Genomic DNA, 57,671 nt, shown 5'->3' on the forward strand with positions numbered 1-57,671 from the left:
GACGATCTGAGTTTATTATCGTGAAGAAATAGTATTTCGTCATAATTATAAAACAAAACAGCCTGTACCTTTTGGTACAGGCTGTTCGTTTTTTATATAAGTATGTTGGTTTGTAATAGGTTATCTTTTTTTGACTAAATTTAAGGTAACTGATTAAACCAACTGATTATGACTAAGAAAACATCTTTATTAGGCTATGTATTACTACTGTTTTTTACAGGGAGTATTTATAACTTATTTGCTTGTACACGGGTTGTATATAAAGGGAAAAATGATTTATACCTCACGGCAAGATCTATGGACTGGAGTGAGGATATAATGACAAACCTGTGGATTTTTCCGAAAGGGATGCAAAGAACAGGGGAGACGGGTAAAAACACGGTAAGCTGGAAATCAAAATACGGTAGTGTTGTTGCCAGTGCTTACGAAATTTGCAGTACCGATGGTATGAACGAGAAAGGGCTGGTAGCTAACCTGCTTTGGTTGGTGGAGTCGGAATATCCTGAATGGGATCATACAAAGCCGGGGCTTGCCATATCGGTATGGGTACAGTATGTACTGGATAATTATGCTACGGTAAGTGAAGCGGTAGAAGGTTTGTCTAAAGAAGAGTTTGTTGTGGTAACCGATAATGTACCCGGACAGGGGCGTAAGGCTACCCTGCATCTTTCAATATCGGATGCTCAGGGTGACAGTGCTATTTTCGAATACATAAACGGAAAACTGGTTGTTCATCATGACGCTTCCTACACGGTAATGACTAATTCGCCTGTGTTCGATAAACAACTGGCTTTAAACGAATACTGGAGTGAGATAGGAGGTACAGTTATGTTACCGGGAACCAACAGGGCTGCCGACCGTTTTGTGAGGGCTTCTTTTTATGCTGATGCTGTTCCTAAAACAGATAATACCCGTGTAGCTGTAGCGAGTATTTTCAGCGTTATAAGGAACTGTTCTGTGCCTTATGGTATATCTACCCCAAATCAGCCGAATATCTCTTCTACGCGCTGGAGAACAGTCTCAGATCATAAGAATCTGGTGTACTACTACGAGTCGGTACTCACCCCAAATGTTTTCTGGGTTGATTTTAAGGATATCGATTTTTCTGAAAAGGGAAAAGTAAAAAAACTTACCGTTGCCAGAGGGGAAACCTATGCCGGTAATGCTGTAAAGGACTTTAAGGACAGTAAACCGTTTAAATTTTTAGGAATAGAATAATTAATTGAGGCGGCATTTAGCAGCCTTTTTTATTTAAAACCGTTCTTCGGTAAGTTGTATGTCTTCCGGTGTGCGTATCATAAACTGGTAAGTATCGCCATATTTGGTTAGGATACCTCTTATTTTTCCGCTTTCCTGAGGAATAGTATTTCCTGCAAAGGAAGCAAAACTACTGGTTCTAAAAATAAAGGTATTTCCGTTTTCATCGGTTAGCAGATAGTTGGTACCTCCGCCAATATCGTTGTTTGCGTCATAAAAGGGAAGGCCTACAGCTTCATTGGTAAACTGTACATTGTCTATTTCTACAAGGCGATGCAGGTAGCTGTCATTTTGCAGTTGTGTTAATGAAGTATGCTGAACCATATTTTCTTCGCTTATTACAGTGCAGGAGCGATTAAGGATATTGGTATATTCAGTAGGCGAAAATCCGGTTAGTGAGGCAAAACCATTATAAACTGAGAGGTCGCCTATTTGCAGTGAACTATTGTAAATCCGGTTATACGTACCTTTAAGTTTGATAAGTACTTTTCGCCCCGGTTCATAGTTAATAAATGTAGAAGTAGCATTAACCAAAACACTAAACCCGAAATCACCGTTTTCGGTTTGCAGTGAAAGAGTTTTATAGAAATTTCCTGCGGCATCACTCGATGTCACATATGCTTCAATCACATCATCATTGGTGTATTCCTGTATGTTTTCTGTTGCATTAATATCCTGTACTTCGATTGTTTTGACCAAAGTGGTTTCGGTACATTCCAGGTTGGGTACACTGTAATCATCATCGTTTATACAGGCTGTTATTGTAATGCAGAGCAATAGTGCGATATATTTTTTCATCCTTAGAAATTGTAATAAATGTTAAGGTAAAAAGTGCGTCCGTAACTGTAAAAGTATTTTGGACCGAAGGAAGGCGTTCCGCTGGAAACATCCTGATTAAGCTGTCTGTAATTGGCATTTCTGGCCTGTTCGTAACCACCGGTTTTGTATATACTGTTGAATATATTATTGATACTGGCAAAAAAGCCTAAGTAGGTTTTCTTTTTAACCCGCCACGATTTTCCGCCCACGGCATTAAGCAGAAATATATTGTCAAACTGTTCCTGCTTCAAAAGCTCGCGGGTTCGATTTTGTGTAGCTTCGGGGAAAGGGAAGCTGTTTACATCCTGCGGATTCTTTAAAAAGTTATCAGTACGCAATAGTGCCGAGATGTCCAGATAACTTCCCGTAAGGTAATTGGCATTTATCCCCGCCCACCAGTATTTTGGGTCACGGTATTCAAAACCAAGGGATAGCGCCTGCTGTGGCATCCCCGGTAGTTTATAATCTTTAAGTCTTGAAGTTCCAAAACTTGTTGTTGGTCCGGTAATACCACTCGGTGTATTAACTTCCTGTTGTAAGGAAGCAAAGGCATCGTTATTAATATAAACCGTAGGGTTGCTGTTGTAGGTGTATTGACCGTATGCCATGCTAAACAGTACTTTGAACATAGTGTTGAAGTTGTATTCGGTACTTAGCTCTGTACCTATAAGCTTTTTGTTAATCCCTGTAACGGTCTCGGCAATAAAAGCATTGGTTTCGGTATTCTCTCCCTGATATACCCCTTCAGCAAAAAAGAAAGAGGTTTCGGTAGCGTTATTAATCAGCGTATAAAAAGCACTAAGGCGTACTTTAAACTTCGGTACACGGATAATATAACTGGCATCAATCGAGGCTATGTTTTCGCTTTCTATACCCTGAACAATACTGTTGTTTAGGCGGGCATTAGGGAAGGTATTGCGCAGAGCAGGTGCTTTTGTCATGTACATTCCGTTTAGTGCAAAGAGTACACGCCCGGTTATTTTGTAAAGCACTCCACCTTTAAAACCGAAATTATCAAAGCTTACCCTGTTGCTTTTACCAAGTGAAGAGTTGGCATAAATTCCGTTTCGGTATAATCCTTCTCTTTGATAATCAGAACGGGAATAGCTTTGTGACAGGTACAAATCGGTTTTACGATAGGTAAACCTAAACTGCGTAAAGGCATCCAGCTGACTGGCAAATAAATTGTAATTATAGCCATAGGTATCATTAAGTCCTACAGTTCTGTTAGGGTTGTTTAGGTCTGACTGAGCCTGACTCCCGCTAAAAAACGGACTGATATCATTATAGTAACTTCCGCCCAGTAAGTCCAGTAGTTTTTTATAGTTATGAGATTTTAAATGCTTAAAGGAAATACCTCCGTTAAAAACAATGTGCGGAGACAGTTGCGACTGTAATGTTGAGTTTATGGAAAGTGTATTATCATCATTGCGGTCTTCATACAAAACATACCTGCTTACCGATGGTTCTCTGCCTCTTTCAATATTATCAGCATTTGTCCCTGCGCGGGTGTTAGCCAAATACATATTGCTCCAGTTTATTTGCGGATTTGCTGTAAAACTCCCTAAAGCCTGTTGTGCAAATACTGTGTTTTCGGGACTGTTACCGGTGTAAATGCCTCCTAGTCCGCCTGGCTGATAGGCATTGTTTGGTACTAAAGCAGGGTTGTTCTCATATTGTGAAGTATAGTAGCTGGGCAGGTTTCGGTAATAAGAAGGGTCGGGGTTTGGTACATTTTGAAAATCAATCCTGCTGTTACCTATTTTACCAAACTGATAAGCAACGTTAGATTGCAGGGTATTACGGGGATTGATTTTATAATAATGGCTCAAAATAAAAACAGGTTCGGCAATATCAATATCACGGCTGTTCCTTTTTTTACCGTTCTGATACCCCCAGTAAGAATTGTATTTTTTACCCATAAGATTAGTCACCTCCTGAGTGTTTGCCGAGTTCTTACCACGGCTGCTTTGTGCGTAGATACCGGTAAAGTTGATACTGTGATTGTCGTTAAACTTTTTTTCCATACTAACGAAAAGCGAGTTGCCCCCGTAGTCGGTACCGTCAAAATTGGCTTCTTCCGCCCAGCGGTGTGATGCCGATATTACATAGCCAAAACCTTTTTTGTTCATGCCCGACGCATAGGTAGCCATGCTTCTCCATTTGTAGGAGGTATTGGTCGCCGTAAATGATATTCTTGTTCCTTTTCTGAACTGCGATGCGCGTGTGTTTATTTCCTGTGTTCCCAGCAGCCCGCCAAAACTATAGTCAGAAGGGGTAGTGCCCAGATTAAATTCCTGATTGCGGGTTGCATCGTTAAGTCCGCTCCAGTTGTTCCATTGTGGCCTGCCATCGCTTATTTTGTTCATCGTTACACCATTTATCATGGTAGTGGCATACCGGCTGTCCAGTCCGCGGGTTTTGTATCGTGCCTGAGACCAGCTATAGGCGGCTGCCTGTTGCAAAGCATCCTTAGAAGCCTGAAGCAGTCCTGATGTATTATCGGTTACAATACTTTCATTCAGGTCGTTTTCGGTAAGGGTTATAAGGTTGAGTTGCTGTTCGGCAGTGAGATCCAGTTCCAGTAGTACTATTCCCAAATCAAGGTTCCTCTCTGGGATAACCGTAAGGTTAAAAGTTTGGGGAACATAGCCGTTACTGCTTATTATCAGGGTTTGTTTTCCTGTGGGAACTTCTATAACCAGTATACCTTCAGAATTGGTAATGGCTGTCTGGTTAGTGCTTTGCAGTATGGCAACGGCATTCTCTACAGGATAGCTGCTTTGCATGTCCATTACTTTACATTGTACCATCGCACTTTGTTGTGCAACACTAATGCAGGTATATAAAAGCAGTAAAAAACTAAAGAATAGTTTTTTCATGAAAGGTAAGGTGATTAGTAAATAATTTATTAAAACGGTAAATATATATTTTTTGGCAATAAAATTTTAACTTTGAAAGTAAGCTTATTATAAAATTTACATGTGAGGAAAAAAACTACGATAACTATACTGGCTTTATTACTGTTTTCCTGTCTTTTAGCACAGGACCGGACTTTTATGGTACATACCATAGCCTTTTACAATACTGAAAACCTTTTTGATACCATAAACAATCCCAAAACCAATGATGAGGAGTTTTTGCCTGCCGGCGAATACTTTTGGAATTCCGGGAAATACCAACACAAGCTGGATAATATAGCAGAGGTTCTTGCTGATATAGGTTCTGATACTAACCCCGATCCGCCAAGTATAATAGGGCTTGCCGAAGTGGAGAACAGACAGGTGCTTGAAGATTTGGTACAAAACCCTAAACTTGCCAAAATAAGTTATGGTATTATTCATTTTGATTCGCCAGACAGAAGGGGGATAGATGTTGCTTTGCTGTATGACAAGAAAAAGTTCAGACCCGAAAGTTATAAAAGTATACCACTGGTATTTACTGTCGACGAGAAAGGCAGGATAGTTAAAAACGTTCCCGATACTATTCCTGATAAAAAATACAGGAAGTATTTTACCCGCAGTCAGTTATTGGTTACAGGCCTTTTGGAAGGGGAAGAGTTCAGTTTTATAGTGAGTCATTGGCCATCAAGAGGGGGAGGTGAAAAGAAAACCCGTCCCTACAGGGATGCTGCAGGTGAACTGAATCGAAAAATAGTAGATTCCTTGTACAAAATAAATCCTAAGGCTAAAATTGTTACTATGGGCGATTTTAACGATGGTCCTTATAACAACAGTGTTCGTAAGGAGCTTGCCGCAAAGGACAGGAAAGAGCAGGTTAAGCCTTTGGAGCTGTATAATCCTATGGGAGAACTGGCCCGTAGCGGGATGGGATCTGTAGCTTATAGGGACAATTGGGATATTTTTGATCAGATAGTACTTTCAGAACCCATAATTCATGATGATTTCAATACGCTTGAATTCTGGAAAGCCGGTGTTTATAATAAAACATATATTACCCAAACATCCGGTAAGTATAAGGGATATCCGCTTAGAACATGGGATGGCGAAGTAGGTTACAGCGATCATTTTCCGGTATATGTTTATCTTATTAAAGAGATAAAAAAATAAGAGCCTTAGCCTGTATTTTCCGTACCTTAGTGTAAAATTTTAAATAGCTTATCATGGCAACCATGAAACCTTTTAACCTTAACAAGTGGATTGAAGACAACCGTCATCTTTTAAAACCGCCGGTTGGTAATAAAAATATTTATCCGTTGTCAGACGACTATATTGTAATGATAGTCGCAGGACCTAATGCCCGAAAGGATTATCACTATAATGAAACCGAAGAACTGTTTTATCAGCTTGAAGGAAGCATTAAAGTTATAGTTCAGGAAGATGGGCAGCGTAAGGAAATGGAACTTAACGCAGGGGATATGTACCTGCATCCGGCAAAAATGCCACATTCGCCGGTTAGGAGTGAAGGCTCTATAGGACTTGTGATTGAAAGGGTGCGTGCGGGAAGAGGTTTTACCGACGGACTTTTATGGTTTTGTGAAAACTGCAACCACAAACTGCATGAAGTGTATTTTGAACTGCATGATATAGAAAAAGATTTTTTACCGCATTTTGAGCATTTTTATAACAGTAAGGAAATGCGTACCTGTGATAAGTGCGGAACGGTAATGGAAGCCGACCCAAGATTTGTCGCTAATAAATAGTGTTACAGGCTACCGATTTGTTATAGTTATATTTCGTTTGCCGAATTAATTTTTATGAGAGTACTTGCTTTCAGGAAGAAAAATTTGTTTTAATCTTATTTTGTGGGCTCAGTATTATTATTTTATAAACAAAATGGCTCTTTTAATGATTAAAATTAAAAAAGGCATATATTTGTAAAATATAACAATTAAAAGCATAAAAGTTAAAAAATGGCAACACTTACTGATCAGTTTGGTATTCAGGAAGCCCTTTCTAAGCTGGGCATACAGGAAATAAACGAAGGTACTTCTACAGGAAGCAACAGCTTTGCTAACGGAGAAATTATAGAATCATACTCTCCGGTAGACGGTACCCTTATTGCTAAGGTAAAAGCATCTACTCAAGAGGATTATGAAGCAGCTGTGGCTAAAGCTCAGGAAGCTTTTAAATCATGGAGGCTTGTACCGGCACCAAAAAGAGGTGAGATTGTACGCCAAATGGGTGAAGAACTACGCAAGTACAAAGAACCACTGGGACAACTTGTTTCTTACGAAATGGGTAAGAGCCTTCAGGAAGGTTTAGGTGAGGTACAGGAGATGATTGATATTTGTGACTTTGCAGTAGGTTTATCACGTCAGCTTTACGGACTTACAATGCACAGTGAAAGGCCAATGCACCGCATGTACGAGCAGTACCATCCGGTAGGGATTGTAGGTATTATATCTGCATTTAACTTCCCTGTAGCAGTATGGAGCTGGAACGCTATGCTTGCTTGGGTTTGTGGAGATGTTTGCATTTGGAAACCAAGTGAAAAGACTCCTCTATGTGGTATAGCTTGCCAAAACATCATAAAAACAGTTTTAGAAAGAAACAACATACCGGAAGGTGTTAGCTGCCTTATAAACGGTAGGGATAACGGTGACCGTATGAATACCGATAAACGTTTACCATTGGTATCGTTTACAGGTTCTACACGTGTAGGACGTCACGTATCTAAAACCGTTGCCGAGCGTTTTGGTAACACTATCCTTGAGTTAGGGGGTAATAATGCTATTATAGTATCTGAACATGCCGATATAAACATGGTACTTGTAGGTGCTGTATTTGGTGCTGTGGGTACTGCAGGTCAGCGTTGTACTACAACAAGAAGATTAATAGTTCACGAAAGTGTTTATGACAAGACCATAGAGGTACTTAAAAGTGCCTACGGTCAGTTAAAAATAGGAAACCCGTTAGACAGTAATAACCACGTAGGGCCGCTTATCGATAAAGATTCGGTTCAAAACTATCTTGATGCTATTGAAAAAGCAAAACAGGAAGGTGGTAATGTTATTGTAGAAGGCGGTGTTATGCAAGGCGAAGGTTATGAAAGCGGATGCTATGTTAAGCCTTGTATCATTGAAGCTAAAAACAGCTTTGAAATTGTACAGCATGAAACCTTTGCTCCAATATTGTATGTAATGAAATACAATGATTTAGAGGAGGCCATTGCTATGCAAAACGATGTTCCTCAGGGATTATCGTCTTCTATCTTTACAAGTAATATGAGAGAGATGGAATTATTCCTTTCACATGCAGGATCTGACTGTGGTATTGCCAATGTAAACATTGGTACATCGGGTGCAGAGATTGGTGGTGCTTTTGGTGGTGAAAAAGAAACCGGAGGTGGTCGCGAGAGTGGATCTGATGCATGGAAAGCTTATATGAGAAGACAGACCAACACCATAAATTACGGATCTGAATTGCCATTGGCACAAGGTATCCGATTTGATTTATAGTTAATAAACTGTTTAAGTGTTATGTGTTAAGAAGGCTGCCTATTGGCAGCCTTTTTTTATTGTTTTATCCAAAGAGAATCGGTAAAATAATGCCTGCAGTCCATAAAGTTTTTCACTACCTGAAATCCGGTTGATTTTGCCAGTTTGTTTATTTCGTCTAAGCTGAATTTTTTGGAGAGTTCAGTCCATATCAGTTCGTCTTTCTCAAAGCTGAAATCAGTATCCAGTACATTACTGTGAATTTGCTGTTTTTTTAAACTGATAAGGTAAGTATGTACCTCACCGTTTTCGGGATTGTAAAAGCTGTAAAAATCAAACTGATCTAAATTAGCATCAGCATCCAGTTCGGTATTTATCCTTTTAAGGAGATTCATATTAAAGGCCTTTGTGATACCATGAGGATCGTCATAAGCTTTTTGTATTATTTTCGGATTTTTGCGCAAATCCATCCCTAAAAGCAGCATATCGCCTTTTTTCATTCCGCTGTTAAATTTCTTTAGCAGGTCTTTAGCTTCATCTATAAGATAATTGCCTATGTTACCGCCCATAAACAGGAACAGGTTTGGCACTTTAGTATCTGCCATGCTTTTAAGTACGTCAAAATAATCTCCTGTTTTTGGTTGCATCTTAACATCAGGCAGTGCCGTTTTAATATTCTTTTCAAGGGCATTAAGAGCTTCCTGAGAGATATCGATAGGGATATAGGTAAAATTGGCTTTACGGTCTAGAAAGGTTTTTAGCATTTGTCGGGTTTTCATTCCGTCACCCGACCCAAATTCTACTATGTTAAACGGGCCTTCAAAATTAAGGCTGTCCAGTATATTGCCCGACTGCCCTGTGAGGATCTCAAACTCACAGCCTGTGGGATAATATTCGGGCATTTTCATTATCTGCATAAAAATGCGGCTGCCGTTATCATCATAAAAATATTTCGAAGGGATATGTTTTTCATCCGATTTTAGTCCGTGCAGTATATCTTCTGCAAAGGGAGTAAGTGCAGTTGTGTTCATTTTATTATTTTTTTGCCAAACGTATTCCGGTAAACTGCCAGCGTTCGTTAGGGTGAAAGAAATTCCTGTAGGTAGATCGGCTGTGATGTTTTGCAGTAGCGCACGATGCTCCGCGCAAAACCATTTGGTTAATCATGAATTTGCCGTTGTATTCGCCTATTGCGCCTTTTGCCTTTTTAAAGTTAGGATAGGGCAGGTAAGCACTGTTAGTCCATTCCCAGCGTTTACCCCAGTCCAGTTTAAATGATGCAGCTTCCCATTCAAATTCGGTAGGGAGCCTCATACCTTTCCATTCGGCAAAAGCGGCAGCCTCATAAAAACTGATGTGGGTGACTATAGCCTCGGGTTCTACTTTTTGAATTCCGGCCAGGGTGAACATGTGCCACTTGTTGTCTATTTTGTGCCAGTAAAGCGGAGCCTTAACCTTATTTTCATTTATCCATGCCCAACCTTCATCCAGCCAGTAATTAAAATTACTGTAACCGCCGTCTTCAATAAATTCAAGGTATTCGGCATTGGTTATAAGGCTTTTCGATATTTCAAACTCTTCCAGATATACCTTATGCCTACCATGTTCGTTGTCGAAACTGAACCCGTCTCCGTTATGGCCTACTTCATAAATACCTTCCGGAAAAGCAAAAAATCCGGAATCAGAATTTTGCTGGTTTTCCCAATTAATATTTTCGTCATACACGGGGAAAATAGGATTACAGCCCAAAATATATTTTATATCGGTTAATAACAGTTCCTGATGCTGCTGTTCATGGTTTATGCCCAGTTCTACCAGTTCATGTATCTGCGGGTCTTTAAGCTGTAGTAGCAGCTGCATGTGTATATCTACATAATTTCGGTAGTCGTACACCTGTGTAACCGTAGGGCGTGTTATATTGCCTCTTTCGGCCCTAAAGGTGCGCTTGCCTACTGTGTTATAATAGCTGTTAAACAGAAAACTAAAGTCGTCGTCATAAATTTTATAGTCCGGCAGATATTTTTTAAGCAGGAATTCCTCAAAAAACCAACTGCTGTGCGCGAGATGCCATTTGGGCGGACTCACAAAATTTACGGGTTGCGGGACATAGTCTTCGGTGTTCAGCACACTGCATATTTCCTCAGTGCGCTTACGTACATGGTTATATATATCTGTTATATTCATTGCTGGATAACAAGAGTTTACTACTAATTTACGAAGAATGTTTTCGGACTAGGGTTTTTAGGGGTGCTTTTAACCAAATTATAACAAACGTTTTTTTATAAAAACGGCAATAAGGATGGTGTTTTGAGTTGGTTTTACTGTATGTTTCTGTAAATAAGTTATTTATTCTAAATTTAAATAACGGCAACCGTTTTGATTATTAAGAAAATACTCTAAATTTGCACCACAAAATAAAAATAACAGTTAAAACAGAAGTAAAAATGCGTTTAATAAAATCTACATATCAGCTTGAGCTTGGAGGAAGTTTCCTTCATGCAGTGCCGGGTTTTATTGCGCACAATATTTTTAGATAGTCACAAACATTTCTAAATATAGCAACCCGGAACTGAAAAGCTCCGGGTTTTTTTATGCAATGAAAAAAAGTAATGTAAACATATCACTTTACAGTGCCCAAAACCTATGGGAGGATACTGTATTTTATGAACCGGATAATTCCTGAAAGGAGGAATAGTGCCTTTATTGTAGGTATAAGCCCGGTTCTTGTTAAGGACCGGGCTTTTTATTTAAGCATAAAATTAAAAATCGATAAATGATCAGAATCACAAAAACAGGCATCACCTAGAGCAGTGCTGCCGCAAAGCAGTAAACTATGGAAACACAAACTACAATGGCTATGGCAGCAGCCGAATTAAGGGGTACAGGTTTTGTAGCCCTTGTAAACAGGGCTTATAAACAGCCGCAGCAAATTTTAGAGATAGAAAACACTATAGAAAGTGTTATTTGCTACCATTTCTCAACAATGAGTGCTGTTAATCATATCTGGAAAAGGGAAACTTTTAGGAGTGTATTACTTCATTTATACGGTGAAGGTTGCTACACGTTGTTAAAGAGCCCTGATTTTATAGAGGTTTTAGCTAATATGAGTGCCTTTGGTAAAATGATGGTTAGGAGTGTTGATTCATGGAAAAAAGAAAGCTTTGTGGCCGAAGATCAGTTGAGGTCTTTCATAAAACACTGTTTTACCAATTATGATGTACCCCAGTTTATGGAAAACGCCTTTGGTGGTGAAAATAAAGTACACATGTTGTGGTATATACAGTTAGGCAGGGGTGATAGTGTTCAAAAACTTAGCGGCTTCCCGGTAGAGTTTACCAAAAGGATGGCCCATGAGTTCAGGAATATTAAAAGGGCATTAACCATACCACGGGCTATAAGGATGGCTCAGGCTTTGGGTTTTGGTGCGACTAATCAACGTGCCGAACTTATTGCATGGTCTGCTTTATCTGAAGGCTTTGATAACGAGGCATTCCGTACAGAGTTGGTAAAGTTTTTTGCCGCTGCCGAAGGCGATATAAGGTTGGACTTGTTTCAGATAACCATTGATTATTTGTTTTACATGAAGGCTGAAAATAATGCCTTTACCATGAAAGGCAGAATCTGGGATGTTTTGTATGTGCAGGCTTTGGGCTGGCATAGGGACATGCTTAAAAAGAAAGCAGCCGAAAGCAACAATCAATGGAAGCCTGCAGATGTAGGTAACTTTTGTATGGAAGAAGATGAAGCCCGTTTTATTATCACTCAGCTTACAAGCTCTGAAGCGTTGTATGATGAAGGTGAGGAAATGGAACACTGTGTGGCCGATTATGTGTATCAGTGTTCTGTAGGTGAAAGTGCAATTTTCTCATTAAGGAAGTTTACGGTAAGCAATGAGTTTTATGAAACACTTGCTACTATAGAGGTGCTTCCTAGCGATAAAGAGATAGTTCAGGCTCAGGCAAAATATAATGATATGATAAGTCAGGAAGCTCATGATGTTATTGTAAAATGGGCTCAACAGGAGGGTATTGTATTTAATTTAGAATCTTACGACGCCGAACCTGAACCTATACCTCAACCGTTACCACAGGTTCAGCAACAGGTGTTAGTCGTGCAGCCCAGAGAGCAACAAAGGCCTGTTGAAAACTATGAGCCATACAAACCGTTTAACCCTTATAGGGGAGTTAATTTTAGTATTGAAGGTGTTGAAACACGTTATATCATCTTCTTTATTATAAAGATGGTTTTGCTTATGGCAAAATGCAGCCAGATATATTAATACTGGCAAAATGTAAAATTTAAAATTATGGCAAAATTAAAATTAAGAGGCAAAGACCTCATAGCTATAGGATATCCGCAAAACAAATCGATAAGTATTGCCATGGAGGCGATGCTTAAACATTACAAACGGGAACCTAAAGGAAAAGTACTTAAGATGCTTAAAGAAGTGCTCCTTGCTCCCAAAAATTATAAACAGGATGGTGTTTTCGGTAAAATAGCCGAAGCACTTACCGATGTAAAGAAAACCGAGTTTAGGCACCTTAATGCAACACGTGCACCGTTTACCATTTTTGGTGAAGGGGAAATACAAAAGAGTGCTAAAGACCAGTTGTATACTGCTCTTAAACTACCTGTGGCAAAAGCGGGGGCACTTATGCCTGATGGTCACCACGGTTACGGACTGCCGATAGGCGGGGTGCTTGCAACAGAAAATGCCGTAATACCTTATGGTGTTGGGGTAGATATAGGCTGTCGTATGTGCCTTAGCATATATGATATTAACCCTTCGTTTATTGAAGGGCATAAGGATAAGTATGTAAATATTCTTGAAAAGCAAACACGCTTCGGGATGAATGAGGTGCATTATAAACCTAATGACCACGAGATTTTTGAACGTACCGAATTCAGGGATATACCTTTTGTGAAAAAGCTTAAGGATAAGGCGTATAAACAATTGGGCTCATCGGGTGGTGGAAACCACTTTGTAGAGTTTGGTATCATTGAAGTTACCGCTCAGGATGATGTGCTTAAAGTTCCGCCCGGTCAGTATGTAGGAGTGCTTTCGCATAGTGGGTCAAGAGGGCTTGGTGCTAATATTGCCAAGAACTATACTTATTTAGCAACTAAGCAAACCCCGCTTCCTAAGGAGGCGCAGCACCTGGCATGGCTGGATTTAAATACTCACGATGGTCAGGAGTATTGGCTTGCCATGAACCTTGCGGGAGATTATGCTTCGGCTTGTCATCATGATATCCATAAAAGGATAGCAAAAGAGCTTGGTGCACGACCGCTTACCATGGTAGAAAACCATCACAATTTTGCATGGAAGGAAGTTATTAACGGGCAGGAGCTTATTGTGCACAGAAAGGGAGCAACCCCTGCACAAAAAAATGTGCTGGGTATTATACCAGGTTCCATGACAGCACCGGGCTATATTGTGAAAGGCAAAGGTAATGAGCAGTCATTAAGCTCTGCTTCTCATGGTGCCGGAAGGGTTTTATCGAGAGCCGAAGCAAAAAGGACACTTACCAGAAGTGATCTTAAAAAAGTACTTAAAAATCATGGTGTTACACTTATAGGAGCCGGTATGGATGAAGCGCCTATGGCTTACAAGGACATCAATAGAGTAATGGCACATCAAACCGACCTGATAGATGTGGTTGGGATGTTTACGCCAAAAATCGTCCGTATGGACAAAGGATAATTAAATAACGGCTGCAATAGCAGCTATAAAACAATAACAATGGGAATTAGTACCTATGAGGTGATGTATATCCAGGCATTGGACAATTACCCTTATAATGTGGAAGAATGTATAGAAAAGCTGCAATATGTAATAGCCGGAGATGATGAGCACGCGGGTGCGCATTGCCTTATGGGGCGTATTTATGAAGAGCAGCTGAAAGATTTTAAACAGGCCGAATATTATTACAGGATGACATTATATCTCGATAGAGACTATACTCCTGTTTACAGCCAGTTTGCAGGTCTTTTAATAAACCTTAAACGATTTAAAGAGGCAGAAGCTATTATTGATATCGGGATGAAAGTGCCGGGTATAGATGAGGCCTCATTAATTTACCTTAAAGGTTTACTCTATGAAAAATATGAGATGTATGCTACGGCGATACAGTATTATACTGATGCTAAGAAAATATGTCTCAATAACTATTTCATGGATGATATGGACGGACATATTAAAAGGGTTAAAGACAAAAAAGACCTTGAAAAGAAGTCTGAAAAAAATAAATCAGACAAAAAGAAGGAGAAGAAAAATAAATCAGAAAAAAGCTCCTGATGCAAAAAAGACGGCCATGTGCCGTCTTTTGTTATTTATAAGTCATTGTGACTAGTTGCGTCCGTTTTCATCAGGGTACAGTAAATGCACGGGCTCACTTTGCCAGTATTCTTTGGTGTTAGCATCCATAATGGTTAAAGGGCCTTTAAATGCTGCACCTGTATCTACATTCCAAACATTGGCTTTGTTTATGGGTATGGTTTCACCTATTCGGGTAACAGGGGTGTGTCCAATAAATATTTCCCTGTACAGCGTAAAACGTTTTGGGTAATAAGGGTCGTCTTTGGGCATGGTTTCATCCAGTGCTAAAGCCGTTTCCCAAAGGGTTCTTTCCCAATAGAACATCTTACTGAAGTATTCGTTTTGCACCCCGTTAAGGTTAGTAAAACCGGCATGTACAAACAATCGGTTATCGTCATCCAGATGATAGTTTTGCAGGCTTTCCATAAAGTCAATATGTTGTTCCTTTTGGCTATCAGTAACCTTGAGGTAAGACTGGGTTGTCACCATGCCACCATGCATAAACCACTGTTCAGTATGGCTGCCTGTTTTAAGCCAGTCTGTAAGCAGGTCGTCATGATTACCACGCATAAATATGCATTGGTACTCCTGTTTAAGCTGTATTAAAAAATCGATAACCTCGGGAGACTGTCCCCATCCGTCTACATAATCCCCTAAAAAAATAAGGAGGTCGTTTCGGGTTACAGCTGCTCTTTCCAGTATTTGCTGCAGTGCTTTAAAAGCACCGTGTATGTCGCCAATTACAAGTGTTCTGCTCATTTTACAAGTTTACAAAAAAATACAGGACAGAAAAGATTAAAAAAAATGTAATATAAAAGAGATATTTTTAATTGTTTAAAAATGTATTTTTATGCCTCAAACCAATTAAAAATCACAGTAATGAAAAAAATCCTTACCTTATTCCTGGCGGGAACGCTGGGATGTTTTGCGCAAACTCCTGTTGAAGGCTTTGAAGACGTAGTTTTTCCACCAGATGGCTGGAGCACATATGATAATGGAGTAGGTTATATACATTTTTGGCAACAAACTATAGAAGCAAATCCTTTCACTCCTCCTTATGAAGGAAATTATGCGGCATTTATTGACCGTGAGAATGTACCTAATGTATATGGTACTGCTCAAGACTGGCTGGTAACTCCTTACACGACTGTTACAGGCAATAGCCCGGCAATTCATTTTTATTCAAGGTTAACCTTAAATGGTGATCAGGGGAGTATTTACAGAATTATGATGAGTACTAACCCTGACTCTTCAAATCTTGGAGATTATACGGTTGTTAAAGAGTGGACTGAGCTTGAAATTAACCCTGTGCAAATGGAATACCGTGAGGTATATGTGCCTATACCACAGCAAGCTATAGGACAGCAGGTTTATTTCGCTTTTGTTATGGAGAATGATTATGGCGACAGATGGTTAATTGATAATGTGTCTTTTATAGAAGATTACTGTGAGCAACCTACAAATCTTGATGCTTCTGTTACTGTACCTAATTCGGCTACCCTTAGCTGGACAGGTGTAAACCAGTCGCTTTGGGAGGTTGAGTTTTTGGCTTCAAACGAAAATCCTACAGGCACTGGTGTATTGGTAAGTGAAAACAGTTATACTGTAACCGGGCTTGCTGCAGGAAATTACAAATATTATGTAAGGGCTGTATGCTCTGAAATTAATCAAAGTGAATGGTCAGGTCCTTATAGTTTTATACTTTATAACGGTATAGATGGTGTTGTTAGTTATGACAGTGATAAAGACAAAGAGTGTGATTCTCCGCTTGAGGGCGCAGAGGTAGTACTCACAGTAAATGAAGGAGAGTATGTATATACAACTTATACAGACAGCCTTGGGTATTATAGTTTTTATCCTTTAAACCTTAGTACTGCTACTGTGAACGTAGAGGTAACTGCTCCCGAAGGATTTAAAGAGATTGACCCTGTAGCCTTGTCTGTTGATTTTAATACACAACCTGATGTAAGTATTGATATGTGCTTTGATAAGGTGAAAAAACATTTACCTGATGATGTTGAGGTGGAAGTAAAGAGTACTTACAGGCTTAATGATACTCAGTTTTCAATATACCCTAATCCGGTTACAGAGAGGCTTTATTTCACATCACAAAATATCGGGCAGCCGGAAACTGTACAGGTGTTTGATGTAAATGGTAAACTGTGCATTGAACAAAATAAGCCACAAGGCAGTGTGGATGTACAAAAACTCCAGCCGGGTTTATACTTTATTAAGCTCAGTACCGGTGCAGAAACAAAAAATATGAAGTTTATTAAACAATAAAAAAAGGCAGGTTTTAAACCTGCCTTTTTTGTAATTTATTATTTTTAAGTGTTTTAGCTGGTTGTGTAAGCGCGAAAATGTAAGCAAATACTGATTTTTATTAAAAATAAAACTGTATTTTTGGATAAAAACCAATTTAACCGCTTATGAAAAAGAAATTACTTACATTGTTCTTAGCCATGTCAATGGGCTGTTTTGCCCAACAGGCTATTGAAGGATTTGAAGGGGATGTTTTCCCTCCTCAGGGATGGACTATTTACGAGAATGGGGTTGGAGTATTACAATCCTGGACTCGGATAAATCCAGGAGATGCTTTTTTACCTCCTTATGAGGGAGATTATGCCGCTTTTATTAACAGGGAAGATGTTCCCGATACTGGCTCTGCTGCTCAGGATTGGCTAGTAACACCTTTGGTGAATATTACAGAACAGAATTCAACGCTGCAATTTTATTCAAGATTAACATTAAACGATGATCAGGGTACTAATTATAGGGTTATGATTAGTACTGACTCAGATCCTTCAGATCTTGCTCCTTATGTTTCTCTACAGGAATGGACTGAACTTGAAATTAACCCTTTACAAACAGAGTATAATGAAATCACAGTCCCTATACCTGAAGCTTATATAGGGCAGCAGGCGTATATTGCTTTTGTTATGGAAGGGGATAATGGAGACCGATGGCTTATAGATAATGTCTCACTTTTTGGGTATTGTGCACCTCCGGAAAACGTAACGGTTGTTGAGGTTACAGATACAACGGCAACAGTAACATGGACCGGCAACGAAGAAGCAGAGTGGGAAATAGAAATCATGCCTGCAGATGCCATGCCAACAGGGTCTGGGGTAGTAGCAAGTGAAAATACATTTGTTATTGACAACATCTCTACCGGAGCATATAAGTTTTATTTAAGATCAATGTGTTCAGAAGGTATAGTGAGTTCATGGGTAGGACCTTACTATTTTGATAATCTAAACAGTTTTGGAGGAGTTATAACTTATGACACTGATGGTGATGAGGTATGTGATTCTCCGGTTATGGGGGCAGAAGTAGTTGTAACCATTGGAGACGAACAAATATCTGTTTACACAGACAGTAACGGATATTATAGCTTAGGGCAACTGGAATATGATGTTACAGATGTTTCCATACAGGTAAATGCTCCTGAAGGATTTGAAGTAATGCCGTTGTATGAGGGAAATCTTGATTTTAGTGATGATGATCTTTCTGTCGATTTTTGTTATAGTATGCCTGATGCTGTTACCGACTTGGCTGTAACCCTTATCCCTGTAGGACAGGCTCAACCGGGGTTTAACAGTAATTATATTTTATCTGTAAAAAACAATGGTACAGTGGCTATGACTTCGGCAACAGTGTATGTAACATTTGATGATGAAAGGTTGGATTTTGAAAGTTCACCTAATACTTACACGCTTACAGATAATGTTTTAAGTTTTGATCTTACCGATTTATCGGCACTTTCAATTCAAGATATTCCTGTTTCTTTTTATGTATTGCCTCCACCTGATAACGAGGCTGATGATGAACTTGTTTTTACATCGGAAGTCACAATAGCAGAAACAGAAAACACTCCGGAAGATAATACAACGGTATTAAACCAGATAATAGTAAACTCTTTTGATCCTAACGATATTACGGTACATGAAGGAGATGAAATTACAATTGAGCAAGCAGGAGGTTATCTGCATTATACTATCCGTTTTCAAAATACAGGAACAGCCCCTGCTGTAAACGTAAGGCTGGAAAATATACTTGATGACACCTTTGACTGGGAAACTTTTGAGCCGTTAACATCGAGTCATGATTATGCGGTTACCAGAGAGGGTAATGCACTGGAATTTCGTTTTGATGGTATTTATCTTGCCGACAGTACGTCAGACGAGCCGGGCAGTCATGGTTATGTAACCTACAGGGTTAAACCAAACAGTTCGGTTGCTTTAGGAGATATGTTTGACAGTACAGCCGATATTTATTTTGATTTTAATCCGGCTATTGTAACTAATACTGCTAATACCGAAATAATTGAACTGTTAGGCGTTAACCAGTATACTGCTAATGATTTTGTTTTATACCCTAACCCGGTTAGTGACAGGCTTTATTTTGGCTCTCAAAACGGTGAGGAACTAACATCAGTACAGGTATATAATGTGAACGGAAAACTTTGTGTGGAACAAGCCAATCCGCAGGGAGGTATAAATGTACAAACCCTGCAACCTGGCTTATACTTTATAAAGCTCAGTACTCAGGCTACAGTACAAAACATGAAATTTATTAAGAAGTAATATAAAAAAGGCAGGTTTAAAACCTGCCTTTTTTATTTATGAGTATTTCATTTTTCGTAATACGCGCATGGCCTCTTTAAAGGAAACATATACCGATGGGTCTTCATAAGCCTTTAGTAGCGGTTTAGCGTCTACCAGTCTGTCTTTAGCATCCTCAAACCCATTTAAGTAGCAAATCATAAAGGTGGAAGAGAGGTTGTTTATATCTCTTTTTTCCCTTTCTGATAGCGATATGCCTTTTTCCAGTTTTGCCAAAAGGGAGAGGTTGGAATTGTAAATATGATACATCATTTTACGATTGTATTGTGGCGGATCGAATATCAGGTTAGAATCTATCTTGTAGTATCCATTGTCATGAAAACGAATGGTTACTTCTTCCAGCGGATAATAACTGGTTTTGTCATTAAGTCCGAGTGATACATATTCGGTAATGGAAAAAGTATCATCGGTATGGTCAATACTTACCTCGTCTAGAGCTGAATAGAAAAGCTTTACCTGTTCGTTTATCAGTTCTATATCCACTCTGGAATAATAGGTTTTGCCTCTAACCACTTTTTTATTTCCTGCCCAGCACACTATAAACAGTTCCTTGAACACTTTATAGCCCGATGTCATATCTTTATGACGGGTGTTGAGAAAATCTAGCACACCTTCTAACGTATGGGCAATACTGTTGCGGGAATTGTTCTCTATATCAATAACCGTAGATGTATTTTGATAGTTTAATGAAGGAACTTCCTCTACCGGAATGGAATTACTGCCCAGTCGCATAAAAACCGTACCCATAGGTATGGTGTAAATATTTTTTTTAAAGTAAGAAATCTTGTTGTTGGGGCGTATGGTTACCAGTCCCACCACTTTTTCTTTTGAGAGTTGTGGGAATGGTACATTTTCATACTGAATGCGGGGCGGGTTTTCCAAAAAGGCATTCACTAAATTTTGAATGCGGCTGTCATCATAAAAATCGGTCCCTGTTATTTCATTATCATGGTCTTCCACCCCCACAACGATATAAGAGTTGTTAGAAGGGTTGGAGTTAGACAATGCGCATATATGTTTAACAAACTTGGCTTTTCCTTCTTTAGTATGAAGATTAAGCTGACGCTTCTTGTCATAAAAACTGCTCTCATCGTTGTGAGCCAGCAGGTTTTTTATAAGAAGTCGTTTGTTAATCATTGTTTTTAAGGTTACTTGTTCCTGGTTTAGGGTTACTTGCTGACGGATTAAACTTACTGCCTTTGTATTCGGTAGAATTAAGATAAACTATAAATGCGCCTAATTTACTGTTCTCCAAATTGATTTTTACAGTTAAATTCTCAAATTGTTCTTCATTTATATGCTTTCGGTCTAATGCTCGGTATAGTTGTGACTTTAATTCTCCACAGGATCCTTTGGCAATGCTTAAAAAATGGATAAACTCCCTGTTTCCACTTCTCTCAAAAACTTCAGCAATATTATCCATTACTGAGCCAGAAGACCTAGACATTTGATTACGCAAGTCAAAATCTTTTCCTAAAGGTGTTCTTTCAAATAATAGCCATATATCATTACAGATATCTCTGGCGGATTGCCATACCTGTAAATCTTCAAATGTCTTTATTTTAGCCATAAACTATCTGTAGTGTATTAACCCGCAACCAATAACATGGAACGAGGAACTGTTTTACACTTTTTTGTTTAAGATTGTAGCACTTGCCTGTGCAGTTGGCAGTACCAACAGATCGGCTATATTTACATGGTATGGTCTTGTTACCACAAAGGTGATAATATCGGCAATATCTTCTGCTTTTAAGGGGGAATACCCTTTGTATACATTTTCGGCACGCTCTGTATCTCCTTTAAAACGTACTTCAGAGAATTCTGTTGCAACAAGCCCCGGGTTTATTGCGCCCACACGAATACCATATTGGTTTAAATCCATTCGCATACCCTGATTAATGGCATCAACGGCATGTTTTGAGGCGCAGTATACATTCCCGTTAGGGTAAACCTCTTTCCCGGCTATGGATCCTATGTTTATAATATGTCCGCTGCGACGTTCCACCATACCCGGTATAACCTCGTTAGATACATACAGTAGCCCTTTTACGTTAATATCCAGCATGGCATCCCAATCGTCTACATCTCCGTTTTCAATAGGGTCGAGGCCATGGGCATTACCGGCATTGTTCACTAGTATATCTATGTTCTTCATATCGTCGGGTATTGACTGTATTGCCTCGGCAACAGCCTCTTTATCCCTAACGTCAAAATTAAGTGTGTGTACTTGTGTTAGTCCGGAAAACTCATCCTGTAGCTCTGCCAGGCGTTCTTCACGCCTTCCGCATAAAATAAGCCTGAAATGATTTTTTGCGAAGTAGGTTGCCGTGGCTCTGCCTATACCGCTGGTAGCTCCCGTTATTAATGCTGTTTTCATAGTGGTAAGTAGTTAATGTTATGCTATCCTTATTTAGTTTCTGTATTGTTTATTACGGCACTTTATTTCCTATGCTTTCTGTCCAAATGGCAAACCAGTCTTCCAGTTCCAGTTGTACATCTACAGCTTTCATCTGGTTTTTAAGCCTGTCAGGATTAGTAGAACCTGACACGGGAATGATACCTGCCGGATGCCTTAATATCCATGATAATAAAATCACATCGGCAGTTACTTCATATTTGGCAACCAGTTCCAAAAGTAGTTTTTTAAGGCGTTGGGTTTGTTCGGTATCTTCTTTAAAAATGCAGCCTATAGGACTCCATGCCATTGGTTTTATATTGTTTAGGGTCATGTAGTCCAAAGTGCCGTCCAGCATAGGTTCAATATGCGTAGCTGAGAATTCTATCTGGTTACAAAACACTTCTGTCCTGGATTTGATGAGGTCGGTTTGGGAATTGGTAAAGTTGGAAACCCCGAAGAAACGTATTTTTCCCTCGGCTTTCAGCTTTTCGGCTGCCTCTGCAATTTCATCGGGATTCATAAGCGGACTTGGCCTGTGCAGCAACAGTATATCAAGATAATCGGTTTCCAGGTTTTTAAGTGAACCTTCGGCCGATTTGATAATGTAGTCTTTGGAATAATCGTAATGTTTTACCTTATTGTTGCGTATACCTATAGTGTGCTGGATACCACACTTGGAAATAATCTGTACATCTTCCCGTTTTACCTCGCTGTGGGTAAAAGCTTTTCCAAATTCACCTTCGGTAGTATAACCGCCATAAATATCGGCATGGTCAAAAGTGGTGATGCCGTACTCAATGCATTTGTGAATCATTTCTGACATTTCGGCAGTGCTGAACTTCCTGCTCCATTCACCCCAGTTCATAGCACCGGCTATAATGGGAGATAACTTAATATCCATATATTTTTAATAAGATTTTTATTGTGATAAATTTACGTTTTTATATACTTAAACAGCGCTGTGTTCGTTTTAATTGCTGCAATTTTTATCGATTTTACAGTTCTTTTGGCTTAAAATTATAAAAACAATGAACCGATTTGTTATAACTTGGATGTTTTGATGTAGCATTAACACTACGTTAACAATAAAAATGCAATTTCGGCAATGAATTTGTAATGTAAAAAAAGCTTATTAACTTCACACTTCTAAACTCTATATACTATGGAAGAAAATACTGCCGCTTTAGACATAAGGGCAATTAATGAGAAAATAGAAAGAGAAAGTGCTTTTGTAGACCTGCTTGTTATGGAAATGAACAAGGTAATTGTTGGGCAAAAGTATATGATTGAACGTCTTTTAATAGGACTTCTGGGTCAGGGGCACATCTTGCTTGAAGGTGTACCGGGACTGGCAAAAACCCTAGCTATTAATACCCTTTCGCAGGCGGTACACGGAAGCTTTAGCCGTATACAGTTTACGCCCGATTTACTTCCTGCCGATGTAGTGGGTACCATGATTTATAACATAAAAGAAAACGAATTCAGTATTAAGAAGGGACCCATTTTTGCCAACTTCGTTCTTGCCGATGAGATTAACAGGGCTCCTGCAAAAGTGCAGTCGGCATTACTTGAGGCGATGCAGGAAAAGCAGGTAACCATTGGGGAAACCACCTTTAAGCTGGAAAAACCGTTCCTGGTAATGGCAACGCAAAATCCGGTAGAGCAGGAAGGTACCTACCCGTTACCGGAAGCACAGGTTGACCGTTTTATGCTGAAAGCCGTTATTGACTATCCTAAAATTGAGGATGAGCGTATGGTAGTACGCCAAAACCTTGCGGGCTCGTTTGATAAGGTAAACCAGGTAGTATCGCTGGAGCAGATATTAAGGGCACAACAGGCCGTTCGTGAAGTATATATGGACGAGAAAATAGAGAAGTACATACTTGACCTGATTTTTGCCACGCGTTACCCTGAACAGTACAACTTAAGCGAACTGAAACCACTTATAAGCTTCGGTTCATCGCCAAGGGGAAGTATCAACCTTGCACTGGCATCAAAGTGTTATGCTTTTATCAAGAGAAGAGGTTATGTAGTGCCTGAAGACGTAAGAGCTGTAGTACACGATGTGCTTCGTCACAGAATTGGTGTTACCTATGAGGCTGAAGCCGAAAACATAACTTCTATGGATATTATCAATAAGATAGTAAACCAGGTAGAGGTGCCATAAACCGTCATAAAGTCAAATGTCATAAAGGGATAAGCAGTATCGCTGTGCTTTATGACTTTAAAAACGTTAGACTTTTAGACTGTAAAGATTATGGATACAAAAGAGATATTAAAAAAGGTACGTAAAATAGAGATAAAAACCCGAAGGTTGAGTGATCATATCTTCTCGGGTGAATATCATACATCCTTTAAGGGGCGTGGTATGACGTTCAGTGAGGTACGCCAGTATCAGTTTGGAGACGATGTAAGGGCTATAGACTGGAATGTTACCGCACGTTACAACGAACCTTACATCAAGGTTTTTGAGGAAGAGCGTGAGCTTACCATGATGCTAATGGCCGATGTGAGTGGCTCTGAAAGCTTTGGTACCAAAAACCAGTTCAAAAGGGAAATTGTAACCGAAATTGCTGCAACCATGGCATTTTCGGCAACTCAAAACAATGATAAGATAGGACTTATCCTTTTTTCAGATGAAATTGAGCTTTTTATTCCGCCTAAAAAAGGAAAATCACACGTGCTACGAATCATTCGTGAGCTTATAGAATTTCAGCCTAAGAGCAAAAAAACCGATGTTTCGCAGGCGCTTAAATTTCTGTCGGGCGTACTTAAGAAAAAAGCTATTGTTTTCCTTATATCCGATTTTATGTCGGACGACTATGAACACAATCTGAAAATAGCAGCCAAAAGACACGATATTACAGGTGTTAGAGTATACGACCAACGCGAGGAAAAAATACCTAACCTGGGTCTTGTAAACATGACTGATGCCGAAACCGGACAGACCATGCTGGTTAATACCGGTTCTAAACAGGTAAGGCTTGAGTATGAAAAATACTATCAGGGTAAGGTAAAGTACTTTAACGAAACCTTTAGCCGATGTGGTGCCGGGTCACTAAGTACCCGTGTAGACGAGTCGTATGTTACTAAGCTGCTGGGCTATTTTAAATCACGATAGTTTGGGTTAATAATCATGATAAAGATGACCAAAACAAAATTATTTTCGTTTTTGCTGATGCTGCTTGCGGTTAGCGGATTTGCACAGCAAAAGCAGGTGGAAACAAGTATCGACTCCACTAAAATTAAAATAGGGTCGCAGTTTCACCTTACTTTAAAAACCACTGTAGATACGGCAGCTAACGTAGGCTTTCCTGAAGGTAAAAACTTCGGACAGCTGGAGGTGCTGGAATCCTATCCTACAGATACGATAAAGAAGGGAGCACTGTATGAACTTATTAAAAAATACGGACTTACACAGTTTGATTCCGGGCGCTACGTAATACCAAGTCTTCCGGTTATTATTGATAATGAGCCATATCAAACCGATTCGCTTAGTATAGAAGTAGCCAATGTAAAGGTAGATACGCTAAAACAAAAAATGTATGATATTAAGGATATAGCCACAGCCGAATCTAAAATGAGCTGGTGGTGGCTGTATGTATTATTAGGACTGGCAGCACTTGGTGCAGCCGGTTATTTTGTTTACAGGTATCTTAGAAACAGGAAGGCTGCTCCAAAAGAAGCCCCTGTTGTATTTACAAGCCCTATAGAAAAAGCTACGGTTAAGCTTAGGGATTTGGAGAAAAAAGATCTTTTACAACGAGGTGCGATAAAAGATTACTACAGTGAACTTACTGATATTGCCCGTACTTACATTGAAGAAGCGATACACGTGCCGGCAATGGAAAGTACGACCAGCGAACTTATAGAGGCAATGCGTGCCGCAGTATCGCGTAAGCGTATGGCGCTTACAAGGGAAACTTTTGAAGAACTTGAAAAAGTACTCCGCACGGCAGATATGGTAAAATTTGCCAAGTCCAAGCCGCTTGACTTTGAGGTGGCGGAAGACCGAATGAAAATAGAAAAAACCATTGTGGTTATAGATAAATCCATTCCGGAAGAGAAGGAAGAGGATGAAGAACATACACTGGCCTGGCTTGAAAAACAACGTCAAAAAGAGGCAAAAAGAAAAAAGAATATCATTATTGGAAGTTCAATAGGAGTAGTGGTACTGCTTGTTGCAGGCTTTTTAGTGTTTAAAGGAGTCGACTTTATTAAGGATAATTTCTCGCCTACAAACCAGTTGTTAAAAGCCGAATGGGTAAAAAGCCAGTACGGTAATCCCGGAGTTATTATAGAAACTCCTAAAGTGCTTAAAAGGGTGGATGCCGAGAAAACTTTGCCAAAAGAAGCTATTGCTGTTGTGAAAGAGATGCAAATGTTTAGCTATGGTATGCAGTTCAGTAATTTTTATGTGGCGGTTTCTACGCTTAGCTATAAAAAACCTACAGATGTAAAACTGGATATGCTTTTTGATGATATGTCTAAACAATGGGAAGCCTTAAAGGCAAAAGATATATTAGTAAAACAGGATAGCTTTACTACACCTGATGGTGCCGAAGGCTTAAGGGCTTATGGTAGTATGAGCATGCCAAATCCATTAGGTGATGGTGGTGTGAAATACGATTATGAGATACTGTATTTCAAACAGGCAAACGGTATACAACAGGTAGTAATGATGTATCCTGCAACAGATGAGGATGCTCCTAAAATTGTGGACAGAATTAAAAACTCAGTCGAATTCAGAAAACAAAACTAAGATGAAAGATGTCACTTTTTTACATCCCGGTTTCTTTTGGCTGCTTACGTTACTGCCACTGGCTATAGGATGGTATATATGGAAAAGAAAACAGCAAACGGCTACGCTTAAAATAAGTTTGGTAAACGGATTTAAAGTAAAGCCATCATTGCTGGCAAGATTAAAACCAATGCTGTTTGTATTTAGGGTACTGGCTTTAAGTGCTATGATTATAGCAATGGCAAGACCACGAAGTGTTGATGTGGACAGTAAAACAAAAACTACCCGCGGTATTGATATCGTTATGGCGATAGATGTTTCGGGCAGTATGCTGGCGAAAGATTTGAAACCCAACAGGCTTGAGGCACTTAAAACCGTTGCCGAGAAGTTTGTGGACGAACGACCAAACGACCGTATCGGACTTGTGGTTTACGCCGGAGAGAGTTACACTAAAACCCCTGTTACCAGCGATAAGGAAATGGTAAAGGCAGCTATAGAGTCGGTTAAATATGACGACAGGGTACTGGAAGACGGTACCGGTATAGGCGTGGGGCTTGCCACGGCAATTAACAGGCTAAAGGAAAGTAAGGCGAAAAGCCGTATCATAATATTGCTTACCGATGGTGTAAACAATGCCGGGTTTATTGACCCAAGAATGGCTGCCGATATTGCTAAGGAGTATGGCATAAAGGTATATACCATTGGCCTGGGTACTAACGGTAATGCTGAAATGCCTTATGCAAGAAAGCCAAACGGAGAATGGGTATACAGAACCATGAAAGTAGAGCTTGATGAGGCACTTATGAAAGAGATTGCCGAGAAGACAGACGGTCAGTATTTCAGGGCAAATTCAAACAGCAAGCTGGAGGCAATTTATGATGAGATCAACAAGCTTGAAAAAACCGAAATAAAAGAGCTTAAGTATTATAATTATACCGAAAAGTACAGACCATACCTGTGGTTTGCTTTCGGGTTGCTGCTTATTGAGATCATTGTAAGAAAAACGGTTTACAGAAGTTTTATTTAATTATGTACGAATTAGACGAGTCAAAATATTTGTATTTGTTTGGAGTGCTGCCGGTTTTGGTACTGCTGTTCCTTTTTAACTTATACTGGAAAAGAAAAAAACAACGTGAGTTTGGCGACGCCGATTTGGTGAAGCGATTAACTCCCGAAAAATCGGTGTTTAAGCCCGTGCTTAAATTTATAGTACTTATGCTGGCACTTTCGGGTATTATACTGGCTTTGGTAAATCCTAAAATAGGGACGAAAACCGAAACTGTAAAACGTGAGGGTATAGATATTGTTTTTGCCATTGACGTATCCAAGAGTATGCTTGCCGAAGATATTGCGCCAAACAGGCTTGAAAAAGCCAAACAGATAGTATCGCAAATCATCAATCAGTTGGGGACCGACAGGATTGGTATAATAGGGTATGCGGGAGGTGCTTATCCGGTACTGCCTATCACATCTGATTATAGTGTGGCAAAAATGTACCTGCAAAACATGAATACCGATATGGTTTCATCTCAGGGAACAGCCCTTAGCCAGGCTATAGAGTTGGCTACCACTTATTATGATGATCCGCAAACCAGTAAACTGCTTGTACTTATAAGTGACGGTGAGGATCATGGAGAAGGATCGATGGAAGCTGCCGAAGCTGCTAAGGAAAAAGGAATAAAAATTATCACTATTGGTGTAGGTACCGAAAAAGGAGGAACCATTCCGCTGAAGCGTAACGGTGTAACAGAAAGCTACAAACGTGATAAGGATGGAGAGGTAGTAATTACTAAATTATACCCTGATGCGCTTAAAACTATTGCCGAACGTTCTAACGGTGGTTATATTTATGGCGGAAATACCAGGGACGTAACCGAATATGTAAAGAAAGCACTGGATAATATTGAGAAAACCGAATTTGAGTCGAAAGAAATTGCTACTTACGATTCGCAGTACCAGTGGTTTTTAGGGGCAGCGTTTTTACTGCTGTTTATAGATGTTTTCCTTTTAGACAGGAAAACGGCATGGATAAGGAAGTTAAACCTTTTTAATGAAAAAGAATAAATGAAAGGATTAGTAACATATAGTTTGCTTTTATGCTCGCTTGTGGCTTTCTCTCAGGAAAAGGAGAAGGACAAAAAAGACGAATACCTTTCAAAAGGGAATAAGGAATTCTCTAAAAAGGAATATGTAGAGGCTGAGGCAGATTACAGGATTTCGCAGTCTAAAAATCCTACCAATCCGCAGTCAATGTATAATCTTGGTAATGCTATTTACAGGCAGGGTAAGCCCAGTGAAGCCATGTATGCTTATTTTGATGCCATAGAGAAGGCTGAAACCAAGAAAGACAAGCACAGGGCTTATCATAATCTGGGTAATATGCTCATGGAGCAAAAGGATTACCAAACGGCTGTAGAGGCCTATCGTAATGCTTTGCGAAATGATCCTTATGATGAGGAAACGCGTTATAATTTTGCTTTAGCGAAGGAAATGCTGAAAAACAATCCGCCGCAAAATCAAAACCAGAACGAGGATAAGAACGACGAAAATAAGGATCAGAATAAAGACCACAACGACAAGAATCAGGATAAAAATCAGTCGGGAGATAATAAAGACGACAAGAACAAAAAACCTGAGGATAAGGGTAACGACCCTAAAAAGGATAAGGGAGACGATCAGAAGGACAAAGGCGGTAAAGAAGATAAGGATAAGCAGGACGATAAAGGTGAAAACAAACCGGGCGACGGTCAGCAGGGAGATCAGGATCAGAAACCGCAACAGGCCAGTCCTTCAAAACAACGAATGGAAAATCTTCTTGACGCTATGAACAACGAGGAGAAAAAAGTCCAGGATAAGATAAACGCCGAAAAAATAAAAGGCGTACCAAGAAACAGGGAAGAAAAAGACTGGTAACAGTTTAAAAAGATTGGATACTTATTTGAAAAATATATATTGTTCAGATTAAGGAATTGAAAACGATGAAAAGATACATCTTACTAATACTATTGTTATTTGCGCAGGGTGTTTTTGCCCAGGACGTTGAGTTTAAAGCCGAACCCAGCCGAACCAAACTGGGGGTAAACGAACGCCTTAGGATAAGTTTTACCATGAACAAGGACGGAGATAACCTTGTACCTCCTTCTTTTAACGGATTTAGGGCACAGGGGCCTATGCAAAGTATAAGGAATTCGTGGGTAAACGGTAAGCATACTTACAGCAAGAGCTATGATTATACCCTTATACCTACTTCAAAGGGTACTTTTACCATTGGTTCGGCAAGTATTGAAATAGAAGGTAAAATATATAAAACAGATCCTGTTACTATTACTGTAGGAGATGCAGTTAAGATTTTGGATCCGTTTGAAGCGGCTAAGCAAAGTGCTGCCGAGGGTATTCACCTTGTGGCTGAGGTAAGTAACAGTAACCCATACATTAACGAACCTGTTAGTGTGGTGTATAAGCTTTATGTTAGCCAGAACAGTAGTGTAACCAATTTCTATGAAACCGAAAATCCTAAATTCAACGATTTTTGGAGTCAGACAGATCGTACCGATCCGCAAAACCTTAAGATAGAAAAGGGGATGTATAATGGTGAAATGTACCGTTATGTGGTATTACAAAAAACAGTGCTATATCCGCAAAAAAGCGGTAAGCTTGAAATAGAACCTTTATTGCTTAATGTGACCTTGCAGGTACCTACAGAGCGTAACCGTTTTGGTTTTGTTAGTTATTCCAATGAGGATAAGGTAGTGTCTTCAGGAAGTAAATATATTAACGTAAAAGCATTGCCTGACGAAGGCAGACCTGATGATTTTACCGGTGCTGTAGGTAGCTTTGATTTTAAGGTAACACCTTCCAAAACCAATCTGGAAACCGGAGAATCGCTTCAGTTGGATGTAACCGTTAGCGGAAAAGGTAACCTAAAACTGTTCACACTGCCTAAGCCTGTAGTGCCATCGGCTCTTGATATGTTTGATCCTGAGCATAAGGAAAACGTATCGGTGCCATTATCAGGTATGACAGGTAAAATATCCGATGTTTATACTATAGTGCCGCAAAACAGAGGTAAGTACCCTATCAAACCACTATCATTCTCGTATTTTGATCCAAAGGCAGGTAAGTATAAAACCATAACTTCTCAGGATATTATGATTGAAGCTACCGGAGATGCCGTGGCTTCAAATACACCGTCAGACAGTACAGGGGTTCAAAAGCAATCGGTACAGTCGTCACAGCAGTTTAGGTTTGTGGATCTGGATACCAAACTGGTGGCTATGGACAGGGAAGATTTCTTTGGTTCGGGATTATTTTACTCATTGCTGTTTGTTCCGTTCCTGTTAATACCCGTAATAGTACTGGCAAGGAAGAAAAAAGAAGCTTACGACAGTGATGTGGTAGGTAATAAAATAAGACAGAATAACAAACTGGCTAAAAAATACCTTTCGGCAGCCAAGAAAGAGCTGGGTAATAAGGAAGCATTTTATGTAGCGCTTGAAAAAGCCCTTCATAATTTCCTTAAGGCCAAGCTGCGTATTGAGACTTCCGAAATGAGTAAACAAAACATAGAGGAACTGTTACTTAATCGAAAGGCAGATGCACAAACGGTAACCGATTTCATCAAGATAATGGACAGTTGTGAGTTTGCCCGTTATGCACCGTCATCGGGTACAGCAATGCAGCAGGACTATCAAAGTGCGGTAACAGTAATAACCGCTTTAGAGAAACAGGTTTAACATGTTTTTTGAATCAGGCAAAGTAGAGATACAATGAAAAATTTAGCATATATACTATTGTTTTTTACGCAGCTAATAGCTGCACAATCGGCATTTGATAAGGGTAATGAACAATACAGAGAAGGCAATTATCAGGCAGCCGTACAAAGTTATGAGAGCATCCTTAAGGAAGGAAAGGAGTCGGCCGAAGTATACTTTAACCTGGGGAATGCCTACTATAAGCTTAATGAGGTAGCTCCGGCTATTTACAATTATGAGAAAGCCCTGCTGTTAAAACCTAACAATAAGGATGTAAAAATAAACCTTGGGTACGCTCATAAAATGGTTATTGACGATATTAAGGAAGTGCCAAAGGTGGGCTTTACTAAACTGTTTTACGGTATGGTAGGCACTTATCATTATGATACCTGGGCATGGATAGCTGTAGCCTTTGCTTTTGGCGTATTGCTGTTTTTTGTGGGCTACTACTTTGTGGGATCTACAGCACTAAAAAGAATATTTTTTGCAGGGATATTTCTTTCGTTACTAGTTATAGCTGTCAGTATAATATCAGCTGTGTTTGTAAAAACACAGGAGTCTAAAATGCGTCCTGCTATAGTGTTTAGTGAAGTAGCATCGGTTAAAAGTGAACCACTAACAAATGCACCGGATGCCTTTATACTGCATGAAGGCTCTAAAGTCAATGTTGTTGAGGTACTGGGTAAATGGAAGAAAATCGAACTTGCAGACGAAACAACAGGTTGGATAAGCGATACCGATATTAAAGAACTGAAAAACTAAATAGTCTGTTCATCGCTAAATACTTCCGGTTTTTCTTCCGGTAACTGCTGTTCTTTAAAGTCGGTAAACCATTCTTCCAGAATAGGGAAAATGGTGTTTGATATTTCCAGCATCGGGTAAAAAAAGATGGATTCCTCTAAGGTCTCTTCCTTAGCCAGTACGTTATTGCTGTTTAGTTTTAGAAAAAAATTAAGGGATACACTCAGTATCAAAACCATTTTAAGGAAGCCAAACACCCCGCCCAGAATTCGGTTAAGCAGTCCCATGCTGGCAAAATCGGCCAGTTTGGTAAAAAACTTGGCAAGAAGTATTATTCCCAGCACTACGCCAATAAAAGTGATTAAAAATGCAGTTATGGATATATAGCGTGGTTCCCATTCCACATACTTGATAAGCACACCTGCCAGGAAACCCGAAAATTTCAGGGCGATAAAAATTCCGGCAATTAGAGAAACGAGGGAGGCCAGTTCTACAAATAAGCCCCTCCACAGTCCTTTTATAAGTCCGTAAAGCAGTAATCCGCCCAGTATAATATCAATAACACTCATTGAAAACAAAGTTAGCAGACTTTGGTAATAATCCAAATACAACGATTACTTATAATTACAAAGCAAGTAACTATCTTTGCGCTTTAAAAAAAGATATAATGTCAAGGGACGAACAATTAAAGATACGCTGGGATCAGCTTGTAGATATATTATCCAAACGTTTTGCCGATGGTGAAATGCTGGATCTCGATGCCATAATTTACCTTATAGGGGTACAGGAACTGGGCAAATTTAAACGCAAGTTTAAAAAAGACGATAAAATCAACCTTATGCATATTGCCATTTGCAGGCTGTTAGAGCCTTATGGTTATTATGAATTTGATTATTTTGACGAAGACGGATGGCCGCATTATACGGTTAAGGAAGAGCTTCCGCCGTTAAAGGCAGGGGAGCAGTCTGTTTTAATGAAAGGTGCTATTGTAGACTACTTTTTGGAAAAGGGACTTATTTCATAATTGGGTTTATAATCCATAAATATTAAATATACCCTAAAAATAGGTGGCACATCATTTTTAAAATGCATAAATTTGCACACTTTTACTGAACAACGATGATAGAAAAGATTAAAAGTTATATTGCTGAAGCCGAAGCTTTTCAAACCCAAAACAAGGAAGAGCTGGAAGCATTCAGGATTAAGTTTCTGAGTAAGAAAGGTATTGTAAATGACTTTATGGCCGAATTTAAAAATGTTCCAAACGAGCAGAAAAAAGAATTCGGACAGGTTATTAACGCCTTCAAATCAGCAGTACAAAACAAAGTTACCGAACTTCAGGATGCTATGGAAAGCAAAGAGGAGGCTAAAGGCGTTTATGGCGACCTTTCGCGTCCGGGAGAGCCTTTCCAGGTAGGGTCACGTCACCCTATATCTATTGTGAAAAACCAAATGATAGATATATTTGCTAACATTGGGTTCAACGTATCTGAAGGTCCTGAAATTGAAGATGACTGGCATAACTTTACGGCACTTAACCTTCCGGAATACCATCCGGCAAGAGACATGCAGGATACGTTTTTTATCCAAACCAATCCTGATGTGCTTTTAAGAACACATACATCATCAGTACAGGTCCGTTATATGGAGGAAAACAAACCGCCTATCCGTACCATTTCTCCGGGAAGAGTATTCAGAAATGAGGCTGTTTCAGCACGTTCTCACTGTATATTCCACCAGGTTGAAGGTTTGTATATTGATAAAGATGTTTCTTTTGCCGATTTGAAGCAAACCCTGCTTTATTTTACAAAAGAGATGTTTGGTAAATCTAAAATACGTTTACGCCCTTCATATTTCCCGTTTACTGAGCCAAGTGCCGAGCTGGATATTTACTGGGGACTTAAAACAGAAACCGATTACAGGATCACTAAAGGTACCGGATGGCTTGAAATAGGCGGTTGTGGTATGGTAGATCCAAACGTGCTTAAAAACTGTGGTATTGATGCCGAGAAGTACAATGGTTTTGCCTTTGGTATGGGTATAGAAAGAATAGCGATGCTGTTATACCAAATTGGCGATATCAGGATGTTCTATGAGAACGATGTACGTTTCCTTGAGCAATTCAAATCAAGCATATAATTAAAAGGCCCGCAACTGCGGGCCTTTTTGTTTATCCTACTTTTTTAAGAGTATATTTTTCTTTTTGTTCGCCTTCTATAGCAGTGCCATCCGGGGCGAGTACCTTAATGCTGTTTTCCTGAACCTTAAACTTTCTTCCCATCCCGTTTTCATCCAGGGTAATAATACTTCCGGTATCATCCCAGGTAAAACTTCCCGTATTCATGTTAGCTGTTTCCTGTTTTTCAAGATAATGTTCCGACAACGAATAGGTGTTGTTGTCGTTTATCTGTAGTTCAATTTCAATTCCGGGGCAATCTGCACAGGGAACAGTGCCACTATATACCCCTGTCCAATCTAAAGAATTTTCACTGTTATCCCCTGTAGGTACTGATGTTGAGGGGTTTTCTGTGCCTGTTGTGTCGGTAACAGTTTCGGTTTGGGTTTGTTCATCCGACGATTTTTCCCCATTTTTGCATGATGTAAAAGCCAATAGGGCCAAAATAGCTAGTGCTGAAATTTTTTTCATGGTGTTTTGGTTTAATAATGTTTAATAAAAATTTAGAGGAATTTAAAGGTACTAAAATGAGGAAAGATATTACAATACCTGTGGTAGAAAATGTTTATGTCGCAGTTATGCAGGAGTGGAATGAAGATTTTAATGAAAACACATGGTATGCTTATCTGATTAATGATAACAAAGACAAAATTGAAACAGCCATAGTGGTGTCAAACGCTAATGGTGTAATTGATGGTGAACAACGCAAAACTTCCATGATGCGCCATGCTTACCAGGAAGTACCGGGAAATTCGGCCGTAAAGATCGAAATGATGGACAAAACTGTTTTACAGTTACACAATAAGTTTATGGTAACTTATTTTAAAGACAATGTAATGTATGAGAAAGACTATATTTTCATTGCAGGATCTATTAACGAAGATGATGTGGAGGAACTGCCTGTTATTGAGAAAAAAGGTATTCTTAGCAAATAAGCATGCAAAACATAATAAAAAAGCTCCGGAAATCCCGGAGCTTTTTTATTATACGCAGTAAGCGTTGGTTTTATGAGGTAATTTTTTCATCTTTATCAAAATTTTTAGCTAAAAAATGAATAAATCATTATTACTGCTTTTACTGCTGTTTACTACGGCTGTTTTTTCCCAGTCGAGCAATTATTCTCAATATGTAAATCCGTTTATAGGGACAGGTGGTCATGGCCACACTTTTCCGGGGGCTACAGTGCCTTTCGGTATGGTGCAGTTAAGCCCTGATACCCGTATTGACGGTAGTTGGGACGGTTGCGGAGGCTACCATTACTCTGATTCGGTTATCTACGGTTTTTCACATACCCATCTTAATGGTACAGGGGTTTCAGACTTTGGTGATATTATGCTGATGCCCACTATGGGTGAACCAAAACTGGATGCCAGGGAGTATTCCTCTTCATTTTCACATGATAATGAAACTGCTTCTGCCGGATATTATTCGGTACTTCTTGATGACGATGGCATAAAAGCTGAACTTACTACAACAACAAGGGTAGGTTTGCATCAGTATACCTTTCCTAAAAAAGGTCAGGCTAATATTATACTGGACCTTAACCATCGTGATAAGCTCTTAATGGGAGAGGTAAGAATTATAGATGAGAAAACCATTGAGGTGCTTAGGGAGAGTTCGGCATGGGCACGTGACCAATATGTATATGCCCGAATTGAGTTTAGTTCTCCTGTAAAGGTAACGGCGGTAAACAACAATGCTTTTGCTCCGGCGAAAGTGACCGATAAATTTTTTGCGGGTTCGTTATTAGCCATCAGCTTTAGTAAAGAAGTGAAAAAAGGGGAGAAGTTATTGGTTAAAGTAGCGCTATCGCCAACAGGTTATGAAGGCGCTGCTAAAAATATGAAGGAGGAAATGCCACGTTTCAACTTTAAAAAGACCCTAAAGGCAGCTAAAAGACTTTGGGATAAGGAACTTTCTAAAATTGAAGTGACTACAGATGACAGTGAAAAACTGGCTATTTTTTATACAGCTTTATATCATACTATGATGCAGCCTAACATCGCTATGGATGTAGATGGTATGTACCGTGGGCGTGATAATGCTATCCACAAAGCGGAAGGATTTGATTATTACACTGTATTCTCGCTGTGGGACACTTTTAGGGCGGCACACCCATTGTATACCCTTATCGATGAAAAACGCACGTCAGACTTCATAAATACGTTTATAAAGCAATATGAGCAGGGCGGCAGGCTTCCGGTTTGGGAACTGGCCAGTAATGAGACCGATTGTATGATTGGTTACCATTCTGTTTCGGTTATTGCCGATGCTATGGCTAAGGGAATTGAAGGATTTGATTACGAAATGGCTTTTGAGGCTGCCAAACACAGCGCCATGCTGGATCATTTAGGACTTGAAGCCTACAAGGAAAACGGATTTATAAGTATTGATGATGAACACGAAAGTGTATCTAAAACCGTAGAGTATGCTTATGACGACTGGTGTATTGCCCAAATGGCAATGATACTGGGTAAGACAGATGAGTACAACTACTTTATGAAGCGTTCTCAATACTGGAAAAATATTTTTGATCCTGTAACGGGTCACATGCGTCCTAAAAAGAACGGTGGCTGGGAAAAGCCCTTCGATGCCCGTGAAATCAATAATAACTTTACCGAAGGCAACAGCTGGCAGTACAGCTTTTTTGTGCCTCAGGATATAGAAGGACTTATTGCTGCTTATGGCGGAAATAAAAAATTTGAAACCAAACTTGATGAAATGTTCAGCTTACCAAGTAAAACAACTGGTCGTCATCAGGCAGATGTTACGGGTCTTATAGGTCAGTATGCACATGGCAACGAGCCAAGCCACCACATGGCTTACCTGTATAACTATATTGATAAACCCGAAAAGACTACTGAAAAGGTACATTATATACTGAATGAGTTTTATAAAAACACACCCGACGGACTTATAGGAAATGAGGACTGCGGGCAAATGAGTGCCTGGTATGTGTTAAGCAGTTTAGGACTGTATGATGTGACTCCGGGAGATAATTACTGGCAAAAAACTGAACCGTATTTTACAGAGGCAAAAGTACATTTGGAAAACCGAAAAACGGCTGTTATAAGAAAGTCTGATTATAAGGAAGACCTTAAGTTTGTTGATCCTGTTGTTGGTACTCAGGCTCAGCCTTATACTAAAATAGTTCCGGTGCTTGCTATAGAAGCAGAAGGGAAATCGTTTAAAGGAGAAACAACAGTAACCTTAAAAGCTCCTTTTGGTGCAGAGAAAATGTACTACATTATCAATACTCCGCTAAACGAAAATGAAAACAGGGTGTTTGAAGAATATACTGCGCCTTTTGAGGTTACGGAAAGCTGTGAAATACGTGCCTATATTGAAACAAACCGTAAAATAAGCCATGTGGTTACAGCCAATTTTGTAAATAAGCCAAATGATTATACTATTGATACCAAATCTAAATTCAACAGTATGTACCATGCCGGAGGCCCTGAAGGACTTATAGACGGGATAGAAGGTACTACCAACTGGCGTAAAGGTGACTGGCAGGGATATCAAAATCAGGATTTTGAAGCGGTAATCGATTTGCAGAAAGAAATGCCTGTTAATACTATCGAAGCTGGCTTTTTGCAGGATAGCCGTTCGTGGATATTAATGCCTGTAAAAGTGGAGTATTATGTTTCGGATAACAACAGTGACTTTACCTTAGTAAAAACCATTGAAACCAAAACAGATGCAAGGCAGGATAATGTGATAGAACATTTCACGGCAGAACTTAATAATATAACTGCACGATACGTAAAAGTAAAAGCCTATAACTTCGGTACACTGCCGCAATGGCATCAGGGTGCCGGCGGGCAGGCATTTATATTTATAGACGAAATAACAGTTAAGTAATAACAATAAATGAAGAAGATGGCCTAGTTGCCGTCTTCTTCATTTATAGCCACTTCGGTTTTTTCCTCATGCTCTCCAGGGAACATAAACGAGATTATTACCGATATAAGCAGTACACCGCCTACTACCATTAATGATACCGGAGAGGAAATATGGTAAAACGGACTGATAAGCATTTTCACGCCAATAAAGGAAAGGATAACAGCTAAGCCATAGTGTAATTTACTAAACATGTACATAAAGTTGGCCAGTAAAAAGTAAAGAGCTCTTAATCCAAGTATGGCAAAAATGTTTGATGTGTAAAGAATAAAAGGATCATCCGGTGCGATGGCAAAAATTGCAGGGATAGAATCTACTGCAAAAAGCAGGTCGGTAAACTCAATAACGGTTACTACAACCAAAAGGGGAGTAGCTATTCTTACCCCTTCCTTTATTACAAAAAAGCGGTCGCCTTCAAAGTCTTTGGTAACTTTAAAGAAGCGGTATATCAGTTTGGCACCCGGACTCTTGGAGAAATCTTTGTTTTCGTCATCATCCTCATGCGCCCCCCACGATTTGATTCCGGCAAAAAGCAAAAAGAAGCCAAATAAGGTTAAAACTACATTGACGCTTACCATTTGTCCGAAAATTTCCATTTCGGGCAAATAGGTCATGTTTATAAGCTCTACGCCCGTAAATATGAATATAGCACGGAATACAAGCGCACCAATAATACCCCAAAACAGCACTTTATGATGCAGGTACTTTGGAACATTAAAGAACCCGAAAACCATAATGAATACAAAGAGATTATCTACCGATAGGGCTTTTTCTATCCAGTAAGCACTTTGAAACTGTGCAAACTGCTGGAAGCCCATTAAATAATAAATTACCCCGCTAAAGGCCATAGCCAGCGATATCCATACAATAGACCATGTTAATGCTTCCCTGTTGCTTATTTCGTGGCTTTTTTTGTTAAAAACACCAAGGTCAAGCAGTAGCATCACGACAACAAGAATGGTAAACCCGGTTAATATCCCCGGATGATTTATAAGATGGTCATGGTTCATGGGTAGTTGTTTTAATCCAGTTTATCTGTAAGCTTTTTAAATACGGGTTTAGCATCTTTTCCTTCATATAAAATACTGTAAACAGCATCTATAATAGGGGTTTTTGCTTTGTATTCCTCATTTAGGTTAAAAGCACTTTTTGTAGCATAATATCCTTCGGCAACCATGCTCATTTCCATCATGGCCGATTTTACCGTGTAGCCCTTTCCTATCATGTTACCAAACATCCTGTTTCTTGAAAAAACTGAATATCCAGTAACCAGAAGGTCACCCAGGTAAGCCGAATTGTTTATATTACGTTTCATTTTATGCACTTTGCGTATAAACTTTTTCATTTCCCTTATGGCATTACTCATTAACAGCGCCTGGAAGTTATCACCATAACCCAGTCCGTGTGCAATACCGGCAGCAATAGCATAAATATTTTTAAGCATGGCTGCATATTCGGTACCTACAATATCGTCAGATATTTTGGTTTTAATGTAATAGCTGTTAAGGTTTTTAGCCATTACCTTAGCCTTTTTCTGGTCGCCGCAGGCAATGGTAAGATACGAAAGTCTTTCCAATGCAACCTCTTCAGCGTGGCATGGGCCTGTTATAACCCCTATGTTGTCATAAGGGATATTGTATTTTTCATGGAAGTGTTCACCCACAATAAGGCTGGTTTCCGGTACAATACCTTTAATGGCAGAGAAAATAACTTTTCCGTCAAGGCTTTCTGTAAGTTTTTCCAGTTCGGTACTTAAAAAAGCCGACGGTATGGCAAAAATTATATAATCGGCATAAGCTACCGCCTCATTAATATCGTTTGTAAGCTTAAGTTTTTCGGTGTCAAATTCAACCGAGCTAAGGTAGTTCGGGTTGTGCTTTTGCAGCCTTATATGTTCAATGGCATAGGTGCTCCTCATATACCAGGCAACATCACTAACATTTTCACAAAGCATCTTTGTGATTGCTGTTGCCCAGCTTCCACCACCTATTACAGCGAACTTAGGAGTATCATTCATTTTGTTTGTTTTTTGCAAAGCCCAAATGTACTTAAAAATAAGGCATGTGCCAATGGCTTTTTAGGTTAGCATTATTGGTAAAATGGCATATTCGTAAATATTAACATATAATTAAGTGCTTTCAATACAATTTAAGTTGAGACGGGTGCGTTATTTAATAGAATTTTGTTTTAGACGAAGTTTACAACAAGGTTAGTTAAATTTTTTGTTTTTGGTGTTTTAAAAGGCATTCACGGTGTAGCCGGAATGCCTTTTATTTTTTTAGTAACTCATTTCAACAATGGCCTTCACTTTTTCGGGAGTAACGTTTTGGCGTTCCCCAAGTCCTTTCCAGCCGCGTTCCTCAAAACGTTTTACTATAAACTCGGCCGTCTTTTCATAGTCGGCTGTATAGTTTGATATTTTGGTTTCCATACCCATAGTATGGAAAAACTGAACGGTTTTCTCAATAGCCTGTGTTGCAGCCTCATCTATATTACCTGAGGTAATGCCCCAAACTCTTTTACCATACTGAGCCAGTTTTTCCTTTTTGGAGTCAAACATTACCCTGTATAGGTTTGGACCTATTATGGCAAGTGTTCTGGCATGGTCTATTTCATAAAGAGCCGTAAGTTCATGACCTATCATGTGCGTAGCCCAATCGGTAGGTACGCCTTTCTGGATAAGTCCGTTAAGTGCCATAGTACAGCTCCACATAAAGTTTGATGCCAGTTTGTAATCTGTTGGGTTCTCAACAACATCAGGGCCTATCTCGATTAAAGTTTGCAATATGCTTTCGGCAAAACGATCCTGAAGCAAAGCATCATGAGGATAAGTTAAGTACTGTTCCATTACATGGGTATAGGCATCTATTACTCCGTTTTGTAACTGTCTTTTAGGTAGTGATGCAATAACCGTAGGGTCACAAATGGAGAACTGCGGGAATACAGCCGGACCTCCAAAGGATAGTTTTTCCTGTGTTTTTTCAATAGTTACTACTGCCCCCGAATTCATTTCGCTACCTGTGGCAGGAAGGGTAAGCACGGTGCCAAATGGCATAGCGTTGTTTTCAATGCGTATTCTTTTTACCAGAATATCAACAGGGTCACCTTCAAAGTTTACGGCAGCCGAGATAAATTTTACCCCGTCTATTACCGATCCACCGCCTACAGCCAGTATATAATCCAGTTTCTTTTCACGGATTAATGTAACTGCTTTCATAAGGGTTTCATAACGTGGGTTTGGCTCAATACCGCCAAACTCGGTAACCTCATATCCTTTTAAGGCTTCGGTAACCTGGGCATGCACGCCGTTTTTAAAAATACTTCCGCCGCCATAGGCCAAAAGAACCTTTGCATTTTGAGGTATAAGTTTAGATAGTTTTGCGATTTGTCCCTTGCCAAATACCATATTGACAGGGTTATAAAGTTCAAAATTCAGCATGATTATAAATGTATTTTACCCAAAGTTACGAAATACCTTAAGATTTGCTGATAATGGAATGTTAAGTGTCTGTTTTATAGCTGTTTTTAAACAGAAGCTATTTTTTGTAGAAAAGATTATGGTCTATATATTCCCAAACCTTTTGAGGCAGTAAAGGTCTTACCTCTTTCCCGTCCCTTATACTGTTACGTATAAAAGTAGAAGAGATCTCAATAACCGGAGCATCAATTTTATGGATTTTATGATTGTTTATAAGCTCCTCGTTGGCATTTTCGTTATTAATACGCGGGTATACATAAATATCATGGTTTTCCAGTATGACTTCATAATTCTTCCATTTGTGAAGGGAATTAAGGTTGTCTTCTCCCATAATCAGGGAAAACTCATACGAAGGGAATTTTTCCTGCAGGTGTGCCAGTGTATGCACGGTATAGTTAGGCTGTGGCAGTCGAAACTCAATATCGGTAGGCTTTAGTCTGTCGTAAGTTTCGGTTGCCAGGAAAACCATTTCCAGGCGGTGATGGTCTTCCAGCAGCGTACTTTTCTTTTTAAGCGGATTGTGTGGGGTAACTACCAGCCATACCTGATCCAAGTCGGTAAACTCGGCCATGTGATTGGCGATTATCAAATGTCCTGTATGTATGGGATTAAATGTCCCGAAGTACAATCCTACTTTCATCAGTTTTTATATTATCAAGTTCTTCAATAAATTCTTTTTCACTGAATTTTTGATTCTTGTAATCAATTGGGTGAACAATATTAATATCGTTATCCTCATGCTTAATTATTAGCAAAAGATCACCATAAACAGTTTTATACACATTTGTATAAAACACAGCTGTGTATTTTAAGCCTTTATGATTAAATACATGCTGTTTTTTACAGAAACTAAACCTGTTCTTTTTATCGTAACTATACTCAATAAGGTTTTGTTCAATATAGTTGTACGGACTTTCTGAAAAAAATCTTTTTTCCTTTTTACCTGCTATATAAAAAAGAATCAGCAGGTATAGGGGAACAAATAAAGCAAACGCAAATGTCGCAACAGCTGAATATAATAACGGTTTAAGGCTCAGGTTCCCCGTTGATACTATTACAATAAAAGATAAACCAAAAGTGATAGAAAAAATTAAAGCAAAGATATTACTCAATGCTTTGTGGTTTCTTTTAATCTCTTCTGTCATAAAGGTTGCTTTATTTTATAAACTCTTTTACAAGGTTATAGGCATCTTGCTTGGCAGTATCTAAGTCATAATTTTTAATAATGGTATCAAACTGAGGGGCTGTAGCTAATTCTACAGATGCCTTTGCGATACGCATATTAATTTTGTCCTCACTTTCGGTCGAACGGTTTTTAAGGCGTCTTTTCAGTTCGTCGATACTTGGCGGTTTAACAAAAACAGCAAGAGTTTCTTCGGGGAATTTCTTTTTGATGCGAAGTCCTCCGGCTACATCAATATCAAAAATCACATTCTTGCCCTGTGCCCATATGCGTTCTACCTCGCTTTTAAGTGTGCCGTAAAAATTATCACGGTATACCTCTTCCCATTCTACGAAGTCTTCCTGCTTAATATGTTTTTTAAACTCTTCAAGTGATATAAAGTAATAGTCTTTTCCGTTTTCTTCGCCGTCCCTTGCACTTCTGGTAGCTGCCGAAATGGAGAACTCCAAATTAAGTTCGGGTTGTGCCAAAAGGTGTCTTACAATGGTGGTTTTACCCGACCCCGACGGAGCGGAAAATACTATCAGTTTGCCTTTGTTCATGTGTAATCTTACGGCAGTGCCGTTATTATAAAATATTTAAAACCTGTTCTTTAATCTTTTCCAGCTCGTCTTTCATCTGTACTACCAGCTTTTGCATTTGTGCGTGGTTAGACTTAGAGCCCATAGTGTTTATTTCACGACCTATTTCCTGAGTAATGAAACCAAGCTTACGTCCGTTTGCCTCATTACCGGCAAGGGTTTCCATAAAGTAGTTAAGGTGGTTTTCCAGTCTTACCTTTTCCTCGGTAATATCCATTTTCTCAAGGTAGTATATAAGTTCCTGCTCAAAGCGGTTCTCGTCTACATTAACCTCAAGCTCAGCAATAGCGTTGCTTAGTTTGGTTTTTACGTTTTCTATACGCTCATTGTCATACGAAACCGTTTCTTTCATCAGTCTAAGGATGTTTGACACCCTTACAAGAAACTCTTTTTCAAGAGCAATACCTTCAGAAACACGGAAATTCTGAATGTTATCAAGGGCCTGGTCAACAACTCCCTGAATACTGCTCCATTCGTTTTCGTCTATTTCCTCGCGCTCTGTTTTAAGAGCATCGGGCATACGTACGGCCATTTTAAGCAGTTCGGTCTCATCACCGTCTACTATCTCTTTCATTTGGTTTATATAAGCCTTAACGATAGGGATGTTTACTTTTGACGAAGTCTCTTCACCTGTTACTTCTACAAACAGGGAAAAGTCTACTTTACCTCTTTCCAGCCTCTGGGCAATCTGATTGCGTAGTTTCAGTTCCATTTCACGATATGCCGATGGCATTCTTACGCTTAAATCAAGTCCTTTGCTGTTTAGGGATTTTATCTCAACAGTAATTTTTTTTGTGGGTAGTTGTAAAGATGACTTTCCAAAACCCGTCATAGATTGTATCATACAAAAAAATTTGTGCACACAAAGTTAAGTAAAATTCACAAACGCACGGTTATGAGTTAAATATCACTTTTTGCAGTTTGTTTTATGACTACTTTTTTAGGCGGAACCGTTACCAGGTATACTCCGGCAAATATTAAGGCAGCCGATATTATTTTAACCGGATTAAGGGTGTCTTTCCCTAGGCTTACAGCAAAAACAGTAGCAAATAAAGGTTGAAGGTAAATAAAAACGGCAACGGTTGTAGGCTTTAGTTCTTTCATGGAAAGCAGGTTAAGCAGGTAAGTTAAAAAAGTGGAAAAAAATACCACAAAACCAACTTTTATAGTAATGTCGCCCGGCATAAGTTCCCATTGTACCTGCGATAACTGTTCCCAGCCAAAAGGCAGTACCATGATAAAACCAAACAGGTAAATCCATTTTACAAAAGCAAACGGATTGTATTTGTCCATGAGTTTTTTAACCACAATAAGGTAAAGTCCGTAAGAAACGGCATTTACAAAAACCAGGAAATTACCCCATAGTTCGTTACCTCCGCTACTAATGGTTTTACCGTAAAGTATCAGCATTACAGTACCCACAAGTCCCAGCAGTATACCGCCCACTTTTTTACGGACTATTTTTTCCTTCATGATAATAGCACTTAGTACCAATACTATCATAGGAGTAGTAACCATAAGTACCGATGCCATTATGGGCGATGTTTGGCTAAGTCCTTCAAAAAAGGTGAGCATATTGAAAGCCACGCCAAAAAAGGCAGCAGCTATAATACGAGGGAAATCTTTAAAGGCTATTTTTTGTTTTGTAGCAAAAAGAGCCACAAGCCAGAAAAGTATAACCGATCCGCCTACGCGAAGTGCAATAAACCCGAAAGGCTTAATAAAACCCGGCATTACATCTTTAGCAATAGTAAAAGTAACACCATAAATAACAGATACCATCGTGGCAGCTGTTAAGGCCAAAAAGCGTTTATTCATTACTTAGGTACTCAATGGCAGCGGTTACGTTTTTAGGACTGTTGCCTACAAATATCTTATTGTTTGCAATGATAACAGGGCGGCTTAAAAATGTGTAGTGCTCCAGTATATATTGCTTAAAGTCGTTTTCGGTAAGGGTCATGTCTTTCATGCCACGTTCCTTATAAAGTTTGGCCCTCTTACTAAAAAGTTTCTCGTAACTTCCGGTTAGGGCATGCATCTCTTCCAGTTGCTTTACGGTAATAGGCTCCTCTTTAATGTCCTGTAAAATAAAACCATCGGTATTAGGTAATGACTTGATTATCTTTTTACAGGTATCGCAGGTTTTAAGGTAGTATATCTTTTTCATGTTATGTTTTTATACTTGTTTGCAAAAGTAAGATGTTTTATAATTAAGGATATAGTACTTTTATGAAAAAATAAATTTTGCTCAAAAGCAGTAAAAAATGATTAACGAAATCAATGAAAATCTCTGATTTAAAAATAAGGGAGCAGCAATTAATAGGCGCTTTGTGTATTGTTTGCTTTTGTAAGAAGTATGATATACAACATCAAGACATTGATGAGTTTGTTAGTTATTTACTGAGTATTCTTATTACAGATAATTTGCCTGAGTGGGAAGACGAAGGATTAAAAGTGAACATTGTTGGTAGGGGGGAGCCTTTGCCGCAGTCAGTTGAAAACAGTATTCCTCTAAAACTTAGAGATGATTTTCAAAAACTTATAGATAATGCCTCGGAAATTGGTATGGCTGATATGTATGGAGCATGCACTAATGAGCCTCTTTTGGCAACTCAGCGATGTATGGCAATTTTAGCTAAGCATAAGATAGAAGTTACATTGCCAGAGGAGTTTTTAAATGATACAGATGAAGACAAATGGGGAAAGCTTTGGAGTGATGAAAAATTTAGTGATTTAAAAAGATATTTAGAAGCATATAAATAGGATAAACTTATATAAATTAATCAATGGAAACTTCTTTTAAAGTGACCCGTACCAGCAGGGAGATATATACAGAATGGCTGGAAAGCTATACGCTGGAACAGCTTAATAAAATACCGCAGGGCTTTAATAATAACCTAATATGGAACATAGGTCATATTATGGTATCACAGCAAATACTGGTATATGGCGGTGCCGGATTACCTATGGATGTTAGTGAAGAACTACTGGCAAAATACAGACGTGGTAGTAAACCTGAAACCGATGTAACACAGGAGGAAGTAAACGAAATAAAAAATCTTCTGTTCTCTACGATTGAGAAAACAGAAGACGATTATAAAAATGGTGTATTTACAACATATAATGCAAGGAAGTCAGAGCTGGGCTTTGAACTCTCTTCGGTAGAAGATGCCATTACGTTTAACAACTACCACGAGGGTATACATCTTGGTATAATGATGCAGTTAAAAAAGTTTATTTAACTTTAAGATATTCATTTACTTCGCTGTAGGGTAAAAGCAGTTCCTTTTGCCCTTCGGCGTAAGATGATATTTCGTAAGAATTGTAGAACAATAGTAGTCCGTTTTCCTTAAAGAAAATGTTTTGCGGTAATACGAACTTATCGTTCTCAAACAGGAAACCTGTTGCGTTAATAGATTTTCCTGCAGGAATATTAAATTTCTCCCTGAATTTTCCCTCAGCAAACTGCCTAAAGCTATCCACATTGGTAAAAATGTCTTCATAGCTAAGGCTTTTGCCTGTTTCGGCATCAAAAAGCAGTGAACGCTCACCTCCGTAACCGTGAGCACCACCGGTAAAGGTGTAATGATTCATTTTTACGTTTATTATCTTGTCAGAGGTATAATCAACCGATGCATCTATCTTAGCTTCAAACCCTGCCATAGGGTCATTAGGGAATTCCTTTTTAAGTTCTTCATACGACCCAAGGAAAGATGCCATTAAATCTTCATAATTATCCGCTTCATATGGGGTTTCACCTAAGTAAACAATACCTCTTACCGTATTGAATATTTTATTGTTAATGCTGTCGGCAACAACAGGTACGTTTTCGGCTTCAGGCACATTAATGGTTACGCTTGGGCAATACTCTTCACATGGCAGTGATGTTTTTTTATAGTAGTTTTTTGTAGAGAAAGCCAATGCAGGCTTTTCTTCGTTTAGTACTTCTTCATCATTGTTTTTCTTGTCCTTGCCACAGCTAAAAAGCATAAATGCGGCCAATAGTAAGGTTAAGTGTTTTGCCATGTTTTAAATGTTATTGTTTTGCAAAAGAGTGCTGTTTCTATACAGGGTCAACTAAATTACAGTAAATTTGCCTAGTATACGGATAAAGAATAATTAATTATATGAAATTTAACACTAAAACTATTCATGGCGGACAGCACCCTGACCCTGCTACAGGAGCAGTAATGCCGCCGGTTTACCAAACCTCGACTTTCGCACAAAAGAGTCCGGGGGTACATGGCGGATACGAATACAGCAGGGCTGCAAACCCAACAAGAACAGCATTAGAAAACGCTTTGGCAAGCATAGAAAACGGAACACGCGGACTTGCATTTTCATCTGGTTTAGCAGCGACCGACTGTGTGCTTAAACTGCTTAAGCCTAATGATGAGGTTATTGCTATGGACGACCTTTATGGCGGTACTTACAGGATGTTCTCCAAAATTTACCAGGAGTTTGGTATCAAGTTCCATTTTGTGGACATGAATGACCTTGATAAATTTAAGTCGCTTATTAACGAAAATACCAAACTGGTTTGGGTTGAAACACCTACAAACCCGTTAATGAAACTGGCCGATATTGAGGCTATAGCCAAAATTACAAAAGAGAAAAACCTGCTTTTTGCGGTAGATAATACTTTTGCCACTCCATACCTGCAAAGGCCATTAGATATGGGTGCTGATATTGTAATGCACTCGGCAACAAAATATCTTGGAGGTCACAGTGATGTTATTGCGGGAGCACTTATCGTGAAAGACGAGCAGCTGGGTGAGAAACTTCACTTTGCACAGTTTGCAACAGGAGGTACACTTGGGCCGCAGGATTCTTACCTTGTACTAAGGGGGATTAAAACATTACACTTAAGGATGCAACGCCACTGTGAAAATGGTGAAAAAGTTGCTAATTTCCTTAGCAATCACCCTAAAGTAAAAGCGGTTTATTACCCGGGACTGGAAAATAATCCATTTTATCATATTGCAAAAAAACAGATGCAGGGCGGTTTCGGCGGAATGGTATCATTCACGTTTGAATCAGGTAAAAAGGAAGATGCAATTAAGTTCCTGGAAAGTGTAAGGGTATTTACTCTTGCAGAATCGTTAGGAGGGGTAGAGTCGCTGGCAAACCATCCGGCTTTAATGACGCATGCGTCAATTCCGGAAGACAAAAGGAAAGAAATAGGTATTACAGATGACCTTGTAAGGCTAAGTGTAGGGGTTGAAGATGCCGAAGATTTACTGGAAGATTTACGCCAGGCACTGGGTTAATCCCTTCATTAATAGCTGTTTTTAAGGTTTTTTTTGTAAGCGGTTAAAAGTCAAATATCTACCTTTGTTTTTTAAGAGAATAATGTATATTTGCGCCGTTAACGAAAACGTTTTCTTAAATATTAAAAAACTTCTAAAGTTATGAGTGGAAGCATAGAAACTTTTATTGAATCAGTTTCAAAAAGAAATCCAAATGAGCCTGAATTTATGCAGGCTGTTAGGGAGGTAGCCGAAACAGTTATTCCTTTTATAGAGAATAACCCAAAATACCAGGGCAAAATGCTTTTGGAAAGAATGGCAGAGCCTGAAAGAGTTGTGATGTTTCGTGTAAACTGGCTTGACGATAAAGGTCAGATACAGGTAAACAGAGGGTACAGAATCCAAATGAATTCGGCAATAGGCCCATACAAAGGAGGTCTTCGTTTTCACCCGTCTGTAAACCTAAGTATATTAAAGTTCTTAGCGTTTGAGCAAACGTTTAAAAACAGCTTAACCACATTACCTATGGGTGGTGGTAAAGGAGGTTCTGATTTTGATCCTAAAGGAAAATCAGATAATGAGATTATGAAATTCTGTCAAAGCTTTATGACAGAACTTTCAAAGCATATAGGTCCTGATACCGATGTGCCTGCGGGTGATATTGGTGTTGGAGGTCGTGAGGTAGGTTATTTATTCGGTCAGTACAAAAGACTTAGAAATGAGTTTACCGGTGTACTTACAGGAAAAGGAATCACTTTTGGCGGATCGCTAATACGTCCTGAAGCTACAGGTTACGGTTGTGTATATTTTGCACAAAGTATGCTTTCTACCATTCACGAAAGCTTTATTGGTAAAACTGTGGTTATTTCTGGTTCGGGTAACGTAGCGCAGTATGCTGCCGAAAAGGTAATGCAACTGGGTGGTAAGGTCGTTACCATGTCAGATTCTTCAGGTTACATTTATGATGCCGATGGTCTTAACGAAGATAAGCTGGCTTACATTATGGAAATCAAAAATGTTAAGTATGGCAGAATAAGCGAATATCTTGACAGGTATCCGGAAGCTAAGTTTGTTGAAGGAGGTAAGCCGTGGGAAGTTAAATGTGACGTGGCATTGCCATGTGCTACCCAAAATGAACTTGACGGAGATGCAGCTAAGCAACTTTTAGCAAGCGGATGTCACTGTGTGGCAGAAGGCGCAAACATGCCTTGTACTCCTGAGGCTGTTGAAGCTTTCCATGATGCAAAAATATTATTTGCTCCTGGTAAGGCGTCAAATGCAGGTGGTGTGGCTACTTCTGGTCTTGAAATGTCTCAAAATTCACTTCGTCTAAGCTGGACAAGAGAAGAGGTAGACCAAAGGCTTAAAGATATCATGGCAGATATCCATGAGGCTTGTATTACGTATGGTAAAGATGCAAATGGTTTTACTGATTATGTAAAAGGTGCTAACATTGCCGGATTTGTAAAAGTAGCCGATGCTATGCTGGCTCAGGGAGTAGTTTAGTAACAACCCAAACTAATATATTTAAAAGCCCTCCATTGTTTAAGGAGGGCTTTTTTTATTAACCGTATACAAAAAAGACGATAAAAGCGTTTTACCTATATTTGCTGAGTAAATAATCACTGATGAAAAGGGTTTTAACCATACTTATACTTTCTATTTATACAATGGCTTTTGCCCAGTCTAACCAAAGCTGGAGAAGCTATTTTTCGTACAACCAGATTGTTGATATCACTAATAGTCCAAGCAGGGTATTTGCTGCGGGCGAGGTTGGTGCTTTCTCTTACAATGTACTAACTAATGAGTTGGGTACCTTTACCTCTGTTGACGGACTTAAAACCGAAAATATTACTGCTATTTACCATAGTAATGGTTACAGTAAAACACTGGTGGGTAATGAGAATGGTTTACTACTGGTTATTAACGATGATAACTCCATATTAAATGTTATTGATATTGTGGAGGAAACTACGGTTGCCCAAAACAAAAAGAAAATAAATCATATTTATGAATATGAAGGGAAGGCATATATTTCATGTGATTTTGGGATAGCGGTATTTAACCTTCAAACACTCGAGTTTGGAGATACCTATTATTTGGGGCCAAATGGAGCTGAAATAGCCGTAAAACAAAGTGCGGTATATAACGGGTATATATATGCTGCAACAGCCGAAAATGGTATAAGAAGAGCTGTGTATACTAATCCAAACCTTAACGACTTCAGTCAATGGAATGAGTTTGCTTCAGGTCAGTATACAGGTGTTGTATCTTTTGCAGGGAATTTATTTGCTACTGATGCTATAGGGACGGTTTACAGGCTTCTAAATGATACTTTCTCCTTTTTTACAGCCATGCCCGAAGCTGTTGTCGATTTTCGTTCGGCAGGAGGTTATCTTATTATTACTACTCCCGGGCTTATAGATGTGTATAACGAGCAGCTTATGCTTATGCATACAATAGATTCTATTCCTATTGCCGATGTTACTTTTAGCTGTACTACTATTGTAAATGAAAAAATTTATACGGGTACAACCAATTCAGGGTTGTTTACGGCTGCGCTGAATAACTTGTCGTTTTTTGTAGATATAACTCCGGACGGGCCGCTTGAGAACAGGATTTTTTCATTAGAAAAATCGGCAAATAACCTATGGGCTGTATATGGAGGTTATAATATTTTTTATACTCCCGATTATGCCCTTAAAGGGATTAGTCGTTTTACATCTGAAGGGTGGAAACATATACCGTTTTATACACTTCCGGAATACCCTCTGTCATTATCTGATATAGTGGTAAAACCGGGTTTGGAAAGTCCGGTTTATATAGCCTCATATCAGTCGGGACTTTTAAAGTTAACAGGTGGAGAGCCCGAAATTTTATATGACGACAGTAATACAGGTAATAACGGGCTTGAGTCGCTTGTACTCTCTTCTGCGCCTGATTATAAAAGTATAAGGATTAATGGGCCTACGTTTGACAGAAACGGTAATTTATGGATGACTAACTCGTCTGTCCTGAAACCCTTAAAAGTACTTAGGTCAAACGGGCAGTGGGCCGAATATAGTTTTGAGGATATAACCTCTAATCCTGAAGGTGATGATTATGGTCGTTTGGTTATTGATAAAAACGGTACTAAATGGATACCAAGCGAAAATAACGGTATAATAGCGTTTAATGAAAGCTTAGGGAATAAATTTGTGGTGATTAGGGGGGATGCAAGTAATTTGCCTAGTGATTATGTAAAGTGCCTTACTATAGATAACCGTAATCAATTGTGGGTAGGTACCGTGAGAGGGTTAAGGGTAGTTTCTAGTGTGGAGCGATTTGTTACCGAAAATGAAATAAGCACGAACTCTATAATTATTCTTGAAGACGGACTGGCTCAGGAACTAATGTATGAGCAGGTTATAAATGATATTGTTGTAGACGGGGCTAATAACAAATGGATTGCTACAGGAGGATCGGGTGCTTTTTTAGTGTCGTCTAACGGGCAGCAAACCCTGTTTCATTTTACAAAACAAAACTCTCCGCTTCCAAGTAACTCGATTTTGGATATAGAGCTCGATCCTGTAACGGGTGAAGTGTTTTTTGCTACCGAAAAAGGAATGGTTTCTTATTTAGGGAATTCTACTGCAGGTGAAGACGATCTTAATAATGTTTATGTATACCCTAATCCGGTACGACCGGAGTTTGCCGGTGATGTTACCATAAGCGGACTTATGGATAAGGTAAACCTTAAAATAACCGATATTGAGGGGAATTTAGTGTACGAAACCACTTCACAGGGTGGTACTGTTACCTGGGATACCAAAGCTTTTGGTAAATATAAAGTGGCATCGGGTGTATATATGATTTTTATATCATCTGATGACGGAACCAAAACCAAAGTGAAAAAGGTAATGATAATTAGAGGACAATAAGGTGCTGGTAAAAACAAAAGCAATAGTAATAAGTTCGCTGCGCTATCAGGAAAAAAGCCTGATAGTAAAATGCTTTACCGAAAGTGACGGACTAAAGTCATACTTTATCAGAGATGCTTTTTCAAATAGGAAAAGTAGCCAGAAAATCGCTTTTTTTCAACCGTTAAATATACTTGAAATAGAGGCTGTCCATAAAAACAAAGGCAGTTTGGAATACTTTAAGGAGGTAAAGCTGGCTCACCCTTATTACACAGTAAATACTGATATTGCCAAGACCACTATAGTTATGTTTCTTTCGGAAATGCTGCACCATTGCATTAGGGAAGAAGAAAAAAATGAAAGCCTGTATCATTTTCTGGAAACCGCTCTATTGTGGCTGGACAGCCATGATGAGATAGCTAATTTCCATTTGATATTAATGATGGAAGTTACAAAGTTTTTGGGCTTTTTTCCGCAAAAATCAGATGAGGAAGATGATTACTTTGAAATGACCGAGGGGGTGTTTACCCAATTTCCGTCGGTAAGCTGTCTTACGGCAAATGAAACCCTGTTACTAAAAAGGCTGATGACACTAAAGTTAGACAATAGTGCCAAAAGCTTTCATGTAAGTGAGCGACAGGCTTTGTTGAAAATCCTGTTGGATTATTATGCTTTTCATCTGGATGGTTTTAAAAGGCCTAAATCGCTTGATGTTCTTAAAGAAGTATTCAGTTAATCACAGTTGCCGTCAATATCACAGCTTTCCCCTTTTATGGTCTCAAAAGAGGTTTTAGGCTGACAAGCCTGCCATTCTTCAAAGGCTTTTTCCAGTGTTTGTGTAAAGGCTTCGCTTTCCTGAGCTCCTGATACGGCATATTTACGGTTAAATACGAAAAATGGTACTCCTCGTACACCCAGCTGTTGTGCCTCGTTTATATCGGCTATAACATCATTTGTAAACTCACCGTTATTCATAGCATCGGCAAGTTTATTGGCATCCAGTTCCAGTTCTATAGCCAGTAGTAAAAGCGTTTGGGCATCATCAATGTTTTTCCCTTCTGTAAAATAAGCCTTAAACAGTCTTTCCTCTGCCTCGTTTTGCTTACCGTGTTTTTTAGCAAAATGTAAAAAACGATGTGCATTAAAACTATTGGCAGGTATAGCTTTGTCAAAGTTATAGGTAAGTCCTACCTGTGCTGCCATATTGGTTACATAATCGTTCATGCCTTTTGCTTCCTCAAGGCTAATGTTTTTATGTTCGGCTAAGTACTCGTGTATGTTTTTGTTTGGGTCGGTTTTAAGTTCAGGCGAAAGCAAAAAGCTTTTCCATTCTATTTCCACGCCATTTTTCCATTCAAAAGTAGCAAGGGCCTCTTCAAATCTTCTTTTGCCAATGTAGCAAAAGGGACACATAATGTCACTCCATATTTCTATTTTCATCACAGTAAAATTTATATGGGGTTAGTCACAAAAACTATACCCGTTCCCTTTTTTGCACTCTTTATTTGTGGCAACAATTACGTGCGACTGCTCTTTTTTATTATTCAGTACATTGTTCATAAAGTCTACAACGGTTTGCGGATCCTTGCCAAACAGCTCGTCACTGTATTCGTGTCCGCCATTGCAATAGGTTACCAGTTTAGTACTTCCGTTAAGGCCAATAATGTGATTGTAAATAGAGTATGACCCAAAAAGCATAAGCCATCCTGAAGCATTTGTAGGACAATAATGATGTGCTGCTGTCCCGTAAGGTACTGTAGTGTCACAACTTCCGTGGAAAAGAAGTGTAGGGATAACACACTCTTTTGTGATGAGGTTAATATCCATAATAGCACCGGCACCCGATGTAACTCCGGCATATTTAAAATTTTTTGGGAGTTTATTAGGGTAAAGTCCCATTATATCCCTGTCCCAATAGGCTGCATGTAGTGCGGTTTCGGCACCGGCACTGCTGCCCGATATGAATATTTTTGCAGTATCGATATTGTATTTTTCACTGTTGTTAATAAAGTATAAGGTAGCCTGCCATAACTGGTTTGCAGCTATTTGTATGGCTTTTACTTTTTCGGTCAGGATGCCGTCACAGCTAAACTTGCGGTTTTTCATGTAAAGCGTGTAGCTTATAGATGCTGCCGCATAGCCCTGTGATGCTGCCTGTTTTGCAATGGTATGCCCCCATTCGCGTGTCCCTCCGGCAAAGCCTCCGCCATGAACGTGTATAAGTAATGGCTTTTTTTCTTTTCCCTGAGTTTTTGGCAGGAAAAGGTCGAGCTCCAGTTCTGTGGAGTCGTTTACAAAGTAGGTTAGTGTTTTAAAGTCCTGTGCTTTTGCCGAGATAAGGAATAGAAAGGCAAATAGCATGAATGAGAATTTTTTCATGATTTAGATACGGTTTGCTACAAACTTACGTAAAAGTTTAAAGTCATTATTTTGGTACTTTTCCTTTAGCTATAAACGAAGCTATAGGGAGTAGCTGTTTTGAGGTTTTTGATTTTATAATTTATTCAACATTATGAGGTGTTTTTAACAAAATTGATTGCTGTTTTTTATGAAAACGTTATTTCTTGCGCAACTTTGATGATTATTCCCATTCCTTAAAAAAAATCCTTACATTCGCAGATTATTTTTTAGAATGCAATTTGTAATGAGCAAGAAGTTTACTGAATATAAGGGACTTGACCTGCCAACAGTGGCGGGCGAGGTACTTGATTTCTGGAAGAAGGAAAATATTTTTGATAAGAGTGTAACTACGCGTGAGGGGAAACCGCAGTATGTGTTTTTTGAAGGCCCGCCTTCGGCAAACGGACTGCCGGGTATTCACCACGTAATGGCGCGTGCCATTAAAGATATTTTCTGCCGATACCAAACCCAGAAAGGTTTCCAGGTAAAACGTAAAGCCGGGTGGGATACACACGGACTTCCGGTAGAGCTTGGCACCGAAAAAGAACTTGGCATTACAAAAGAAGATATTGGTACAAAAATATCTGTTGAAGAATATAACGAAGCCTGTAAGCGCACAGTAATGCGTTATACAGACGTATGGAATGACCTAACCGAAAAAATGGGTTACTGGGTAGATATGGAAGATCCGTATGTTACCTACAAATCCAAATACATGGAGTCGGTTTGGTGGTTACTGAAACAGATTTATGATAAAGGACTTTTATACAAAGGGTATACTATACAGCCTTATTCGCCTAAAGCGGGTACAGGTTTAAGTTCGCACGAGGTGAACCAGCCGGGTGCTTACCGTGATGTGACAGATACTACTATCGTAGCTCAGTTTAAAACGGTAGCAGATACGCTTCCTGATTTCCTTAAAGGATTTGGAGAAGTAGATATCATGGCTTGGACCACTACACCATGGACGTTACCAAGTAACACAGCACTTACCGTAGGACCAAATATTGATTATGTACTGGTGCAAACTTTTAACCAGTATACATTTGAGCCGATAAATGTAGTGCTTGCCAAAAACCTTATAGGGAAACAGTTTGGTAAAAACTATTTTGTAAGTGAAGATGCTGCCGATTTTGAAAACTTTAAAGAAGGAGATAAAAAAATACCATACAAAGTACTTGCTGAAGGAAAAGGTAAAGACCTTGTAGGAATACGTTACGAGCAGTTATTACCGTTTGTATTACCATACCAAAACCCGGAGAATGCTTTCCGTGTAATTTCGGGTGACTTCGTTACTACCGAGGACGGTACCGGTATAGTTCACACTGCGCCTACTTTTGGTGCTGATGATGCCAAGGTGGCAAAAGAGGCTAAGCCGGAAGTACCACCTATGCTTGTGCTGGATAAAAACGGAAATCCTGTGCCGCTTGTAGATCTTCAGGGAAGATTTATTGACGGACTGGGAGATCTTTCAGGTAAGTACGTGAAAAACGAATACTACGATAAAGGAGAAGCGCCTGAAAAATCAGTAGATGTTGAAATCGCTATCCGATTAAAAGAAGAAAACAAAGCCTTTAAGGTTGAGAAATATGTTCACAGTTATCCGCACAGTTGGAGAACAGATGAGCCTTTACTATACTATCCGTTAGATAGCTGGTTTATCCGTGTTACCGAAGTGAAAGACAGGATGTTTGAACTGAACGAAACCATTAACTGGAAGCCTAAAGCTACCGGTGAAGGACGTTTTGGTAACTGGCTTAAAAATGCCAACGACTGGAACCTTTCACGTTCCCGTTACTGGGGTATCCCGCTTCCTATATGGAGAACAGAGGATAAGACAGAAGAAATGATTATCGGTTCTGCAGAAGAACTGTACAATGAAATAGAAAAAGCTATAGCAGCTGGTGTTATGGGCGAAAATCCGTTTAAAGGGTTTGAGCCGGGTAATATGAGCGAAGATAACTATGAGCTTATCGACCTGCATAAAAATGTTGTAGATGGCTTAACACTGGTTTCGCCAAGCGGAAAACCAATGAAGCGCGAAAGCGACCTTATTGATGTTTGGTTTGATAGTGGTGCTATGCCTTATGCACAATGGCACTATCCTTTTGAAAATAAGGAGATGGTAGATAACCATACGGCTTATCCTGCCGATTTTATTGCCGAAGGGGTAGACCAGACAAGGGGTTGGTTCTATACGCTACATGCTATAGGTACACTGGTATTTGATCAGGTAGCTTATAAGAATGTAGTGAGTAACGGACTTGTACTGGATAAGAACGGACAGAAAATGTCCAAGCGTTTGGGCAATGCGGTAGATCCGTTTGAGACACTTGCAGAATACGGTCCTGATGCTACCCGCTGGTATATGATTAGTAATGCAAACCCTTGGGATAATCTTAAGTTTGATATAGAGGGAGTGGCCGAAGTAAGACGTAAATTCTTTGGTACTCTGTATAATACATATTCATTCTTTGCGTTATATGCCAATATTGACAACTTCAGTTTTGCTGAACCGGAAGTTCCGCTTAATGAAAGGCCTGAAATAGACCGTTGGATACTATCTGAGCTTAATACGCTTATAAAAGATGTAGACAGTTTCTATGCAGACTATGAGCCTACAAGAGCGACAAGAGCTATTTCCGACTTTGTTCAGGAGAATTTGAGTAACTGGTATGTACGACTTTGCAGAAGACGTTTCTGGAAAGGTGAGTATGCACAGGATAAAATAGCGGCTTATCAAACGCTTTA

The 57,671-nt window shown here is 39.3% G+C and carries 51 protein-coding genes (1 of these 51 running past the window's edge); 28 read left to right on the top strand and 23 right to left on the bottom strand.

Annotation, left to right across the window (positions count from 1 at the left end; all coding sequences use genetic code 11):
- The first annotated feature begins 168 nt into the window (after positions 1-168).
- Positions 169-1,218, top strand: a complete 1,050-nt coding sequence (locus Q763_RS08200) for a linear amide C-N hydrolase (RefSeq protein WP_035133095.1) — start codon at positions 169-171, stop codon at positions 1,216-1,218.
- Positions 1,219-1,251: 33 nt separating this feature from the next.
- Here the strand turns inward: Q763_RS08200 and Q763_RS08205 are convergent, their stop codons facing one another.
- Both Q763_RS08205 and Q763_RS08210 read right to left on the bottom strand, forming a co-directional pair.
- Complete coding sequence (locus Q763_RS08205; RefSeq protein WP_052123326.1) at positions 1,252-2,055, bottom strand: DUF5689 domain-containing protein; 804 nt, start codon at positions 2,053-2,055, stop codon at positions 1,252-1,254.
- A 2-nt stretch (positions 2,056-2,057) separates the two neighbouring features.
- Positions 2,058-4,958: a carboxypeptidase-like regulatory domain-containing protein gene (locus tag Q763_RS08210; protein WP_035133098.1), complete on the bottom strand. Its 2,901-nt coding sequence runs from the start codon at positions 4,956-4,958 to the stop codon at positions 2,058-2,060.
- 102 nt (positions 4,959-5,060) lie between these two features.
- Here Q763_RS08210 and Q763_RS08215 point away from each other — a divergent pair, with 102 nt between their 5' ends.
- The 3 genes from Q763_RS08215 to amaB all read left to right on the top strand — a co-directional run bounded on the left by Q763_RS08215 (position 5,061) and on the right by amaB (position 8,497).
- Entirely contained in the window at positions 5,061-6,146 is a 1,086-nt protein-coding gene (locus tag Q763_RS08215) for an endonuclease/exonuclease/phosphatase family protein (protein ID WP_035133100.1), read from the top strand.
- A gap of 53 nt (positions 6,147-6,199) precedes the next feature.
- Positions 6,200-6,739 carry a 3-hydroxyanthranilate 3,4-dioxygenase gene (locus Q763_RS08220; RefSeq protein ID WP_035133102.1) on the top strand — a complete coding sequence of 180 codons (540 nt, stop codon included), beginning with the start codon at positions 6,200-6,202 and terminating at the stop codon, positions 6,737-6,739.
- Positions 6,740-6,949: 210 nt separating this feature from the next.
- A complete protein-coding gene (amaB, locus tag Q763_RS08225; protein WP_035133104.1) occupies positions 6,950-8,497 on the top strand; it encodes an L-piperidine-6-carboxylate dehydrogenase in 1,548 nt (515 codons plus the stop codon).
- Between the two features lie 56 nt (positions 8,498-8,553).
- On the opposite strand, the gene Q763_RS08230 is transcribed toward amaB, so the two are convergent.
- Together Q763_RS08230 and egtB are read right to left on the bottom strand one after the other, a co-directional pair.
- Complete coding sequence (locus Q763_RS08230) at positions 8,554-9,507, bottom strand: L-histidine N(alpha)-methyltransferase (protein ID WP_035133106.1); 954 nt, start codon at positions 9,505-9,507, stop codon at positions 8,554-8,556.
- A 4-nt stretch (positions 9,508-9,511) separates the two neighbouring features.
- A complete protein-coding gene (gene egtB / locus Q763_RS08235; RefSeq protein WP_035133108.1) occupies positions 9,512-10,660 on the bottom strand; it encodes an ergothioneine biosynthesis protein EgtB in 1,149 nt (382 codons plus the stop codon).
- 649 nt (positions 10,661-11,309) lie between these two features.
- On the opposite strand from egtB, the gene Q763_RS08240 reads away from it, so the two are divergent.
- From Q763_RS08240 to Q763_RS08250, 3 genes are read left to right on the top strand one after another with little or no spacing between them, the layout of a single operon-like run.
- Positions 11,310-12,755, top strand: a complete 1,446-nt coding sequence (locus tag Q763_RS08240; protein WP_035133110.1) for a PcfJ domain-containing protein — start codon at positions 11,310-11,312, stop codon at positions 12,753-12,755.
- 27 nt (positions 12,756-12,782) lie between these two features.
- Positions 12,783-14,180 carry an RtcB family protein gene (locus tag Q763_RS08245; protein ID WP_035133112.1) on the top strand — a complete coding sequence of 466 codons (1,398 nt, stop codon included), beginning with the start codon at positions 12,783-12,785 and terminating at the stop codon, positions 14,178-14,180.
- 39 nt (positions 14,181-14,219) lie between these two features.
- Positions 14,220-14,774, top strand: coding sequence for a hypothetical protein (locus Q763_RS08250; protein ID WP_035133114.1), 555 nt, complete (start codon positions 14,220-14,222; stop codon positions 14,772-14,774).
- A gap of 51 nt (positions 14,775-14,825) precedes the next feature.
- On the opposite strand, the gene Q763_RS08255 is transcribed toward Q763_RS08250, so the two are convergent.
- On the bottom strand, positions 14,826-15,554 hold the full coding sequence (locus Q763_RS08255; protein WP_035133116.1) for a metallophosphoesterase family protein: 729 nt from the start codon (positions 15,552-15,554) through the stop codon (positions 14,826-14,828).
- Positions 15,555-15,674: 120 nt separating this feature from the next.
- Between Q763_RS08255 and Q763_RS08260 the strand changes: the two genes are divergently transcribed.
- Positions 15,675-17,078, top strand: a complete 1,404-nt coding sequence (locus tag Q763_RS08260; protein WP_035133119.1) for a T9SS-dependent choice-of-anchor J family protein — start codon at positions 15,675-15,677, stop codon at positions 17,076-17,078.
- Between the two features lie 146 nt (positions 17,079-17,224).
- On the top strand, positions 17,225-19,381 hold the full coding sequence (locus tag Q763_RS08265; protein ID WP_035133121.1) for a T9SS-dependent choice-of-anchor J family protein: 2,157 nt from the start codon (positions 17,225-17,227) through the stop codon (positions 19,379-19,381).
- Between the two features lie 36 nt (positions 19,382-19,417).
- Here the strand turns inward: Q763_RS08265 and Q763_RS08270 are convergent, their stop codons facing one another.
- Genes Q763_RS08270 through Q763_RS08285 form a run of 4 tightly spaced genes read right to left on the bottom strand, consistent with a single transcriptional unit; the run spans position 19,418 to position 22,719 of the window.
- Positions 19,418-20,557, bottom strand: a complete 1,140-nt coding sequence (locus tag Q763_RS08270) for an ATP-binding protein (protein ID WP_035133123.1) — start codon at positions 20,555-20,557, stop codon at positions 19,418-19,420.
- Positions 20,550-20,990 (bottom strand): four helix bundle protein, encoded by a 441-nt coding sequence (locus tag Q763_RS08275; RefSeq protein ID WP_052123327.1) that lies wholly within the window; start codon positions 20,988-20,990, stop codon positions 20,550-20,552. The genes Q763_RS08270 and Q763_RS08275 overlap by 8 nt, the downstream gene beginning before the upstream one ends.
- A 54-nt stretch (positions 20,991-21,044) precedes the next feature.
- Complete coding sequence (locus Q763_RS08280) at positions 21,045-21,797, bottom strand: SDR family NAD(P)-dependent oxidoreductase (RefSeq protein WP_035133125.1); 753 nt, start codon at positions 21,795-21,797, stop codon at positions 21,045-21,047.
- A 52-nt stretch (positions 21,798-21,849) separates the two neighbouring features.
- Positions 21,850-22,719 carry an aldo/keto reductase gene (locus Q763_RS08285; RefSeq protein WP_035133128.1) on the bottom strand — a complete coding sequence of 290 codons (870 nt, stop codon included), beginning with the start codon at positions 22,717-22,719 and terminating at the stop codon, positions 21,850-21,852.
- A gap of 261 nt (positions 22,720-22,980) precedes the next feature.
- On the opposite strand from Q763_RS08285, the gene Q763_RS08290 reads away from it, so the two are divergent.
- The 8 genes from Q763_RS08290 to Q763_RS08325 all read left to right on the top strand — a co-directional run bounded on the left by Q763_RS08290 (position 22,981) and on the right by Q763_RS08325 (position 32,072).
- On the top strand, positions 22,981-23,985 hold the full coding sequence (locus Q763_RS08290) for an AAA family ATPase (protein WP_035133130.1): 1,005 nt from the start codon (positions 22,981-22,983) through the stop codon (positions 23,983-23,985).
- Between the two features lie 90 nt (positions 23,986-24,075).
- The gene (locus Q763_RS08295; protein ID WP_035133131.1) at positions 24,076-24,939 is read left to right on the top strand and encodes a DUF58 domain-containing protein; all 864 of its coding nucleotides are present in this window, start codon (positions 24,076-24,078) and stop codon (positions 24,937-24,939) included.
- A gap of 24 nt (positions 24,940-24,963) precedes the next feature.
- On the top strand, positions 24,964-26,580 hold the full coding sequence (locus tag Q763_RS08300) for a BatD family protein (protein WP_035133133.1): 1,617 nt from the start codon (positions 24,964-24,966) through the stop codon (positions 26,578-26,580).
- 1 nt (position 26,581) lies between these two features.
- Positions 26,582-27,586 (top strand): vWA domain-containing protein, encoded by a 1,005-nt coding sequence (locus Q763_RS08305; protein ID WP_035133135.1) that lies wholly within the window; start codon positions 26,582-26,584, stop codon positions 27,584-27,586.
- 2 nt (positions 27,587-27,588) lie between these two features.
- Complete coding sequence (locus tag Q763_RS08310; RefSeq protein WP_035133137.1) at positions 27,589-28,623, top strand: vWA domain-containing protein; 1,035 nt, start codon at positions 27,589-27,591, stop codon at positions 28,621-28,623.
- A complete protein-coding gene (locus Q763_RS08315; RefSeq protein WP_035133139.1) occupies positions 28,624-29,472 on the top strand; it encodes a tetratricopeptide repeat protein in 849 nt (282 codons plus the stop codon).
- A 65-nt stretch (positions 29,473-29,537) separates the two neighbouring features.
- Positions 29,538-31,292: a BatD family protein gene (locus Q763_RS08320; protein ID WP_035133141.1), complete on the top strand. Its 1,755-nt coding sequence runs from the start codon at positions 29,538-29,540 to the stop codon at positions 31,290-31,292.
- Positions 31,293-31,325: 33 nt separating this feature from the next.
- Positions 31,326-32,072, top strand: a complete 747-nt coding sequence (locus tag Q763_RS08325) for a tetratricopeptide repeat protein (protein WP_035133143.1) — start codon at positions 31,326-31,328, stop codon at positions 32,070-32,072.
- Here Q763_RS08325 and Q763_RS08330 read toward each other — a convergent pair.
- Positions 32,069-32,620, bottom strand: a complete 552-nt coding sequence (locus Q763_RS08330; protein WP_035133144.1) for a CvpA family protein — start codon at positions 32,618-32,620, stop codon at positions 32,069-32,071. The two genes, Q763_RS08325 and Q763_RS08330, sit on opposite strands and share 4 nt — an antisense overlap.
- Before the next feature lie 98 nt (positions 32,621-32,718).
- Between Q763_RS08330 and Q763_RS08335 the strand changes: the two genes are divergently transcribed.
- Complete coding sequence (locus Q763_RS08335; protein ID WP_035133146.1) at positions 32,719-33,075, top strand: hypothetical protein; 357 nt, start codon at positions 32,719-32,721, stop codon at positions 33,073-33,075.
- Positions 33,076-33,170: 95 nt separating this feature from the next.
- Positions 33,171-34,190: a phenylalanine--tRNA ligase subunit alpha gene (pheS, locus tag Q763_RS08340; RefSeq protein ID WP_035133148.1), complete on the top strand. Its 1,020-nt coding sequence runs from the start codon at positions 33,171-33,173 to the stop codon at positions 34,188-34,190.
- A 31-nt stretch (positions 34,191-34,221) separates the two neighbouring features.
- Here pheS and Q763_RS08345 read toward each other — a convergent pair whose 3' ends face one another.
- Positions 34,222-34,698 (bottom strand): copper resistance protein NlpE, encoded by a 477-nt coding sequence (locus Q763_RS08345; RefSeq protein WP_035133150.1) that lies wholly within the window; start codon positions 34,696-34,698, stop codon positions 34,222-34,224.
- 56 nt (positions 34,699-34,754) lie between these two features.
- On the opposite strand from Q763_RS08345, the gene Q763_RS08350 reads away from it, so the two are divergent.
- Positions 34,755-35,162 (top strand): hypothetical protein, encoded by a 408-nt coding sequence (locus Q763_RS08350; protein ID WP_035133428.1) that lies wholly within the window; start codon positions 34,755-34,757, stop codon positions 35,160-35,162.
- 115 nt (positions 35,163-35,277) lie between these two features.
- On the top strand, positions 35,278-38,091 hold the full coding sequence (locus Q763_RS08355; RefSeq protein ID WP_035133151.1) for a GH92 family glycosyl hydrolase: 2,814 nt from the start codon (positions 35,278-35,280) through the stop codon (positions 38,089-38,091).
- Positions 38,092-38,114: 23 nt separating this feature from the next.
- On the opposite strand, the gene Q763_RS08360 is transcribed toward Q763_RS08355, so the two are convergent.
- The 9 genes from Q763_RS08360 to Q763_RS08400 form a co-directional block, all read right to left on the bottom strand.
- Positions 38,115-39,140, bottom strand: a complete 1,026-nt coding sequence (locus Q763_RS08360; protein ID WP_035133153.1) for a TerC/Alx family metal homeostasis membrane protein — start codon at positions 39,138-39,140, stop codon at positions 38,115-38,117.
- An 11-nt stretch (positions 39,141-39,151) separates the two neighbouring features.
- Entirely contained in the window at positions 39,152-40,147 is a 996-nt protein-coding gene (locus tag Q763_RS08365; RefSeq protein WP_035133155.1) for an NAD(P)H-dependent glycerol-3-phosphate dehydrogenase, read from the bottom strand.
- Between the two features lie 261 nt (positions 40,148-40,408).
- On the bottom strand, positions 40,409-41,569 hold the full coding sequence (locus Q763_RS08370; RefSeq protein WP_035133157.1) for an iron-containing alcohol dehydrogenase: 1,161 nt from the start codon (positions 41,567-41,569) through the stop codon (positions 40,409-40,411).
- Between the two features lie 97 nt (positions 41,570-41,666).
- Entirely contained in the window at positions 41,667-42,248 is a 582-nt protein-coding gene (nadD, locus tag Q763_RS08375) for a nicotinate (nicotinamide) nucleotide adenylyltransferase (protein WP_035133159.1), read from the bottom strand.
- On the bottom strand, positions 42,217-42,753 hold the full coding sequence (locus tag Q763_RS08380) for a hypothetical protein (protein WP_035133161.1): 537 nt from the start codon (positions 42,751-42,753) through the stop codon (positions 42,217-42,219). Before Q763_RS08380 ends, nadD begins: the two co-directional genes overlap by 32 nt.
- Before the next feature lie 10 nt (positions 42,754-42,763).
- On the bottom strand, positions 42,764-43,333 hold the full coding sequence (gene gmk, locus Q763_RS08385) for a guanylate kinase (protein ID WP_035133163.1): 570 nt from the start codon (positions 43,331-43,333) through the stop codon (positions 42,764-42,766).
- Between the two features lie 25 nt (positions 43,334-43,358).
- A complete protein-coding gene (locus tag Q763_RS08390; RefSeq protein WP_035133165.1) occupies positions 43,359-44,216 on the bottom strand; it encodes a YicC/YloC family endoribonuclease in 858 nt (285 codons plus the stop codon).
- A gap of 56 nt (positions 44,217-44,272) precedes the next feature.
- A complete protein-coding gene (locus tag Q763_RS08395) occupies positions 44,273-45,190 on the bottom strand; it encodes a DMT family transporter (protein ID WP_035133167.1) in 918 nt (305 codons plus the stop codon).
- A complete protein-coding gene (locus Q763_RS08400) occupies positions 45,183-45,539 on the bottom strand; it encodes an arsenate reductase family protein (protein ID WP_035133170.1) in 357 nt (118 codons plus the stop codon). The genes Q763_RS08395 and Q763_RS08400 overlap by 8 nt, the downstream gene beginning before the upstream one ends.
- A gap of 113 nt (positions 45,540-45,652) precedes the next feature.
- Here Q763_RS08400 and Q763_RS08405 point away from each other — a divergent pair, with 113 nt between their 5' ends.
- Positions 45,653-46,135, top strand: a complete 483-nt coding sequence (locus tag Q763_RS08405; protein ID WP_035133172.1) for a hypothetical protein — start codon at positions 45,653-45,655, stop codon at positions 46,133-46,135.
- A 23-nt stretch (positions 46,136-46,158) separates the two neighbouring features.
- Positions 46,159-46,614, top strand: coding sequence for a DinB family protein (locus tag Q763_RS08410; RefSeq protein ID WP_035133174.1), 456 nt, complete (start codon positions 46,159-46,161; stop codon positions 46,612-46,614).
- Here the strand turns inward: Q763_RS08410 and Q763_RS08415 are convergent.
- The gene (locus tag Q763_RS08415) at positions 46,607-47,398 is read right to left on the bottom strand and encodes a DUF3298 and DUF4163 domain-containing protein (protein ID WP_035133176.1); all 792 of its coding nucleotides are present in this window, start codon (positions 47,396-47,398) and stop codon (positions 46,607-46,609) included. The genes Q763_RS08410 and Q763_RS08415 overlap by 8 nt on opposite strands.
- A 101-nt stretch (positions 47,399-47,499) precedes the next feature.
- Here Q763_RS08415 and Q763_RS08420 point away from each other — a divergent pair, with 101 nt between their 5' ends.
- The 4 genes from Q763_RS08420 to recO all read left to right on the top strand — a co-directional run bounded on the left by Q763_RS08420 (position 47,500) and on the right by recO (position 53,256).
- Positions 47,500-48,642 (top strand): cystathionine gamma-synthase, encoded by a 1,143-nt coding sequence (locus Q763_RS08420; protein WP_035133177.1) that lies wholly within the window; start codon positions 47,500-47,502, stop codon positions 48,640-48,642.
- Between the two features lie 141 nt (positions 48,643-48,783).
- The gene (gene gdhA / locus Q763_RS08425; protein WP_035133178.1) at positions 48,784-50,127 is read left to right on the top strand and encodes an NADP-specific glutamate dehydrogenase; all 1,344 of its coding nucleotides are present in this window, start codon (positions 48,784-48,786) and stop codon (positions 50,125-50,127) included.
- 122 nt (positions 50,128-50,249) lie between these two features.
- Complete coding sequence (gene porZ, locus Q763_RS08430; protein ID WP_035133179.1) at positions 50,250-52,541, top strand: type IX secretion system anionic LPS delivery protein PorZ; 2,292 nt, start codon at positions 50,250-50,252, stop codon at positions 52,539-52,541.
- 1 nt (position 52,542) lies between these two features.
- Positions 52,543-53,256 carry a DNA repair protein RecO gene (gene recO / locus Q763_RS08435; RefSeq protein ID WP_035133180.1) on the top strand — a complete coding sequence of 238 codons (714 nt, stop codon included), beginning with the start codon at positions 52,543-52,545 and terminating at the stop codon, positions 53,254-53,256.
- Here the strand turns inward: recO and Q763_RS08440 are convergent.
- Both Q763_RS08440 and Q763_RS08445 read right to left on the bottom strand, forming a co-directional pair.
- A complete protein-coding gene (locus Q763_RS08440; protein WP_035133181.1) occupies positions 53,253-53,960 on the bottom strand; it encodes a DsbA family oxidoreductase in 708 nt (235 codons plus the stop codon). The two genes, recO and Q763_RS08440, sit on opposite strands and share 4 nt — an antisense overlap.
- Before the next feature lie 21 nt (positions 53,961-53,981).
- Positions 53,982-54,899, bottom strand: a complete 918-nt coding sequence (locus Q763_RS08445) for an alpha/beta hydrolase (protein WP_035133182.1) — start codon at positions 54,897-54,899, stop codon at positions 53,982-53,984.
- Between the two features lie 265 nt (positions 54,900-55,164).
- Here Q763_RS08445 and ileS point away from each other — a divergent pair, with 265 nt between their 5' ends.
- Positions 55,165-57,671, top strand: partial view of an isoleucine--tRNA ligase gene (ileS, locus tag Q763_RS08450; RefSeq protein WP_035133184.1) — the 5' portion only. 895 nt of this gene lie beyond the right edge of the window; only the first 2,507 of its 3,402 coding nucleotides appear in the window; the start codon lies at positions 55,165-55,167; the stop codon falls past the right edge of the window.

The organism is Flavobacterium beibuense F44-8, assembly GCF_000769915.1.
Classification (GTDB): Bacteria; Bacteroidota; Bacteroidia; order Flavobacteriales; family Flavobacteriaceae; genus Flavobacterium; species Flavobacterium beibuense.

Bases quoted from the DNA above. Each gene is read 5' to 3' on its own strand.
- Q763_RS08200 (WP_035133095.1), top strand. From the start codon at position 169: ATGACTAAGAAAACATCTTTATTAGGCTATGTATTACTACTGTTTTTT.
- Q763_RS08205 (WP_052123326.1), bottom strand. From the start codon at position 2,055: ATGAAAAAATATATCGCACTATTGCTCTGCATTACAATAACAGCCTGT.
- Q763_RS08210 (WP_035133098.1), bottom strand. From the start codon at position 4,958: ATGAAAAAACTATTCTTTAGTTTTTTACTGCTTTTATATACCTGCATT.
- Q763_RS08220 (WP_035133102.1), top strand. From the start codon at position 6,200: ATGGCAACCATGAAACCTTTTAACCTTAACAAGTGGATTGAAGACAAC.
- amaB (WP_035133104.1), top strand. From the start codon at position 6,950: ATGGCAACACTTACTGATCAGTTTGGTATTCAGGAAGCCCTTTCTAAG.
- Q763_RS08230 (WP_035133106.1), bottom strand. From the start codon at position 9,507: ATGAACACAACTGCACTTACTCCCTTTGCAGAAGATATACTGCACGGA.
- egtB (WP_035133108.1), bottom strand. From the start codon at position 10,660: ATGAATATAACAGATATATATAACCATGTACGTAAGCGCACTGAGGAA.
- Q763_RS08240 (WP_035133110.1), top strand. From the start codon at position 11,310: ATGGAAACACAAACTACAATGGCTATGGCAGCAGCCGAATTAAGGGGT.
- Q763_RS08245 (WP_035133112.1), top strand. From the start codon at position 12,783: ATGGCAAAATTAAAATTAAGAGGCAAAGACCTCATAGCTATAGGATAT.
- Q763_RS08250 (WP_035133114.1), top strand. From the start codon at position 14,220: ATGGGAATTAGTACCTATGAGGTGATGTATATCCAGGCATTGGACAAT.
- Q763_RS08255 (WP_035133116.1), bottom strand. From the start codon at position 15,554: ATGAGCAGAACACTTGTAATTGGCGACATACACGGTGCTTTTAAAGCA.
- Q763_RS08260 (WP_035133119.1), top strand. From the start codon at position 15,675: ATGAAAAAAATCCTTACCTTATTCCTGGCGGGAACGCTGGGATGTTTT.
- Q763_RS08265 (WP_035133121.1), top strand. From the start codon at position 17,225: ATGAAAAAGAAATTACTTACATTGTTCTTAGCCATGTCAATGGGCTGT.
- Q763_RS08270 (WP_035133123.1), bottom strand. From the start codon at position 20,557: ATGATTAACAAACGACTTCTTATAAAAAACCTGCTGGCTCACAACGAT.
- Q763_RS08275 (WP_052123327.1), bottom strand. From the start codon at position 20,990: ATGGCTAAAATAAAGACATTTGAAGATTTACAGGTATGGCAATCCGCC.
- Q763_RS08280 (WP_035133125.1), bottom strand. From the start codon at position 21,797: ATGAAAACAGCATTAATAACGGGAGCTACCAGCGGTATAGGCAGAGCC.
- Q763_RS08285 (WP_035133128.1), bottom strand. From the start codon at position 22,719: ATGGATATTAAGTTATCTCCCATTATAGCCGGTGCTATGAACTGGGGT.
- Q763_RS08290 (WP_035133130.1), top strand. From the start codon at position 22,981: ATGGAAGAAAATACTGCCGCTTTAGACATAAGGGCAATTAATGAGAAA.
- Q763_RS08295 (WP_035133131.1), top strand. From the start codon at position 24,076: ATGGATACAAAAGAGATATTAAAAAAGGTACGTAAAATAGAGATAAAA.
- Q763_RS08300 (WP_035133133.1), top strand. From the start codon at position 24,964: ATGACCAAAACAAAATTATTTTCGTTTTTGCTGATGCTGCTTGCGGTT.
- Q763_RS08305 (WP_035133135.1), top strand. From the start codon at position 26,582: ATGAAAGATGTCACTTTTTTACATCCCGGTTTCTTTTGGCTGCTTACG.
- Q763_RS08310 (WP_035133137.1), top strand. From the start codon at position 27,589: ATGTACGAATTAGACGAGTCAAAATATTTGTATTTGTTTGGAGTGCTG.
- Q763_RS08315 (WP_035133139.1), top strand. From the start codon at position 28,624: ATGAAAGGATTAGTAACATATAGTTTGCTTTTATGCTCGCTTGTGGCT.
- Q763_RS08320 (WP_035133141.1), top strand. From the start codon at position 29,538: ATGAAAAGATACATCTTACTAATACTATTGTTATTTGCGCAGGGTGTT.
- Q763_RS08325 (WP_035133143.1), top strand. From the start codon at position 31,326: ATGAAAAATTTAGCATATATACTATTGTTTTTTACGCAGCTAATAGCT.
- Q763_RS08330 (WP_035133144.1), bottom strand. From the start codon at position 32,620: ATGAGTGTTATTGATATTATACTGGGCGGATTACTGCTTTACGGACTT.
- Q763_RS08335 (WP_035133146.1), top strand. From the start codon at position 32,719: ATGTCAAGGGACGAACAATTAAAGATACGCTGGGATCAGCTTGTAGAT.
- pheS (WP_035133148.1), top strand. From the start codon at position 33,171: ATGATAGAAAAGATTAAAAGTTATATTGCTGAAGCCGAAGCTTTTCAA.
- Q763_RS08345 (WP_035133150.1), bottom strand. From the start codon at position 34,698: ATGAAAAAAATTTCAGCACTAGCTATTTTGGCCCTATTGGCTTTTACA.
- Q763_RS08350 (WP_035133428.1), top strand. From the start codon at position 34,755: ATGAGGAAAGATATTACAATACCTGTGGTAGAAAATGTTTATGTCGCA.
- Q763_RS08355 (WP_035133151.1), top strand. From the start codon at position 35,278: ATGAATAAATCATTATTACTGCTTTTACTGCTGTTTACTACGGCTGTT.
- Q763_RS08360 (WP_035133153.1), bottom strand. From the start codon at position 39,140: ATGAACCATGACCATCTTATAAATCATCCGGGGATATTAACCGGGTTT.
- Q763_RS08365 (WP_035133155.1), bottom strand. From the start codon at position 40,147: ATGAATGATACTCCTAAGTTCGCTGTAATAGGTGGTGGAAGCTGGGCA.
- Q763_RS08370 (WP_035133157.1), bottom strand. From the start codon at position 41,569: ATGCTGAATTTTGAACTTTATAACCCTGTCAATATGGTATTTGGCAAG.
- nadD (WP_035133159.1), bottom strand. From the start codon at position 42,248: ATGAAAGTAGGATTGTACTTCGGGACATTTAATCCCATACATACAGGA.
- Q763_RS08380 (WP_035133161.1), bottom strand. From the start codon at position 42,753: ATGACAGAAGAGATTAAAAGAAACCACAAAGCATTGAGTAATATCTTT.
- gmk (WP_035133163.1), bottom strand. From the start codon at position 43,333: ATGAACAAAGGCAAACTGATAGTATTTTCCGCTCCGTCGGGGTCGGGT.
- Q763_RS08390 (WP_035133165.1), bottom strand. From the start codon at position 44,216: ATGATACAATCTATGACGGGTTTTGGAAAGTCATCTTTACAACTACCC.
- Q763_RS08395 (WP_035133167.1), bottom strand. From the start codon at position 45,190: ATGAATAAACGCTTTTTGGCCTTAACAGCTGCCACGATGGTATCTGTT.
- Q763_RS08400 (WP_035133170.1), bottom strand. From the start codon at position 45,539: ATGAAAAAGATATACTACCTTAAAACCTGCGATACCTGTAAAAAGATA.
- Q763_RS08405 (WP_035133172.1), top strand. From the start codon at position 45,653: ATGAAAATCTCTGATTTAAAAATAAGGGAGCAGCAATTAATAGGCGCT.
- Q763_RS08410 (WP_035133174.1), top strand. From the start codon at position 46,159: ATGGAAACTTCTTTTAAAGTGACCCGTACCAGCAGGGAGATATATACA.
- Q763_RS08415 (WP_035133176.1), bottom strand. From the start codon at position 47,398: ATGGCAAAACACTTAACCTTACTATTGGCCGCATTTATGCTTTTTAGC.
- Q763_RS08420 (WP_035133177.1), top strand. From the start codon at position 47,500: ATGAAATTTAACACTAAAACTATTCATGGCGGACAGCACCCTGACCCT.
- gdhA (WP_035133178.1), top strand. From the start codon at position 48,784: ATGAGTGGAAGCATAGAAACTTTTATTGAATCAGTTTCAAAAAGAAAT.
- porZ (WP_035133179.1), top strand. From the start codon at position 50,250: ATGAAAAGGGTTTTAACCATACTTATACTTTCTATTTATACAATGGCT.
- Q763_RS08440 (WP_035133181.1), bottom strand. From the start codon at position 53,960: ATGAAAATAGAAATATGGAGTGACATTATGTGTCCCTTTTGCTACATT.
- Q763_RS08445 (WP_035133182.1), bottom strand. From the start codon at position 54,899: ATGAAAAAATTCTCATTCATGCTATTTGCCTTTCTATTCCTTATCTCG.